The sequence below is a fragment of the Hominisplanchenecus sp. genome, assembly GCF_046967715.1.
Lineage (GTDB): Bacteria > Bacillota > Clostridia > Lachnospirales > Lachnospiraceae > Hominisplanchenecus > Hominisplanchenecus faecis.
On the sequence record NZ_JBKVNQ010000017.1, the window covers coordinates 1 to 44142 of the forward strand.

At 44.9% G+C, this 44142-nt stretch carries 37 protein-coding genes, 1 pseudogene and 2 other annotated features; of the genes and pseudogenes, 34 read left to right on the forward strand and 4 right to left on the reverse strand.

The window, feature by feature from the left end:
• Positions 1-152 precede the first annotated feature (152 nt).
• From ACLTL4_RS03840 to ACLTL4_RS03850, 3 genes are read right to left on the reverse strand one after another with little or no spacing between them, the layout of a single operon-like run.
• Entirely contained in the window at positions 153-596 is a 444-nt protein-coding gene (locus tag ACLTL4_RS03840; RefSeq protein ID WP_412290629.1) for an aspartate carbamoyltransferase regulatory subunit, read from the reverse strand.
• Complete coding sequence (gene pyrB / locus ACLTL4_RS03845) at positions 590-1510, reverse strand: aspartate carbamoyltransferase (protein ID WP_173895591.1); 921 nt, start codon at positions 1508-1510, stop codon at positions 590-592. Before pyrB ends, ACLTL4_RS03840 begins: the two co-directional genes overlap by 7 nt.
• A gap of 56 nt (positions 1511-1566) precedes the next feature.
• Positions 1567-1971 carry a putative ABC transporter permease gene (locus ACLTL4_RS03850; RefSeq protein WP_147631388.1) on the reverse strand — a complete coding sequence of 135 codons (405 nt, stop codon included), beginning with the start codon at positions 1969-1971 and terminating at the stop codon, positions 1567-1569.
• A gap of 110 nt (positions 1972-2081) precedes the next feature.
• Between ACLTL4_RS03850 and ACLTL4_RS03855 the strand changes: the two genes are divergently transcribed.
• The 10 genes from ACLTL4_RS03855 (at position 2082) to ACLTL4_RS03900 (ending at position 17306) form a co-directional block, all read left to right on the forward strand.
• Positions 2082-3446, forward strand: coding sequence for a bifunctional folylpolyglutamate synthase/dihydrofolate synthase (locus tag ACLTL4_RS03855; RefSeq protein ID WP_412320252.1), 1365 nt, complete (start codon positions 2082-2084; stop codon positions 3444-3446).
• Positions 3447-3451: 5 nt separating this feature from the next.
• Positions 3452-4009 carry a GTP cyclohydrolase I gene (gene folE, locus ACLTL4_RS03860; protein ID WP_412290632.1) on the forward strand — a complete coding sequence of 186 codons (558 nt, stop codon included), beginning with the start codon at positions 3452-3454 and terminating at the stop codon, positions 4007-4009.
• Positions 4009-4497: an HD domain-containing protein gene (locus ACLTL4_RS03865; protein WP_022119577.1), complete on the forward strand. Its 489-nt coding sequence runs from the start codon at positions 4009-4011 to the stop codon at positions 4495-4497. Before folE ends, ACLTL4_RS03865 begins: the two co-directional genes overlap by 1 nt.
• Before the next feature lie 29 nt (positions 4498-4526).
• Positions 4527-5333: a dihydropteroate synthase gene (folP, locus tag ACLTL4_RS03870; protein WP_412290634.1), complete on the forward strand. Its 807-nt coding sequence runs from the start codon at positions 4527-4529 to the stop codon at positions 5331-5333.
• Positions 5334-5354: 21 nt separating this feature from the next.
• Positions 5355-6170: a 2-amino-4-hydroxy-6-hydroxymethyldihydropteridine diphosphokinase gene (gene folK, locus ACLTL4_RS03875; protein WP_412290635.1), complete on the forward strand. Its 816-nt coding sequence runs from the start codon at positions 5355-5357 to the stop codon at positions 6168-6170.
• Entirely contained in the window at positions 6163-7293 is a 1131-nt protein-coding gene (locus ACLTL4_RS03880; protein ID WP_412290636.1) for a chorismate mutase, read from the forward strand. Before folK ends, ACLTL4_RS03880 begins: the two co-directional genes overlap by 8 nt.
• A gap of 52 nt (positions 7294-7345) precedes the next feature.
• The gene (locus ACLTL4_RS03885) at positions 7346-8656 is read left to right on the forward strand and encodes an ATP-binding protein (protein WP_412320253.1); all 1311 of its coding nucleotides are present in this window, start codon (positions 7346-7348) and stop codon (positions 8654-8656) included.
• Positions 8657-8658: 2 nt separating this feature from the next.
• Positions 8659-10170, forward strand: coding sequence for an HD domain-containing protein (locus ACLTL4_RS03890; RefSeq protein WP_022119582.1), 1512 nt, complete (start codon positions 8659-8661; stop codon positions 10168-10170).
• 27 nt (positions 10171-10197) lie between these two features.
• Positions 10198-12342 carry an RNA degradosome polyphosphate kinase gene (locus ACLTL4_RS03895; protein ID WP_412320260.1) on the forward strand — a complete coding sequence of 715 codons (2145 nt, stop codon included), beginning with the start codon at positions 10198-10200 and terminating at the stop codon, positions 12340-12342.
• Positions 12343-12461: 119 nt separating this feature from the next.
• Entirely contained in the window at positions 12462-17306 is a 4845-nt protein-coding gene (locus ACLTL4_RS03900) for a beta-N-acetylglucosaminidase domain-containing protein (RefSeq protein ID WP_412320254.1), read from the forward strand.
• 241 nt (positions 17307-17547) lie between these two features.
• On the opposite strand, the gene rpmB is transcribed toward ACLTL4_RS03900, so the two are convergent.
• Entirely contained in the window at positions 17548-17733 is a 186-nt protein-coding gene (gene rpmB / locus ACLTL4_RS03905; protein ID WP_022119585.1) for a 50S ribosomal protein L28, read from the reverse strand.
• Positions 17734-17931: 198 nt separating this feature from the next.
• Between rpmB and ACLTL4_RS03910 the strand changes: the two genes are divergently transcribed.
• The 24 genes and pseudogenes from ACLTL4_RS03910 to ACLTL4_RS04025 form a co-directional block, all read left to right on the forward strand.
• On the forward strand, positions 17932-18288 hold the full coding sequence (locus tag ACLTL4_RS03910) for an Asp23/Gls24 family envelope stress response protein (protein WP_412320255.1): 357 nt from the start codon (positions 17932-17934) through the stop codon (positions 18286-18288).
• 13 nt (positions 18289-18301) lie between these two features.
• Positions 18302-19981 (forward strand): DAK2 domain-containing protein, encoded by a 1680-nt coding sequence (locus ACLTL4_RS03915; protein ID WP_248834555.1) that lies wholly within the window; start codon positions 18302-18304, stop codon positions 19979-19981.
• Between the two features lie 2 nt (positions 19982-19983).
• On the forward strand, positions 19984-22041 hold the full coding sequence (gene recG / locus ACLTL4_RS03920) for an ATP-dependent DNA helicase RecG (RefSeq protein ID WP_412320256.1): 2058 nt from the start codon (positions 19984-19986) through the stop codon (positions 22039-22041).
• Positions 22042-22140: 99 nt separating this feature from the next.
• Entirely contained in the window at positions 22141-22614 is a 474-nt protein-coding gene (locus tag ACLTL4_RS03925; protein ID WP_147631396.1) for a DUF6465 family protein, read from the forward strand.
• 142 nt (positions 22615-22756) lie between these two features.
• The gene (locus ACLTL4_RS03930; RefSeq protein ID WP_412320257.1) at positions 22757-23002 is read left to right on the forward strand and encodes a small, acid-soluble spore protein, alpha/beta type; all 246 of its coding nucleotides are present in this window, start codon (positions 22757-22759) and stop codon (positions 23000-23002) included.
• Between the two features lie 192 nt (positions 23003-23194).
• Positions 23195-23587, forward strand: a complete 393-nt coding sequence (locus ACLTL4_RS03935; protein ID WP_022119591.1) for a methylglyoxal synthase — start codon at positions 23195-23197, stop codon at positions 23585-23587.
• Positions 23584-25260: a Na/Pi cotransporter family protein gene (locus ACLTL4_RS03940; RefSeq protein WP_147631397.1), complete on the forward strand. Its 1677-nt coding sequence runs from the start codon at positions 23584-23586 to the stop codon at positions 25258-25260. The genes ACLTL4_RS03935 and ACLTL4_RS03940 overlap by 4 nt, the downstream gene beginning before the upstream one ends.
• Positions 25261-25282: 22 nt before the next feature.
• Positions 25283-25966: a response regulator gene (locus ACLTL4_RS03945; protein ID WP_248834557.1), complete on the forward strand. Its 684-nt coding sequence runs from the start codon at positions 25283-25285 to the stop codon at positions 25964-25966.
• 3 nt (positions 25967-25969) lie between these two features.
• Complete coding sequence (locus ACLTL4_RS03950; protein WP_412320258.1) at positions 25970-27634, forward strand: ATP-binding protein; 1665 nt, start codon at positions 25970-25972, stop codon at positions 27632-27634.
• A 28-nt stretch (positions 27635-27662) separates the two neighbouring features.
• A complete protein-coding gene (locus tag ACLTL4_RS03955) occupies positions 27663-28544 on the forward strand; it encodes a C39 family peptidase (protein WP_412320259.1) in 882 nt (293 codons plus the stop codon).
• A 55-nt stretch (positions 28545-28599) separates the two neighbouring features.
• The gene (locus ACLTL4_RS03960; protein WP_248834560.1) at positions 28600-29337 is read left to right on the forward strand and encodes a Sir2 family NAD-dependent protein deacetylase; all 738 of its coding nucleotides are present in this window, start codon (positions 28600-28602) and stop codon (positions 29335-29337) included.
• Positions 29338-29451: 114 nt separating this feature from the next.
• The gene (locus tag ACLTL4_RS03965) at positions 29452-29877 is read left to right on the forward strand and encodes a CBS domain-containing protein (RefSeq protein WP_147631401.1); all 426 of its coding nucleotides are present in this window, start codon (positions 29452-29454) and stop codon (positions 29875-29877) included.
• Between the two features lie 133 nt (positions 29878-30010).
• Complete coding sequence (ilvN, locus tag ACLTL4_RS03970; protein ID WP_022119598.1) at positions 30011-30508, forward strand: acetolactate synthase small subunit; 498 nt, start codon at positions 30011-30013, stop codon at positions 30506-30508.
• Between the two features lie 63 nt (positions 30509-30571).
• A complete protein-coding gene (ilvC, locus tag ACLTL4_RS03975; RefSeq protein ID WP_022119599.1) occupies positions 30572-31591 on the forward strand; it encodes a ketol-acid reductoisomerase in 1020 nt (339 codons plus the stop codon).
• Between the two features lie 251 nt (positions 31592-31842).
• Positions 31843-32718 (forward strand): YitT family protein, encoded by an 876-nt coding sequence (locus ACLTL4_RS03980; protein WP_412290647.1) that lies wholly within the window; start codon positions 31843-31845, stop codon positions 32716-32718.
• Between the two features lie 159 nt (positions 32719-32877).
• Positions 32878-33126, forward strand: a binding site (T-box leader).
• A gap of 102 nt (positions 33127-33228) precedes the next feature.
• The gene (locus tag ACLTL4_RS03985) at positions 33229-34893 is read left to right on the forward strand and encodes a 2-isopropylmalate synthase (RefSeq protein ID WP_412290662.1); all 1665 of its coding nucleotides are present in this window, start codon (positions 33229-33231) and stop codon (positions 34891-34893) included.
• Positions 34894-35078: 185 nt separating this feature from the next.
• Complete coding sequence (locus ACLTL4_RS03990; protein ID WP_022119602.1) at positions 35079-35927, forward strand: MerR family transcriptional regulator; 849 nt, start codon at positions 35079-35081, stop codon at positions 35925-35927.
• A 171-nt stretch (positions 35928-36098) separates the two neighbouring features.
• Positions 36099-37154, forward strand: coding sequence for an aldose epimerase family protein (locus ACLTL4_RS03995; RefSeq protein ID WP_022119603.1), 1056 nt, complete (start codon positions 36099-36101; stop codon positions 37152-37154).
• Positions 37155-37235: 81 nt separating this feature from the next.
• Entirely contained in the window at positions 37236-38669 is a 1434-nt protein-coding gene (locus tag ACLTL4_RS04000; protein ID WP_412290649.1) for a SpoIID/LytB domain-containing protein, read from the forward strand.
• Positions 38657-39508, forward strand: a complete 852-nt coding sequence (locus ACLTL4_RS04005) for a YihY/virulence factor BrkB family protein (RefSeq protein WP_173897234.1) — start codon at positions 38657-38659, stop codon at positions 39506-39508. The genes ACLTL4_RS04000 and ACLTL4_RS04005 overlap by 13 nt, the downstream gene beginning before the upstream one ends.
• A gap of 38 nt (positions 39509-39546) precedes the next feature.
• Positions 39547-39768: a binding site (T-box leader), on the forward strand.
• Between the two features lie 44 nt (positions 39769-39812).
• The gene (gene pheS, locus ACLTL4_RS04010) at positions 39813-40850 is read left to right on the forward strand and encodes a phenylalanine--tRNA ligase subunit alpha (RefSeq protein WP_022119606.1); all 1038 of its coding nucleotides are present in this window, start codon (positions 39813-39815) and stop codon (positions 40848-40850) included.
• 55 nt (positions 40851-40905) lie between these two features.
• Positions 40906-43323 (forward strand): phenylalanine--tRNA ligase subunit beta, encoded by a 2418-nt coding sequence (pheT, locus tag ACLTL4_RS04015; protein ID WP_250841017.1) that lies wholly within the window; start codon positions 40906-40908, stop codon positions 43321-43323.
• Between the two features lie 15 nt (positions 43324-43338).
• Positions 43339-43953 carry a histidine phosphatase family protein gene (locus ACLTL4_RS04020; protein ID WP_022119608.1) on the forward strand — a complete coding sequence of 205 codons (615 nt, stop codon included), beginning with the start codon at positions 43339-43341 and terminating at the stop codon, positions 43951-43953.
• 11 nt (positions 43954-43964) lie between these two features.
• A pseudogene (locus tag ACLTL4_RS04025) lies at positions 43965-44142 on the forward strand (S-adenosylmethionine:tRNA ribosyltransferase-isomerase); the annotation flags it as partial.

Sequence of the window (44142 nt, forward strand, 5' to 3'; positions counted from 1 at the left end):
GTGGGTGAAAGACCTTGGGACCCGCCCCGATATGAGCATAAAAGTGGGATGATAATCCCACGATATGCGAATACTGGGGAGGATTGTGGGAGTGCAACGCACGGAACAATCCGTAGGCATCATAGTTGGGGACTTTTGACACCCACATCTTATTATTTATGTTTGGATTTTGAAGCGTGATACTTTTCGTCGCAGTATCTGCAGCGGTAAATTTCCTTTTCTTCATTGGAAAGGACAAAGACCTGATCCAGTCCGTGCTCGATCGATGTGATGCAGCGAGGATTCTTGCATTTGATCACATTGACGATCTGTTTTGGAAGGTGCAGCTTTTTCTTGTCTACGATCTCACCGTTTTTGATGATGTTGACGGTGATATTGTGGTCGATAAAACCAAGGATATCAAGATCCAGCATGTCAACCGGACATTCTACTTTGATGATATCTTTTTTGCCCATTTTGTTGCTGCGGGCATTTTTGATGATGGCAACACAGCAGTCCAGCTGATCCAGTTTCAGATAATGGTAGATGGACATGCTCTTTCCTGCTTCGATGTGGTCGAGAACCACACCTTCGTTTAACTGACCTACATTTAACATACTTTCACCTCCAGAAGTGTAAGAATCAGAGCCATACGTGCATAGACAGCATACTGAGCCTGCTTGAAGTAAGCAGCTCTTGGGTCATCGTCAACTTCAACTGCGATCTCATTGACACGAGGGAGCGGATGCATAACGATCATATCCTGCGGTGCAAGTTCCATTTTCTTTTTGTCAAGAATATAGAAATCCTTCATGCGGACATAATCCTCTTCATTGAAGAAACGTTCTTTCTGTACACGGGTCATATAAAGGACATCCAGCTTCGGAAGTGCATCTTCCAGACGTTCTACTTCTTCGAATTCGATGTTGTTCTCACGCAGCACATCGTCGCGAATATAACTTGGGATACGCAGCTCTTCCGGAGAAATCAGGACAAAACGGATTCCGGTGTAGCGGACCAATGCACTGATCAGGGAGTGAACGGTACGTCCGAATTTTAAGTCACCACAGAGACCGATCGTCAGATTGTCCAGTCTTCCTTTCAGGGAGCGGATCGTCAGAAGATCCGTAAGTGTCTGGGTCGGATGCTGATGTCCGCCATCTCCGGCATTGATCACCGGGATTGGAGAATGTAAGGATGCCACAAGCGGTGCACCTTCTTTTGGATGACGCATTGCACAGATGTCGGCATAACATGCGACCATGCGAATGGTGTCTGCAACGGTCTCTCCTTTTGTAGCGGAGCTGGAATCGGCCGAAGAAAAACCAAGTACATTACCACCTAAATTCATCATAGCAGCTTCAAAGCTGAGGCGGGTACGTGTGCTTGGTTCGTAAAAAAGAGTCGCTAATTTTTTGCCTTCACATGCGTGGGCGTATTTTTTTGGGTTTGCTTCAATATCATTGGCCAGATTCAGGAGCTGATCCAGTTCTTCCACACTGAAATCCAGCGGACTCATTATATGTCTCATAATTTCCTCCTTTTAACTTCAGATTTTCTTTATCATATACCATTTGCAGACAGATTTCAAGATGAAGTTGAGCCATTTTTCTGATTCAGATATTCAAAAAGCAGACCGCAGAAGAACCAGAGCGGTGCATAGTCCAGACGGATCACACCGTTTATCTGAAAATGTGTCCCGGAATAGTCCCACGGGCAGCAGTGATGTTTTTTCAAAAGGCTTCCGCTCATATATTCGGCGGTGAAAATAAACAGCATATATAGAAAGCCACGCAGGAGAAAAGAACATTTTTTGCTGCAAAGGAAGTTTGAGAGCGGTTTCAGGAAAGCTGCCATACCGTAGATAGGAAACATCCACAGGGAAGAATGACCGGTCAGCTTCCATTCACGCCGCCGAAAGGAAAGAAAACCGGTCCACAGAAGCTCCAGGCACCAGCCGCAGATACCGCATCGGATAAAATTATTTTTCATGGGAAAAGTATAACCGGAAACGGGAAAGATTATACTCTGCCGGACCATAATGTTCTTGCAAAATCAGGTCGGGTATACTATAATTCAACGTGATAGGATGCCGGGCGAGGATGGTTTTCTTATTGTGGAACAGGATACTTGCAAAAGCCGGCACAATACTGGAAGAAGAATGGAGTTCTATGAATTACGAAGAAGCAAGAGCGTATCTGGACGATGCTGCCAGATACGGAAGTGTTCTCGGGCTGGATACAATGAAAGAATTGCTTGCAAGGCTTGGCAATCCGCAGGATGATCTGAAATTCATTCATATCGGCGGTACCAATGGCAAAGGATCGGTACTTTCATATCTTTCTACCGTTCTGAAAGAAGCAGGTTATCGCGTTGGACGATATATTTCGCCGACGCTGTTTTCTTACCGGGAACGTATACAGGTAAATGAAATATATATAAAAAAAGATGCTCTGGCAAGGCTGACGACGCAGATACAAAGCTGTGCCGATGAGATGGTACGTGACGGTGCACCTCATCCGACCGCTTTTGAGATCGAGACGGCACTTTGCTTTCTCTATTTCAGGGAGGAAAAGTGTGATCTGGTCGTTCTGGAGGTCGGCATGGGAGGAGCTACCGATGCCACGAATGTGATAAAGACGACCGTTCTGGAAGTGCTCGCATCGATCAGCATGGATCATATGGGATTTCTTGGAGACACTCTGGCAGAGATCGCCGCGTGCAAAGCCGGTATCATCAAGCCGGATACGACTGTGGTCAGCATGAGACAGCAGCCGGAAGCCATGGAAGTGATCCGGCAGGTCTGTCAAAGGCAGAAGGCGGATCTGCGTATCGCAGATGCGGCAAATGCAACGGACATCGTATATGGGTGTGAAGAGCAGTATTTTTCCTATGGCGGGTATGACAGCCTTGAGATCCATCTGGCAGGCTCTTATCAGATTGCAAATGCCGTTCTGGCAGTGGAAGCGGTAAAAGCCCTGATCGATCTTGGCTATGCCATTTCAGAAGAAGCACTGCGCAGTGGTCTGCAAAAAGCAAGCTGGAAGGGCAGATTTACGGTTCTTCAAAGAGAGCCATATTTTATTATAGACGGAGCACATAACCGCGATGGGGCAAGGGTACTGGCTGATTCAGTACGTCAGTATTTTCCGAAAAAAAGGCTCCATTACATTATGGGTGTTTTTAAAGATAAAGAATACGAAACGATCATTGATCAGATGTCTGCATTTGATGCGGATGTGATCACGGTAGAGACACCGGGCAATCCGCGTGCACTGCCTGCGGAAGAACTGGCAGAAGCATGGAAAAAGAAAAAAGCGGATGTGACATTTGAGAAAAAGATAGAAAATGCGGTAAGAAAAAGTCTGGAAAAGGCGAAAAAAGACGACGTAATCCTCGCTTTCGGATCCCTCTCGTTTCTTGGTGAGATTGTGAAAGCTCTGGATACAATAAGAAGTGAGGTTTGAAAACTATGGTAGATCAGGAAAAAGTAAGAGAAGGGGTACGACTAATACTGGAAGGTATCGGGGAAGATATAAACAGAGAGGGACTGATAGAGACACCGGACCGTATTGCGAGAATGTACTGTGAGCTGGCAGGAGGTATGGATCAGAACGCAGCGATTCATCTGGAGAAGCGTTTCCATGTGGACAATGCGGATATGGTTGTTGAGAAGGATATCACATTTTATTCGATGTGCGAGCATCACATGCTTCCGTTTTTTGGAAAAGCACATGTTGCATATATTCCAAACGGCGAGGTAGTCGGTCTGAGCAAGATCGCAAGAACCGTAGAGGTTTTTGCAAGAAGACTGCAGCTCCAGGAACAGCTGACGGCACAGATCGCCGATGCGTTTATGGACAATCTGCACCCGCAGGGCGTTATGGTTATGATCGAGGCAGAGCATCTCTGCATGACGATGCGTGGGATCAAAAAACCGGGTGCACAGACAGTAACGACCGTGACACGAGGTGTGTTTGATAACAACAAAGAACTGCAGGATACTTTTTATCAGATGGTGCGTTTATAATGAGAATGGAACGTGTAAATCAGATTTTGCAGCACACACTTTATCAGAGCTGCCGCAGACAGATTGATGAAAAAGAAAAAGACCGGATTTTCTGTGGACATGATATGGGACATCTGCTGGATGTTGCCAGACTGGCATGGATCTTTAATCTGGAAGCAAATCAGGAGATATCGAAAGAGCGGATCTATGCAGCCGCTCTTCTTCATGATATAGGGAGGCATATTCAGTACGAAAACGGAACTCCGCACCAGATCGCAGGGCTTCCGATCGCAGAGCAGATCCTGACGGACTGCGGATTTTATCCGGAAGAGATGAAAGAGATTCTCTATGCGATCGAAAATCACCGCAACAAAGAGATGTTAAAGCGGGATGATCTTGCCGGGATCTTATACCGGGCAGATAAAATGTCCAGATGCTGCTTTGGCTGCCGTGCCGAAAAAGAGTGCAACTGGAGCACGGAAAAGAAAAATATGGAGATACAGTACTGAGGCAGAATATACGAAAAGAGGAAAAGCAGATGAAGATAGGAAACAAAGAATTTGATCTGAAAAATCACGCTTATGTGATGGGGATTTTAAATGTGACACCGGATTCTTTTTCCGACGGCGGGAAATGGAACGACAAGGGTCGGGCAATGCGTCATACACAGGAAATGATAGAACAGGGAGCAACGATCATTGATATCGGTGGCGAGTCCGCAAGACCAGGTTATACACTGATCTCCGATGAGGAAGAGATCTCCAGAGTGGTTCCGATGATCGAGATGGTAAAGAAAAACTTTGATGTGCCGGTTTCTATCGACACTTACAAAAGTAGAGTGGCAGAGGCAGCACTTGACGCAGGAGCAGATCTGGTCAACGATATCTGGGGACTGAAGTACGATCCGGATCTCGCAGGCGTGATCGCCCGAAAAAATGCTCCATGCTGTCTGATGCATAACCGTAAAGAGCCGGATTACACTGATTTTATTGCAGATTTCCTGAAAGATATGCAGGAGACCATTGACATTGCAAAAAAAGCAGGCATCGCCGATGAGAATATCATCCTTGATCCGGGTGTCGGATTTGGCAAGACTTATGAAAATAATCTGGAGATCATCAACAAACTGGAATGCATGCATGCGCTCGGCTATCCGATCCTGCTTGGAACTTCCAGAAAATCCGTGATCGGACTGACACTGGATCTTCCGGCAGATCAGAGAATGGAAGGAACCGTGGCAACCACTGTGATCGGTGTGATGAAAGGGGTCGCTTTTGTCCGTGTACACGATGTAAAAGAAAACTACCGTGCCTTGAAGATGACAGAAGCCATCCTCGGCAGATAACAGGCAGATAGGAGAAAGATGATGGATACAATTTATATCAAAGATCTGGAAGTGTTTGCCAACCACGGTGTCTATCCGGAAGAGAACAAACTGGGTCAGAAGTTTGTGATCAGTGCGGATCTTTCAGTGGATGTGCGGATGGCAGGCCTGACAGACGAACTGGAATATTCGGTAAATTACGGCGAAGTCAGCCATACGATCCAGGATTTTTTGCAGAAACATACCTTTAAGCTGATCGAAGCGGCGGCAGAGGGGCTGGCAGCGGAGCTGTTTTGCAGATATTCGTTGATCCGGGCACTTCGCCTGGAGATCCAGAAACCGTGGGCTCCGGTAGGACTGCCGCTCAGGACAGTCTCTGTGGAGATCAGAAGAAGTAGACATACCGTTTATATCGCACTTGGCTCCAATATGGGAGATAAGATGGCCTATCTGAAAGAGGCAGTGGAAAAACTTTCAAAACTGCCGGGCAGCAGCGTGAAAAAGGTGTCAGATTTTATCAGAACAGAACCTTATGGAGTGACAGAGCAGGACGAATTCCTTAATGGCGTCCTTGAGATGGAGACGCTTCTGACACCGCAGGAACTGTTGGCTCAGTTGCATCGGATCGAGGCAGAAGCAAACAGGGAGCGTATCCTCAGGTGGGGACCGCGTACTTTGGATCTGGATATTCTGCTGTATGATCAGGAGGTCATCGACACAGAAGAGCTGCATATTCCGCATATTGATATGCAGAACCGGGATTTTGTCCTGGTGCCGCTCTCTCAGATCGCACCGTGGGTACGTCATCCGGTTTTGAACAGGACAATAGAACAGTTAAGGAGAGAACTTGATGGTTGATTTACAGGACTTAAGAAATGAGATAGACTCCATTGACCGTCAGATGACGGAGCTTTTTGAGAAGCGTATGGAGATCAGCCGAAAAGTGGCAAAGTACAAGATCAGCACCGGCAAAAAGGTGTTTGATAAAGAACGTGAAAAAAAAGTCATTGAAAAGGCAAAAGATATGACACACAACGACTTCAACCGTCACGGGATTGAAGAACTGTTTCAGCAGATCATGGCGATGAGCCGTAAACTGCAGTATCAGCTGTTGGAGGAAAACGGTGTGGCAGGCCGCCTGCCGTTTATCGGTGTGGATGAGCTGGAGAAAGAGAATGTCCGCGTAGTGTTCCAGGGCGTGGAAGGAGCATACAGTCAGGCTGCAATGCAGCAGTATTTTGGCGATAAGATCACCTCGTTCCATGTGGAGCACTGGAGAGATGCGATGGAGGCGATCGCAGAAGGTGCGGCAGACTATGCAGTGCTGCCGATTGAGAATTCAACGGCAGGGAGCGTCAATGATATGTATGATCTGCTGGTAGAGTTTGAAAACTATATCGTCGGTGAGCAGATCATTCGCTGTGAGCATTGTCTGCTTGGGCTTGAAAATGCAGAAATCTCCGATATCCGTACTGTTTATTCCCATCAGCAGGGACTTTCCCAGTGCAAGAGCTTTCTTCAGGAACACCGGGACTGGAAACAGATCCCGCTTGAGAATACCGCAATGGCAGCGAAAAAAGTGGCAGAGGACGGCGATGTGACGCAGGCATCTGTTTCCAGTGCCTTTGCGGCAAAATGTTTCGGGCTGAAAGTGTTAAAAGAAAATATTTACAGCAACAAGGCAAATTCTACGAGATTTATCATTGTGACAAATCAGAGAATTTATCAAAAAGATGCGAAGAAGATCAGCATCTGTTTTGAAACGCCACATACCAGCGGATCTCTTTACAATATTCTGTCTCACTTTATTTATAACAATCTGAATATGTTCGGAATCCAGTCCAGACCGATCCCGGGACGCAACTGGGAGTACCGTTTCTTCATTGATTTCGAGGGCAATTTAAACGACAGTGCGGTCAAAAATGCCCTGCGTGGTATCCGCGAAGAGGCAACGAATATGAAAATACTTGGAAATTACTGAAAATACAGCGGCTTTTGCAAAAAAGCTGCTGTTTTTGGAAAGGTTGATAAAAATGTTTCGAATTGATGAATTAATCGTATACCGAGAATATGAGCAGGAACAGGATCAGGTCTTAAACGATATGGCATTTATCGTGGAAGAGACAGAAACGATGGGGATGCCGGTTTCGGATCTTCGTGGGCTTTATTTTTCCTGTATCCACAAACTGACCGAACTTGCCGGTACTTATGGATTTGAAGGAAATTTATGGCACAGCTATCTGACCTGGCTTCTGGTAAACAATGAAAATGTGTTCAGTCATGCAAGCGAGATCCGCGGCGAGGTGGATGGCAGCATCAATGCATTGGTGGAGCATGATTATGAGATTTTTCGTGAACTATATGCCCTAAACTTTGAGGCACTGGAAGAAAAGCTGGGTGCACATTGCTTTTTCATGATTGCAGATTATGTTAATGCACCGCAGAGCAGCAAAGTATTTAACGAGCGTATTCGTGACCGGATCTGTGAACTGAGCGAAAAACTTGCAGGAGCAAAAGATGTGCATGAATTTAAAGAAGATATGACTTCTTTCTACAAAGATTTCGGTGTGGGAAAACTGGGACTGCATAAGGCATTTCGCGTGGCACATGATGAAGATGGCGTACAGATCGTGCCGATCACCAAGATCGCACACGTACACCTGGATGACCTGGTAGGTTATGAGCTGGCAAAGAAGAAACTGATCGAAAATACCGAAGCTTTTGTGCAGGGAAGAAAAGCAAACAACTGTCTGCTTTTTGGTGATGCCGGCACCGGAAAATCCTCCAGCATCAAAGGCATTCTCAATGAATATTACGACCAGGGACTGCGTATCATTGAAGTTTACAAACATCAGTTCCAGGATCTGAATGATGTGATCGCTCAGGTCAAAAACAGAAATTATCGTTTTATTATCTATATGGATGATCTTTCCTTTGAGGAATTTGAAATCGAATATAAATACCTGAAGGCCGTGATCGAAGGCGGACTGGAACGCAAGCCGGAAAATGTACTGATCTATGCAACTTCCAACCGCAGACATCTGATCCGTGAAAAATTCAGTGACAAGGAAGAGCGAAGAGACGATCTGCATACTTCTGATACGGTGCAGGAGAAACTGTCACTGGCATATCGTTTCGGACTGAAGATTTATTTTGGTTCACCGAGCAAAAAAGAATTTCAGAATATCGTCCGCGTCCTGGCAGACAAACACGGAATTACGATGTCGGAAGAAGAGCTGTTTTTAAAGGCAAATCAGTGGGAACTGCAGTATGGCGGACTTTCCGGACGTACTGCACAGCAGTTTATTGATCATCTGCTTGGACAGGAGAGAAAGGACGTGTGAGTATGAAACTTTTTGCAGCAATCGATATAGGTTCCTATGAAGTGGAAATGAAGATTTTTCAGATCACTTCCGGAAAAGGAATCAAAGAAATCGACTGCGTGTGCCATCGCATGGAACTTGGCAAAGATGTATACCGTGATGGCAGGATCGGTGTGGAGATGACTGATGAACTCTGCCGGGTTCTGAATGACTTTGTAAGGATTATGAAAGGATATCGCGTGGATGACTGGCGTGTGTGTGCCACGAGTGCAGTAAGAGAAGCGGGTAACCAGCTTGTTTTTCTGGATCGTGTGAAACGCCATACCGGTCTGGAAGTGGAAGTTCTCTCAAATGCATCACAGCGTTTTATGGATTATAAATCGATCGCATCCAGGGAAAATGAATTCAACCGTATCATCCAGAAAGGAACGGCGATCGTAGATGTCGGCGGCGGCAGCATTCAGATTTCTCTGTTTGACAAGGATCGTCTTGTTGCAAGCCAGAATATGAAAATCGGAAATCTGCGGCTGCGTGAACGGATGATGAATGAGGGTGTGAGCCTGAAGCATTATGAGACACTTCTGACAGAAGTTGTGAAAAATGAATTTCTGTCATACAAAAAGCTGTATCTGAAGGATCGTGTGATCTCCAATTTGATCGTGGTCGGGGACCATATCGGCGATGCCGTTCATAAAAATGTGATGACAAGAGCGGATTTCCTGAATTTTTACGATGACATGATCTACCGTTCTGACGAAGATGCGGCAGGACGCTGCGAGGTTCCGGAAGATGTGATCTCGGTATTGCGCCCGTCTCTTGTCGTTTACCGTTGTTTCCTGGAGGCAGCCGATGTGGAGAATATCTGGATGCCGGGTCTGCACCTGACTGATGGCATGGCGTATGAATATGCACAGCAGAACCGGCTTTTGAAACTCGGCCATGACTTTGATGAGGATATCCTGGCGGCTGCAAGAAATGCTGCCAAACGTTATCAGTGCAGCAAGTCGCATATCAAAGTGTGCGAAGATCTGGCAGTTGGTATTTTTGACAAGATCAAAAAGAGCCAGGGATTCGATGACCGGGACCGCCTGCTGCTCCGCATTGCGGTGATCCTGCATGGATGCGGTAAATTTATCAGCCTGTCAAATGCCGGGGAGTCCGCGTACCATATAATCATGGCGATGGATATCATCGGATTATCGGAAGAAGAGAAAGAAATTGTGGCAAATGTGGTAAAATATAATACGGTGCCGCTGGAAGGATACGACAAGATCGGAAGCAGCCGGATGACAAGGGAAAATTATCTGACCATTGCCAAACTGACGGCAATCCTCGGAGTGGTAAATTCGCTGGACCGCAGCCACAAGCAGAAGACCAAAGAGGCAAAACAGATATTGCACGAAAACGAACTGGTCATTCAGCTTTATTCGGACGAAGATCTGTCACTGGAAAAGAAAGAGTTTGCAAAAAAAGCAGAATTTTTCGAGGAAGTGTTCAGCATCCGTCCGGTGCTGCGTCAGAAAAAAATGATGTAACGAAGGAGGTATGTCCGTATGGGTGAAATGGATTTAAAAAAAGCAGAATACTATACAAACCGAGAATTAAGCTGGCTGGGTTTTAACAACCGCATTTTGGGAGAGGCAAGAGATGCCTCACTTCCGCTATTTGAACGGCTGAAATTTTTAAGTATCACAGCATCCAATCTGGATGAATTCTTTATGATCCGTGTGGCATCTTTGAAAGATATGGTGCACGCAGGTTATACAAAAAAGGATATTTCCGGGATGACGGCTTCGGAGCAGCTGAAAAAAATCTTAAAAGAGACACACGAACTGGTAGATCTGCAGTATTCTACTTACAATCGCTCTCTGATCCCGGCTCTGAAAAAGCGGGGGCTGAAAATTATTTCCGAGCACGAGAGTCTGAGCGAAGAGCAGAAAAAATTTGTGGATGCTTATTTTGAGGAAAATGTCTATCCGGTTCTGACACCGATGGCGATGGATTCTTCCAGACCATTTCCGCTGATCCGCAACAAGACCCTGAATATCGGTGCTCTGATCTGCAGAAAAGACGGCAAGGAAAAGCATAAGACACTGGATTTTGCAACGGTGCAGGTGCCGTCTGTCCTGCCAAGAATCGTGGAACTTCCGGAAGGAAAAGACGGAGAAAAACGTGTGATCCTTCTGGAAGAGATCATAGAGCGGAACATCGGACAGCTGTTTTTAAGTTACGATGTCGTATGTGCACATCCATACCGTGTTATGCGAAATGCAGATTTATCCATTGATGAGGATGAAGCAGAGGATCTGCTCAAAGAGATCCAGAAACAGTTAAAGAAACGTCAGTGGGGCGAAGTGATCCGTCTGGAGATCGAAGGAAAGATCGACAAACGGCTGTTGGATATCTTAAAAGAAGAGTTTGCCGTGAAAGACAGCGATGTATTTGAGATAGGCGGACCGCTGGATCTGACTTTTCTGATGAAGCTGTACGGCATGGAAGGGTTTGAAGACTGCAAAGTGAAAAAATATATTCCGCAGCCGGTACCGGCACTGATGAACGATGACAGCATTTTTGCCAATATCCGCAAAGGTGACATTTTACTGCATCATCCGTACATGACGTTTGATCCGGTCGTAGATTTTGTAAAACAGGCAGCGAAGGATCCGAATGTTCTGGCGATTAAGCAGACACTTTATCGTGTCAGCGGTAATTCACCGATCATTGCAGCACTGGCACAGGCGGCAGAGAACGGCAAACAGGTTTCTGTTCTGGTAGAATTAAAAGCCCGTTTTGATGAAGAAAACAATATCATCTGGGCGAAAAAGCTGGAAAAAGCAGGCTGTCATGTAATCTATGGACTGGTGGGTCTGAAAACACACAGCAAGATCACCCTGGTTGTCCGGAGAGAAGAAGACGGTATCCGCCGTTATGTGCATCTCGGAACTGGAAATTATAACGATTCTACGGCAAAATTGTATACGGACTGCGGTCTTCTGACCTGTGCAGAACCGATAGGGGAAGATGCGACTGCGGTATTTAACATGCTCTCCGGCTATTCCGAACCAAAACACTGGAACGACCTTATCGTTGCACCGATCTGGCTCCGCAAACGTTTCTTAAGACTGATCGAACGAGAGAAGAACTGGGCACTGGCGGGAAAAGAAGCCCATATCATTGCAAAAATGAATTCCCTGTGTGACCGGGAGATCATCGAGGCACTCTATGCGGCATCGGCGGCAGGGGTGAAGATCGAACTGATCATCCGCGGCATCTGCTGTCTGAAGGTCGGCATCCCGCATATCAGCGAAAACATATCGGTACGTTCGATCGTCGGCAATTTCCTGGAACATGCCCGTATCTTCTATTTCTATAATGACGGGGCAGAAGAGTTGTATATGGGCAGTGCGGACTGGATGCCGCGAAATCTGGACAAACGTGTTGAGATCGTATTTCCATTAAAAGATGAAAAGATCAAACAGCAGGCAAAACATATTCTGGATATCCAGCTTGCTGATAATCTGAAAGCTCACATCCTGCAGCCGGACGGAAGCTATGAAAAGATTGATAAAAGAGGGAAAAAGATGCTGATCTGTGCACAGGATTATTTCTGTGAAGAGGCGGTAAAAAATGCAAAGCAGCCGACAGATCCGGTTCTGGATCATGTATTCATCCCGGCAGAAGCAGGCGTCTTTTCCGACAGAGATTGAAGATAACAGTTGACGCAACTTACGGAAATTGTTATAGTAAAAGTAACGTATCCCTGCCTGTTTATGACTAAGATAAAGAGGCTTTTGTGCAGGGGTACAAAAAGAAAAGGAGGAAACACATGAAAAAGAAAACAACATCACTGGGTATGAAGCTCGTTGCTTTTCTGGCAATGCTTATGCTGTTCTGTATTCCTGTATCCGCAGGCGTAAAAGAAACAGCAGGTGAGTATGAGATCTACCCGACACCGCAGGAGATCACCTACGGTGACAAAGAAATGCAGCTTACCGATCAGGTGAAACTGTCGATCGGAAGTGACATTGACGATTACACAAAAACACGTATCACAGACACGCTGAATGTGCTGAAACTGACCGGAAACGAAAGTGCAGCGTCAGACAAGACCGAGCTGATCGTTGGTGTTTATGGTTCCGGGGATGCAGCAGATACTTACGGAAAAGCAAACGGAGCGGTTCAGGCGACCTTTGATAATTACGATGCTTATATGCTGTATGTCAAAGACGGCAAGATCGTAGTCCTTGGTAAAGACACCGATGCGGCATTTTACGGTGTCACCACACTGAAACGTATTTTTGAACAGCTTTCCGCAGACAAAAAGATCAAAGAGCTGACGGTGACAGACTATGCAGAAGTACAGTTCCGTGGATTTATCGAAGGATATTATGGAAATCCGTGGTCACTGGAAGACCGTATTGATCTGATGAAATTCGGCGGCGAGATCAAGATGAATCAGTATGTGTTCGCACCGAAAGACGATCCTTACCACAACAAACAGTGGAGAGAGCTGTATCCAAAGGCAGATCTTGAGAAGATCAAAAAACTTGCACAGGCAGGCAATGAAAGCAAATGTTTCTTCGTTTATGCTCTGCATACGTTTATGAACAGTCCATTTAATTTCAACAATTACGATGCAGATCTGGCAACCGTAAAAGCAAAATATCTGCAGGTGATCGAATCCGGCGTGCGTCAGATTGCCCTTCTGGAGGATGATGCGACCGGATCAAGTGCAGCAAACTTAAGCAGACTGCTCAATGACCTGACAAACTGGCTGACAGAACTGAAAAACACCAAATATCCGGATCTGAAAACCGATATCCTGTACTGCCCGACAGACTACATGGGAAATGGTTCCTCTGCAAAACTGAAAGGCATCAATGCTTCTGCCAACAGACAGGTACATATGTTGATGACCGGTAATGCAGTATGGGGACAGGTAAGTGCAAACTTTGCAGATAATTTCTATAATAATGTAGCATCCAATGGTGTCGCAGGACGTTATCCGTACATGTGGGTAAACTGGCCATGTAACGATAACTACAAGACCGGTCTGATCATGGGCGGACATAATACCATTCTGCATACCGGAATTGACGGTCATAAATATGAAGGTATCATCCTCAACCCGATGCAGCACTCAGAACCTTCCAAAGTAGCGATCTTTACCGCAGCAGACTATAGCTGGAAACCATGGGATGCCACAAAAGAAGGAGACCAGGCATGGGAAGATTCCTTTAAGTACATTGACCATGTTACCGCACTGGAATCCGATTCTTCCACAGCCCTGCGTGAAGTGGCAAAACACATGATCTATCAGGGACCGGTTCAGACAGCCGGAAGACAGGCAAAATTTGAAGAGTCTGTTGACCTGAAAAACAAGCTGGCAGAGATCCAGAAAAAAGTAGAAGCAGGAACAGTTACGACAGCAGAGTTGAATGATATGCGTAACGAGTTCAAGACCATTTACGATGCAGCTGTAAAATATCTGACAGATGGCACCAATAAACGTCTGAGCGAGCAGATGACACCATTCCTTGAGTGTCTGCGTGATGAGTGTGAAGCAGATATCGAGCTGATGGATGCACTCAAAGCTGTTCAGACAAAAGAAAATGATAAAGTATGGGAGCACTATTCTGCAGCACAGACTTTATATGAACGTTCCCAGACTTATGGATTCCGTTATGTAAATGAAACAAAATATGCGACAGCAGGTCTTCTCTACATTGTTCCGTTTACCGAAAAAGTCATGAAAAATGTTTCTGATACCGTAAAACAGATCATTGATCCGGAACACATCAAACTGGAAAGAACCCTGATCTACCGTGTCGGCGGAACAGAAAACTCCGGAAATACCGGAAATGCAGCCAATGCAATTGATGGAAACTTAAATACCAATTTCCAGATTCAGACGGATCAGCAGACTGGTGACTATGTAGGACTTCTTTTCAACCAAATGACACCGGTTAAAAAAATGACGGTCGCACTGGCATGCAGCGGACACGAAAATGATTATATTCCAAACGGTGTTATGGAATATACGACAGACGGCAGCAGCTGGACGGCATTTGAAACACAGCCGGCAGCCGGTTCTACCACAGATGTAACTCTGGAGCTTGCAGAAGCAAAAGAGATCAAAGGATTCCGCTGGAAGAACAGCAACAACGACAGAAATCGCTGGCTGATCATCCGTGAGATTTCCTGTGATGCATTTGAAAAAGATGGCAACAGCGAAGTTACAGATAACAAATATACTGGAACCATCAGCTATACGAGCGGATGGAGCCTGTATCAGTCCGGAAGTTATCCGCTGTCCAATGTGACAGACGGGGATGATTCTACCTTTACTTGGTTTAAGCCAGCTTCCAATGATACCAGCGTTGCCGGAGATTATATCCAGATGGATCTTGGTGAAGCAAAAGAAGTGTACAAAGTGCGTATTGTAATGGGTGCGGGCAGTGCAGATAAATGGATCAAATATCATCTTGAATATTCAGAAGATGGAAATAGCTGGACTTCAAAATCTGCACAGACCGGAACAGCCAATGGCACCGATACTTATGAGGAAGATTTAAAAGGTGCATCTGCACGTTATATCAGACTGGTAAACAATAAAGACCGTCACAACTGGATTAAATTTAACGAGTTCTCTGTTTGTGGAAAAGAAGCAGAAGTAACCGGCGATGTTATGGATTACACCAATACAAACGATGAGAACTGGAAAGTAACTTATGGGGATGAAGTTTCCAAAGTCTATGCAAGAGACAATGTAACCCTGAAAGCAGGACAGTACATCGGACTGAAACTTGACCGTATCCATGCGATCGCATCCATCGATACAGAAGGCAACGGAACTGACAAACTGACTCTGCAGACTTCCCTGAATCAGAAAGAGTGGACAGATAGCACATCTGCAAAGAGTGCACGTTACATCCGCCTGATCAACAACGGAAGTACGGATGTTACCTTCAGCCTGAGCAAATTTGAAGTGACAAACGATGAGATCGGGGCTATGGATCTGCTTGAAACAAACATTGGCGGAGCGTCAAACAGTGAGGATGCAAGAAAACTTGGTACGACCGCAAACTGGATGGACGGCGATTTGACATCGAAGGCAAAATATTGTGCAACACCGGCAAAAGACGATTATATAACATATACACTCGGACAGGAAATCACACTGAAATCTCTGAAAGTATATGTTCTGGATACTGCAATCGATTATCCTCGTGATGCAGTGATCCAGGCATCTGTTGATAATAAAACCTGGACAGACCTTATCAAGATCGGTGACGGTATCGAAAACGACGGAACAGACCGCGACACCAAACCGGCAGAAAATGGTTGGACACATGACACTGTAGATGTAGCATATTCTTATGTTGAAAATGCAAACATTAACAATGTAAAAGCAAAATACATCCGTCTGTACTTTAACGCAGGATACAGTGCTCGTTGGGTAGAACTCAATGAGATCCAGATCAACGGCGGTGCATATATTCCAACTGTAAATGATCCGACATTTGAGACCGATGCTGCTCTGCAGAGAGGTCAGGAGCCTTGGAACTTAAATGACGGTGATCTGACAACCGCATTTGTACCGGATATGACGGATAAGACTGAAGGTTCTCTGGTATATCATCTGTCTGATACAACCAATGTCCGCAAACTGAACATTGTACAGAAATCCATCAGCAATGCAGAAGTTTCCATCCGTACCGGTGCAGACACCTGGGAGACGATCGGTAAACTGGATAAGAGCCTGAACACCTTCTATACGTATGGATATGATCAGGTATACGATGTAAAGATCACCTGGGGTGAAACAGCACCGTCCATCTGTGAGATCATCACACTGGAGTGCCCGAAACAGACCAGCGAAGATCTGAAAAAAGAGGAAATCGAACAGGCAAAGACCGCTCTGGGAAATGCAGTGGAAAATGCAGAAACAAAGGGTATCTACGAAGATGGTAATGCATCCGGTACTTACACGAAAGAAAGCTGGGCAGCATTTAAAACAGCATATGAAAACGCTGTAAATGCCAAAGCAGATGCAACAGCAGAGGAGCTGAAGAAACTGCTGACCGCTTTACAGGATGCAAAAGCAAAACTGAAGAAAGTAGAATCGGAAACGGAAAAACCGACCGAAAAACCAACGGAAAAACCAACCGAAAAACCAACAGAAAAACCAACGGAAAAACCGACCGAGAGACCTACAGAGAAACCAGGTGAGCCGGAAAAACCGACTGTGAACAAGAAAGTTCTGAATAAGGTCACTTATCAGATCCTGAATGCAAAGAAGAAGACAGCAGCAGTTGTTACAGCAGATAAGAAAGTAACTTCTGTAAACGTTGCCAAGACCGTTAAGATCAACGGTGTTACTTACAAAGTGACCAAGATCAGCAAAAATGCATTCAAGAACTGCAGGAAGCTGAAGAAAGTAACCATCGGAAGCAATGTGAAGAAGATTGGCAAGAATGCATTTGCAGGCTGCAGCAAACTGAAGACTGTCAATATGAAAAAAGCAAATGGCATTACTTCCATCGGAAGCAAGGCATTCAGCAAGATCGATGCAAAAGCAAAAGTGACCGTACCGGCCAAGAAGCTTTCCAAGTATAAGAGAATGCTGAAAAAAGCAGGTCTGCCAAAGAAAGCGACTGTAAAAAAATAAAAAAACGGAACATGTTTCCGGAACAGTAAAAGCTACTCTGTAACAGAACCGTTCCAAAGAAACATCCGACAGCAAGAAAAAAGAGCGGGAGAGACCCCCAAAAGGTTTCCCCGCTCTTTTGCTGTATAAGATTCAGATAGGATGCTCTGACCAGAATGAGAATTTGAGCAAAAGAAAAAAGAGCCGGAAGATCTGTCATCTGATCCCTGCTCTTTTATATCCCTGTTTTCATTTATGATCCTTATGCTCTCTCAACTTTATCAGAACGTAAGCATGAAGTACATACATACATTTTCTTTGTTCCACCGTTTACTTTAACGCGAACAGATTTAATGTTGGATTTCCACATTTTATTGGATCTTCTATGAGAATGACTCACGTTGTTACCGAAATGAGCTCCCTTATCACAAATAGCACATCTAGCCATGACTGCACCTCCTTGACATTATATTGCCTACAATAGGCTCACAACAATAAGTATTCTACCAGAAGCTGCATGATAATGCAAGCAAAAAATGCGAAAATTTAAAAAAACTGTAAAAAATGATTTTTCATGTTTTCTTTTTATATGAAACAGGTTATAATGAATAAATAATACAGCTATTAACCTAGGAGGTATCATGATATGAAAGGAAGAATGGAAACAGAACTGGGTTCGATTTTGATCGACACGGATGTGATCGCTACCTATGCCGGAAGTGTTGCAGTAGAGTGTTTTGGAATTGTCGGTATGGCAACGGTGAGCATGAAAGACGGTCTGGTAAGACTTCTGAAGAAAGACAGCCTGAAAAATGGAATACAGGTAACCGTTGAAGATAATGAAATTTCACTTGATTTTCATGTGATTGTGGCGTATGGCGTCAGCATTTCTGCGGTTGCAGACAATCTGATCAACAATGTCAAATATAAAGTCGAAGAATTTACCGGTATGGAGATTCATGAGATCAATATTTATGTAGAAGGTGTCAGACCGATAGATTAAGGAGGAACTCGTTGTGGAAATAAATACAATAAATGCCGCACTTTTTGCCAAAATGTTTCTGGCAGGAGCAAAAAACCTGGAGTCAAAGAAAGAATGGATCAATGAACTGAATGTTTTCCCGGTACCGGACGGTGATACCGGAACCAACATGACCATGACCATCATGGCTGCGGCCAAAGAAGTAGCGGCACTGGAAGATCCGACGATGGAAGTACTTGCAAAAGCGATTTCTTCCGGATCTCTTCGCGGAGCACGCGGTAACTCAGGTGTTATCCTCTCTCAGCTGTTCCGTGGATTTACAAAAGGAATCAAAAAGTATGAGGAGATTGATGTTGCGATTCTGGCAGCTGCTTTTCAGAAAGCAGTGGAGACTGCATACAAAGCAGTTATGAAGCCAAAGGAAGGCACGATCCTCACAGTGGCAAAGGGTGCAGCAGACAAAGCACTGGAGCTTGCAGAGAATGATATTTCGCTGGATGATTTCTTAAAACAGGTGATCGAAGAGGCAGATGCTGTCCTTGCAAAGACACCGGAGATGCTGCCGGTTCTGAAAGAAGCAGGCGTTGTAGACTCCGGCGGACAGGGACTTGTGCAGGTGTTAAAGGGTGCTTACGATGCATTTCTTGGAAAAGAGATCGATTATACGGTTGAACCGGCTGAAAGCACTAAAAAAGCCCCGGCACAGGAAAAGGAAGCACCGGCTCAGGCAGAGATTCGATTCGGTTACTGTACCGAATTTATCATCATGCTCGAGAAAGAGTATACACCGCAGACGGAGCAGGAGTTCAAAGGATTTCTGGAGTCCATCGGTGATTCCATCGTTGTTGTGTCAGATGAAGATGTTGTCAAGGTCCATGTACATACAAACGACCCTGGCAAAGCAATCTCCAGAGCACTCACTTACGGCTCACTGACCCGTATCAAAATCGACAATATGCGTGAGGAGCATCAGGAGAAACTGATCAAAGATGCGGCAAAAGTTGCAGAACAGCAGAAGTTCGAAGAAGAAGAGCGTAAAAAAATGGTGCCGCCGAAGCCGGTCGGATTTATTTCCGTTTCCATTGGTGAGGGTATCGGTGAAATCTTCCGCGAACTGGGCGTTGATTATCTGATCGAAGGCGGTCAGACCATGAATCCGAGTACCGAAGATATGCTGCGTGCGATCGAAGAAGTAAATGCGGAGACGATTTACATTCTTCCGAATAATAAAAACATTATTCTGGCAGCAAATCAGGCAAAACTTCTGACCAAAGACAAAGAAGTGATCGTGATTCCGACCAAAACCGTTCCGCAGGGAATCACAGCCGTTGTCACTTACAGTGCCGAGGCTTCTGTGGAAGAAAATACGGAGGCAATGTCTGAAGAGATCAAAAATGTAAAAACCGGACAGATCACTTATGCAGTGCGTGACACGCACATTGATGATAAGGAGATCCATGAGGGCGATATCATGGGAATCGGCGATCATGAAATCCTTGCGGTCGGAAAAGAGATTCAGGATGTTACACTGGAAACGATTGCCCTGATGGATGCCGATGATGCAGAACTGATCACGGTATATTACGGAGAGGATACAAAAGCCGAAGATGCAGAAAAATTGGAACAGGCACTGACGGAAAAATATCCTTCCTGTGATGTGGAAGTCTATGCCGGAGGTCAGCCGATCTATTATTATGTTGTTTCTGTGGAGTAATTATGAATACATTATCACCGCTTACAGAGCTAAAAGGAATTGGTGAAAAGACAGAAAAACTGTTTGCAAAAGTGGGCGTAACGAATGTCGGGGAACTGCTTTCCTACTATCCGAGAACGTATGAAACGTACGGGGAAATACAGAAGCCGGATGCCGTAACAGACGGCATGACGGCTGCTCTGTATGGTCAGTTTCAGGGACCGCTGGCAGTGAAGCGTGTAAAAAACATGCAGATTGTATCCGGCGTATTCGAAAGTGATGCACAGAAAATACGCATCACCTGGTATAATATGCCTTATCTTCGCAGCACCGTAAGAGCCGGTGTGCCTTATGTGCTGTGGGGCAAAGCAGCAAAGAAAAACAGACAGTTGGTATTGGAGCAGCCAGCTGTTTTTTCTTTCGAGGAATATCACAGGATGCGGCAGCATTTAAAACCGGTGTATCCTCTGACGGAAGGACTCTCTGCAAAGACCATCGAGAAAGCAGTGCGGCAGGCACTTGAAAGTCTGCCCTTTTTCAAAGAGACACTGCCGCCTGCTATCCGCAGCAAGTATCATCTCGCAGAATATCATTTTACACTTGAACAGATTCATTTTCCGGAGAATCGGGAACAGATGCTTCTGGCGAGAAGAAGACTGGTATTTGATGAATTTTATCTGTTTATCCTTGCACTGCGGCAGCTGAAGCAGGTAAATGAACGAAATCCGCAGAGATTTCAGATACAGAAAATTCCTCTGACAGATCAGATCATTGCAAACTTATCTTTTTCACTTACCGGGGCACAAAAAAAGGTCTGGCAGGAGATCGAGCGTGATATGACAGGTGATTATCTGATGTCACGCCTGATACAGGGAGATGTAGGATCTGGAAAGACGATCCTTGCCTTTCTTGCCCTATTTCTTGCAGCGGGAAATGGCTGGCAGGGATGCCTGATGGTTCCGACCGAGGTGCTTGCAGTGCAGCATATGGAGGCTATCCAGAAGCAGATCTGCGAACAGAAACTGCCTTTTTATGCAGAACTGCTTACTGGTTCCATGACAGCGAAACAAAAACGGGAAGCCTGCGGCAGAATTGTCTCCGGAGAATCACGGATCATCATTGGGACGCATGCGGTCTTTCAGGAAAAGATCCAATATAAAAATCTGGCACTTGTGATTACCGATGAGCAGCACCGTTTCGGTGTGCGGCAAAGAGAGTCTCTGTCGGAAAAAGGAGATATGCCGCATGTGATGGTTATGAGTGCAACTCCGATCCCAAGGACACTGGCCGTGATCCTGTATGGAGATCTTGATATTTCGGTTGTGAATGAACTTCCGGCAAACCGTCTGCCGGTCAAAAACTGTGTGGTTGACACCTCTTACCGTCCGAAAGCATATCGTTTTATAGAGAAACAGGTAAAGATGGGGCATCAGGCGTATATCATCTGTCCGATGGTGGAGGAGAGCGAGCAGATCGAAGCAGAAGATGTGATTTCTTATACAGAAAAACTGAGAAGTACACTGCCACAGGATATTACGGTTTCGTATCTCCATGGCAAGATGAAACCGGCCAAGAAGAACGAGATCATGGAAGCTTTTGTGAAAAATGAAATCCAGGTTCTTGTTTCCACGACGGTGATCGAAGTTGGTGTGAATGTACCGAACGCCAGCGTTATGATGATCGAAAATGCGGAGCGTTTCGGTCTTGCACAGCTGCATCAGCTTCGCGGGCGTGTCGGAAGAGGAGATGCACAGTCTTACTGTATCCTGTGTTATGGGAAAGACGGAGAAAAGACAAAAAAGCGTCTGGAAATTTTGAACAAATCCAACGACGGTTTTTATATTGCGAACGAAGATCTGCGTCTGAGGGGACCGGGAGATCTCTTTGGAATTCGTCAGAGCGGAGAGCTTGCATTTCGCATCGGAGATGTTTTTCAGGATGCCGCGATCTTACAGGAAGCAAACGATGCAGCAAACGACACCCTGCAGGATCCATCCTATCCGGAAGGGAAAGATTACGCCATTTTAAGACAAAATCTCGAAAAATATATGTACAAGGATCTGTGCAATTTGAATTTATAGTTGATAATTTGTAAAAAATGGTATATGATTAAGCCGATTGCTTAAGAAGCATTAAAAACAAGAGAGTTTAGAATGTTTTTTTATGAGGAGGAAACTATTATGGCAAACCGTAGACAGGCAAAGAAAAATGCAGCAGCTGCTGTAAACAAAGAAGCAGCAAAGAAAGAAGTAAAGACAACTGTTGCTGAAGAAACAGCAGAAAAAGTTACAGCAGTAGAAAAAGTTGCAGAAAAAGCAGCAGAAGTAAAAGAAGCTGTAAAAGAAAAAGTTGCAGAAGTAAAAGAGACAACAAAAGCTGCAAAGGCTGCCAAAGCTGAAACAGCTGAAAAAGCAGAACCGAAGAAAACTCCGGGAAGAAAAGCAGCAGTAAAAGAAGAGTTCGTTCTGGAATTTGCCGGCAAGCAGATCACACAGGAAGAAATCAAGAAAAAAGTAAAAGAAAACTGGACAAAAGTTCAGAAAAATAAAATCAAAGATATCAAGACGATCAAAGTATTCCTGCAGCCGGAAAATAGCTGTGCATACTATACGATCAATGACGAAGGAAACGACAGCTACAAAATCGAGCTTTAAGATCAAATTGTCATAAGATGCTATACTTTGAAACACTTTCCAGTTTAAAACCGGATGAAATCCACATACTAGGATCGCAATAGAAAATTGCACATCTGAAAAAGAAAAGGAAAACAAAACATTTCAAAGGAGGCATGTAATTATGGCAAATCGTTCATCTAATGTGGCGGCAGTACCGGAAGCAAAAGGTGCTCTTGACAGGTTCAAAATGGAAGTGGCAAGCGAACTTGGCGTTCCTCTGACGGATGGTTACAATGGTAACCTGACATCAAAACAGAACGGATCTGTAGGTGGCTATATGGTCAAAAAAATGATCGAAGCACAGGAGCGACAGATGTCCGGAGGAGCCGGAAGCGGCATGAACGGAAACGGCACTGCACAGTACTGATCGGGAACTTCTGAAGTTTTGGATTGAAAAATGATAAAAGCGGGTGAGAGAAAACTTCTCTTGCCTGCTTTTTTTAAAATTAAGAATATGGTGACAAAATACTTTCTTTTTTGCAGGAGTCTGTGCTATAATGACCATAGTCTGCGAAAATACAGTCAGCAGAACTCTATAATGATCTGAGGTAGATAGAGAATGAACATAGGATTAATTGCACACAATGCAAAGAAAAATCTGATCGAGGATTTTTGCGTTGCCTACAAACGTATCCTGGAAAAACATGAGTTGTATGCGACCGGGATCACAGGAAGGCGTATAGAGGAGGCAACGAACCTTCATGTCCACAAATTCCTGGCAGGAAGCGTGGGCGGAGATAAACAGTTTGTAGAAATGATCGAACGAAACGGATTGGATATGGTGATTTTTTTCTACAGTCCATTATTTACCAATTCGAGAGAGCCGAATATTGAAATGATTTCAAAAGCATGTGATATTTATAATATACCGATTGCTACCAATATCGCAACAGCAGAATCTCTGGTCATCGGTCTGCAAAAAGGTGATCTGGAGTGGAGGGAAAATATATGACGATCACAGACGTTGGGAATCTTTTCATGTTTGCCGGAGGCCTTGGTATGTTCCTCTACGGTATGCACAGTATGTCCGGAGGCATTCAGAAAACAGCCGGCAATAAAATGAAAGAGCTGCTCGGGATTCTGACGAGTAATCACTTTATGGCAGTTGTGGTCGGGGCACTTGTCACGGCGATCATCCAGAGCAGCGGTGCCACAACGGTTATGGTGGTCGGATTTGTCAATGCGGGCATCATGACACTGACACAGGCCGTTGGCGTCATTATGGGAGCAAACATTGGTACCTGTATTACGGCGTGGATCGTATCACTTGGACAGCTGGGAGATGCTTTCAAGGCATTTTCCCCTTCTCTGTATGCACCACTTCTGGTCGGGATCGGAGCCTTTCTGATCATGTTCAGCAAAAAGGCGAAAAAGCAGACGGTCGGTGAGATCCTGGTAGGACTTGGCCTTTTGTTTATCGGTCTGGATTTTATGGGAGATGCTGCGGGAGATTACCTGCATCTTCCAATCTTTACCAGGGCATTTGAGCTCTTTGGCAGCAATCCGATCCTTGGTATCCTGATCGGTGTGATCGTTACGGCGATCATGCAGAGTTCATCGGCTGCAGTTGGTGTCCTTCAGACACTTGCAGCGGCAGGTGGTGTTGTGACTGCAAGTTCTGCCATGTATATCAGTCTTGGGTCGAACATCGGTTCCTGCTGTACGGCACTTTTGTCCAGCCTTGGCGAGTCACGCAATGCAAAAAGATCAGCTGTGATCCATCTCACGTTCAATGTACTCGGTGCACTGGTCTGGGGCAGCGGATTGTTTGTCCTGTTTCAGTTCCGCCCGGCTTTCGGGACAATGGGGATCGACAGTGTCGGTATCTCGGTATTCCATACGATCTTTAACCTTGTCTGTACGGTTCTTATGACACCGCTGAGGGGAAAACTGGTTGCATTATCCGGTCTTCTGGTCAAAGGCGGCGATGAACAGGAACAGGCAGAGCAGAGCGACGATGCGATCACACTGCGTCATCTGGATGACCGTATCCTGGAGACACCGTCTTTTGCTGTTGAGAATGCGATTCTGGAAGTTGTACACATGGGGCACATTGCAAACGAAAATATGGAACGTGCTTTTGAAGCCGTTATGAATTATGACAAAGAAAAAATCGAGCAGGTTTACCGTACGGAAAAAGTCATCAATAAGATGGAAAAACTGATCACAGAGTACCTGGTTAAGATCAGCAATCTTTCTTTGAATGAAGACCAGCACATGGTTGTCAACGATCTGTTTTATTCGGTCAGTGACATCGAGCGTGTCGGCGATCATGTGGAAAACATTGTGGAGCTGATGGATGTCAAAGAGGATGGCGAACCGATCACTTTTTCCGAAGAAGGCAGATGTGATCTGGCAGAGATCATGGATCTGGTTGAAAAATCTTTTGTATTTTCCATATCGGCCAGAGAAAAGGTCAGTATGGATGATGCAAATAAAGTTGTAAAATATGAGGATATGGTCGATAATCTGGAAGAAGAGCTGAGGGAGAAGCATATTGAACGCCTTTCCAGACAGTTGTGCAATCCGACAAGCGGAGTGGCATTTCTGGATATTATCAGCAATCTGGAGCGTATCTCTGACCATGCCTACAATCTGGCAGGCTATGTGATGTCAGAACAATAAAAAGGAATATAAAGGAGCAGTCATGGGAAAATGGATCTATTACGTGGAAGACGATACAAGTATAAGGGAGTTGGTGCTGTACGCACTGAAAACCGCAGAATTTCAGGTGATGGGATTTGAAAATGCTGCTTCTTTTTATAAAAGAATGAAAGAACAGCAGCCGGATCTGATCCTGCTGGATATTATGCTTCCGGATGAGGATGGAGTCAGCATTCTGAAAAAACTGAAAAGCAGACCGGATACGGAGAATATCCCGGTCATTATGATGACGGCAAAATCTTCGGAATACGATAAAGTCCTGGGTCTGGATTCCGGTGCGGATGATTATATCACAAAACCGTTTGGAGTTATGGAACTGATCTCCAGAGTAAAGGCGGTGATCCGCAGAAGTGATCGGAGCAAAGGAAGTGCGGGAGAAGTCTTAAAGATCGGAGAGCTGGTTCTGGATGAACAGAAGCATGAGGTTTACGCCCGCGGACAGGCGGTCAGTCTTACGTTCAAAGAGTTTGAACTTTTGTCTTATCTTATGAAAAACCGAGGGCTGGTGCTCTCTCGTGATAAGATTCTTAACACCATATGGAATTATGAGTATGAGGGAGAGAGCCGCACCGTAGACGTACATATTGGTTCCCTGCGACAGAAACTTGGGACATGCGGAGATTTTATAAAGACAATACGCGGAATCGGTTATAAAATAGAGGATTAAGCGATGAAACAACGGATCTATCGAAACTATTTCTGGGTTGCACTTACAACGATACTCATTGTATCGTTTGTTTTTATATTTTCTTATAATCGAACGATTCATGATCAGAAAGAGGAAGGGATGCGGGAAGAGGCAGAATTCATTTCTGCACTTCTGGAAAAGCAAGGAGATGCAGATGTCGCTTTTCAGGCGGCAGCTGGAAAGACAGATTTTCGCATCACCCTGATCGCTGAAAATGGTATGGTGTTGTATGACAATAAAGTCAAAGATGTATCGGGTATGGAAAATCATGCAAAACGGCCGGAAATCTTAAAAGCCAGTAAGAACGGTGAAGGTTCCAGCAGCCGTATTTCCAGTACGATCCAGTCGGAGACTTATTATTATGCACGAAAACTTTCCGACGGCAGATATCTGCGTCTTTCAAGTAAGGGACTGAGTATCTGGAGCGGGTTTGTACAGGTACTTCCGGCACTTACCGGAATCGCACTGTTTGTCATATTTATCACATTTCTGATCGCCCATTTCCTTACCAGAAATATCGTAGAAGCGATCAACGGCATTGATCTGGAAAATCCGATGGAGCATCTTGTATTTCCGGAGCTTGGCGTTTTGCAGAAACGGCTTGGTTTTCAGAATCGAAAAATCCAGACGCAGATGCAAAATATGAAAGAACAGGAGTATAAATTAACTGCAATTACGGAAAATATGAATGAAGGGCTCATTATGCTGGATGCAGACCGCAAGATTCAGTATATGAACCAGAGCTGCCAGGATCTGTTTGAAGTATCCGGAAGCAAATTTATCGGGCAGACTATTTCCGGATTCTGTGACAGCATTCCGATGCAGGAGGTAGTAGAATCTGCACTGAAAGGAAATGTTCATACTGCCATGCAGGAACTGGATCATAAAAAAGTTCAGTATTTTGGAAATCCAATCCTGGAAAATCAAAAAATTCAGGGAATTATCATTCTGGTCCTGGATATTACTGAACGGGAGCGGACAGAGCGGATGCGAAAAGAATTTTCGGCAAATGTTTCACATGAACTGAAGACACCGCTGACTTCCATCTCTGGTTTTGCCGAGCTGATGGAGAATCATCTGGTTGCACCGGAAGATGTGCCGGAGTTTGCCGCCAAAATACACAGGGAATCCGAGAGACTGCTGACGCTTGTAAATGATATTATCAAAGTCAGTCAGCTGGATGACAAGGAAGTATATTATGGAAAAGAGAATATAGATCTGCTGTCTTTTGCAAAAGAGGTCTGTGACCGCCTGGAACCGATGGCACAGAGCCGGAACGTTACGGTTGAACTTTCCGGAGATGCTGTTTTGTATCTCGCGTCCAGGCAGCTGATGAATGATCTGTTTTATAATCTGATCGAAAATGGAATCAAATACAACAAGCCAAACGGAAAACTGTGGGTTACGGTCAGCGAAAAGAAAGGACATCCGTGTATCAGTGTGAAGGATACCGGGATCGGTGTGCCGATGAAATATCAGAGCCGGATTTTTGAACGGTTTTTCCGTGTGGATAAAAGTCATTCAAAACAGACGGGCGGAACAGGTCTTGGACTGTCCATTGTCAAACATGTGGTGGAATATTATGGCGGTTACATTGAAATCCACAGCAAAATGGAAGAAGGAACAGAAATCGTTGTACATCTGTAAATGAATGAAAGGATATTCAAAGGTAAATATGAAGAAAAGAATCAGTATCATCATGTTGCTTACAATCTCCGTGTTGATGACAGGATGTGAAGAGCTGCATAAAAAGCCGCTTGCTTATATTGAAACAAATGCAGATGACCGACAGAGTGAAACGTCTGAAACAGAAACAAAAAAGAAAAAAGAGACAGAGCCGGAAACGGAAGCCGTGGAAGTGGTCGAGCAGGGCAGCTTGGAAACAGAACGTCCGGAAACGGAGACAGAATCTGAAACGGAAGAGGATAAAACAGAGGATGCCACTTCGGAAGGAGAACTTCCTGTTCTGGAAAAAACAGACAAGACTTCAGAAGAAATTGAGATGGAAAATATTCTCCAGAATCCGGAACTTCCGACCGGGTGTGAATCTGTGGCACTGACAATGGTTCTCAAATATCTCGGATTTGATTTGGAGAAAACAACCATAGCAGATGATTATCTTGTTTTTGCAGACCGGAATTTTGCGATGGGTTATATCGGAAATCCACATACGGAAGACGGGGCCGGTATTTTTGCACCGGGACTTGTCAAGACTGCAAATAATTTCCTGGAAGCACAGGGAAGTGAAAAAAGAGGCTTTGATATTTCAGATACTGACTTTGAAGATCTTTATAATTATGTGGCGGCAGGGATACCGATCATAATCTGGAATACCATGTATCTGGAGAAACCGGTTCCGACGGATGAAGTATGCGAGTTTGAGGGAAAAACCTACCGCTGGTTCCGCAACGAACACTGTATGGTGATGTGTGGTTTTGATAAAGAAAACGGTACGCTTCTGATTCAGGATCCGCTGGACGGACTGGTAGAACGCGATGCAGAAACATTTGCAAAATATTACGAGGAACTCGGAAAAAATGCAATGATCATTCACTAAGGGATTGCATACTCTTGCTTTTTTTGGTATGCTTATTCCAAGGAGGATGAGGCTTATGGGAGAAAAGTATGAGTATTTGAAAAAAGTATTAGATGACAGCCATTATACCGTGGCATTGTGTGGTTCCGGCATTCTCGCAGAGACGGGATGCAGGACTTTCCAAAACCAGGATTATGCTTATGAGATTGAGCAGAAGTACGGAAGATCACCGGAAGATATTTTCGCAAGTGCCTATTACATGACAAGACCGGATTCCTTTTTTGAATTTTACAGGGCAGAAGTTCTCAAAAAGGACTGGAAGCCTTCCGAATCCTGTTATGCACTGAAAAAACTGGAAGATGCAGGAAAGATCCAGTGTATTTTAAGCGATAATATTTTTGATCTGGAGAAACGTGCAGGATGCAGCAATGTGCTCAGTTTGCGAGGGAGCATCTATCAGAACCGCTGTCCGAAATGCGGACAGGAATATCCGATGGAATATATCCGGGATTCCAAAAAGACACCGCGATGCCGGAACTGTAATAATGTGGTACGTCCCGGTGTGACTCTTTACGGAGAACAGCTGGACAGCCATCTGACTTCACTGGCAGCGACAGAAGTCGAAAAAGCAGAAGTGCTTCTTTTGCTCGGAACAAAATTATCTTCGGATGTGTACTCAAATTATGTCAAATTTTTTGAAGGTGAGCAGATTGTTGTGATCCATGAAAAGGAACACTACACGGACTGCAAAGCAGACATGGTGATCTACGATCAGCCGGGAAAGGTACTTTCCAATCTGGGATATGATTTTTGAGCCGGCAGATGCCAAAAGCAGTCCGTCCAAACCGGATGTGCGGCACAGAAAAACAAAAGAAACGACATTTGCCGGGAGACGGCAATGTCAGAAAAGCGGAGATAAAAGTAAACTATGAATGTATTGTTTTCTTTGACACCAAAAAGTGAAGTGGCGTATCTGTATGATGATTACTCTCTTCGTCAGGCACTTGAAAAAATGGAACACTACCGTTACAGTGCAGTACCTGTGATCGACCGCAATGGCTGTTATGTGGGAACGCTGACGGAAGGAGATCTGCTCTGGTATATCAAAGACCATAAGATTGTGGATCTTCATATGACAGAAGAGATTCCCCTTTCGCAGGTGGAACGCAGATGGTACAACGAACCGGTCAATATCGACTGTGAGATCGAAGATCTGATCTTAACTTCCATGAATCAGAACTTTGTCCCGGTGATCGACGATAAAAAGATCTTTATCGGTATCATCCGCAGAAAGGATATCATAGAGTACTGTTATAACTGCTATAAAAATGTAGCAGGAAACGAAAAAAACTAAAATATTATGGGAGTAAAAGGATTTATCGTTATATTTTAGTGACACTTTACATTGACAAAGTAAATATTTGTTGGTAAAATACAATAAGCCTCAAGAGAACAGAGGCAGTTTTGAAAGAAAGCAGGAAATCCCAATGAAGAAAAGAGTATTATCCTTATTGGTTGACAATACCTCCGGTGTACTGAGTCGAGTAGCAGGGCTGTTCAGCCGCCGTGGTTACAATATCGACAGTCTGACCGTTGGCGAGACAGCGGATCCGAGATACTCACGTATGACTGTTGTCGTAAACGGCGATCAGCAGATTTTGGATCAGATCACAAAGCAGCTGGCAAAGCTGGTTGATGTTGTTGATATCAAACAGCTGGCAGAAGGCGAAAGCGTGACAAGAGAACTGGTGCTTGTAAAAGTAAGAGTTGGCCGTGAAAATAGACAGGATGTAATGTCCATTGCAAATATTTTCCGTGCCAAAATTATTGACGTGGGAGTTGATTCTCTGATCATTGAACTTACCGGTACAGAGTCCAAGATTGAAGCATTTTTCAAACTTCTTGGCGATTACGAGATATTAGAGCTGGCAAGGACAGGCATGACAGGTTTATCAAGAGGAGCGGAGGATGTCCGTTACCTGTAAAGAAGAAAGCTAGAGGCATTAATTATACCTTTAACAAATATATACATAATGGAGGAACATAAAATGGAACCAAGAATTTTTTATCAGGAAGATTGTAACCTTTCCGCACTGGAAGGACACAAGATTGCAATTATTGGTTACGGCAGCCAGGGACATGCACATGCACTGAATCTGAAAGATTCCGGATGTGATGTTATTGTTGGTCTGTATGAAGGCAGCAAATCCTGGGCAAAAGCAGAAGCTCAGGGATTAAAAGTATATACAGCAGCAGAAGCTGCAAAACAGGCAGACATCATTATGATTCTGATCAACGATGAGCTGCAGGCAGATATGTACAAAAAAGACATCGAGCCAAACCTGAATGAAGGCGATATGCTGATGTTCGCCCATGGTTTCAACATTCATTTCGGATGCATCAAACCACCGGCATATGTTGATGTAACTATGATCGCTCCAAAAGCTCCTGGACATACTGTAAGAAGCGAGTACCAGGCAGGAAAAGGAACACCATGTCTGATTGCTGTAGAGCAGGATTACACCGGAAAAGCATGGGACAAAGCCCTGGCTTATGGTCTTGGAATCGGTGGAGCAAGAGCAGGTCTGCTGGAGACAACTTACCGTACAGAAACAGAGACAGACCTCTTTGGTGAGCAGGCAGTTCTCTGCGGTGGTGTATGTGCACTGATGCAGGCAGGATTCGAGACACTGTGTGAAGCTGGATATGATCCGAGAAATGCATACTTCGAATGTATCCATGAGATGAAACTGATCGTAGACCTGATCTACCAGAGTGGTTTTGCAGGAATGAGATATTCTATCTCCAACACAGCTGAGTATGGCGATTATATCACAGGTCCTAAGATCGTAACAGAAGACACAAAGAAAGCTATGAAACAGGTTCTGAAAGACATCCAGGATGGTACTTTCGCAAAAGAATTCCTTCTGGATATGTCACAGGCAGGACGTCAGGTACACTTCAAAGCGATGAGAAAACTGGCTTCCGAGCATCCTTCAGAAAAAGTCGGTGCAGAGATCAGAAAACTGTACAGCTGGAATGGCGAAGACAAACTGATCAACAACTAATCGTTTATCGTCTTATAGTGAGAAATGATTTAAGGTTTCAATTTATATTTGGCAAGATAAAAGCAGATTCCGTTCTGGAGTCTGCTTTTTCCCGTTTTCAGGTGATGTCCATGTTTTGTGTGTCCCACATTTTTTCCAGGCGTCATCCTGATATTGCGTTACTGCTATGATGCGGCGGCTTGCACTGCATTGCCGGACAGGGTAGAATAAGAACAGATTATCCGGAAAAACTAAGGAAAAGGAGAAGGCACATGAATAAGAAATTGGGGTATCAGATTTTGGAATTGTGCGGTATTTTGCTTGGAAATGCGATCCTGGCATTTGGAATTGCAGCTTTTGTATTGCCGCACGGCATGATCACCGGAGGAGCGACTGGTCTTGGACTTGTTACGAGCAGAGTATTCGGGGTGGATCTCTCAGTGTCAGTAGCTGTTTATAACATTATTTTGTTTGCGGTCGGGGCGTTTGTACTCGGCAAAAAATTTGCACTGACGACCATCGTGAGTACTATTGTGTATCCAATGTTCCTTTCTTTTTTTACACAACAGCAGTGGATCGCAACGATGACAAATGACATTTTGCTTTCAGCTATCTATGCCGGCATTATGGTCGGTCTTGGTGTCGGTATCGTCATCCGGTTCGGAGCATCGACCGGAGGGCTGGATATCCCGCCGTTGATCCTGAATAAAAAATTTGGGATTCCGGTGGCGGTTTCTATGTATCTTTTCGATTTCACAGTGCTTCTGTTACAGGTTGTTATATCGACAAAAGAACAGGTTCTGTATGGAATCCTGATTGTAATCTTAAGTTCCATTGTACTCGGATATGTCTCTTTGGCAGGACAGAAAAAAGTACAGGTTATGATCATATCCAGGCATTATCAGGAAATTCGCGATATGCTTCTTCAAAAACTGGATCTTGGTGCCACAATGTATCATATTGAAACCGGCTACCTGCAAAAAGATGAGATGGCAGTCTGTTGTGTGATCTCATCCAGAAAGCTGCATACTGTGACCGATATGGTGCAGGAAGTCGATAAGAAAGCATTTCTTTCCGTAACGCAGATCAATGAAGTGCGTGGAAGAGGCTTTACACTGGATCGAAAATATATATCAGATGGGAGATGACTCCCGCCTCTGCAGGCGGCGAGCAACAAGCTTGTATCAGTGGCGGGATTCAATCTCCCATCTGATATAGCCTCCGGCGGATTGCAGAGGCATTCTTGAAAGGAAAGGGAAAAAACCTTGACAAGTCTGGTCGAAAATGGTAATATTTATTCATTGATAGGAAAAGCGTTGATGAGGAATAGTACATTTTGACCAGAATACAGAAAGCTGTCGGGTGATGCGAGACAGTGGAAGGAAAGAATGGAACTGACCTTGGAGCAGCTGCCTGAAATCAAAGGAGAGTAGGAGCAGACGGAAGTCCACCGTTACAGGGACAGGATATAAGATGCAAATCCGTATCCGGTGAGAGTATGAATGAATTCATAAAATAGAGTGGTACCGCGGAAGACTTTACCTTTCGTCTCTATGATAGCAGATATGTTATAGTGAGACGTAAGGTTTTTTTATGTTCTTCAAACGATGCCTGCCGGATAAATCAAAGACAAAAAGAAAAGGAGATCTGTTAAAATGATGAAAAATGTAAATAAATATCAGAGACAGTATTTTATGCCGCCAGTAGAATGCAATGACTGGGTGAAAAAGACTTATGTAGATAAGGCACCAATCTGGTGCAGCGTCGATCTGCGTGATGGAAACCAGGCACTGATCGTACCGATGAGTCTGGAACAGAAGGTAGAATTCTTTAAACTGCTTGTAAAGATTGGTTTTAAAGAAATCGAAGTCGGTTTCCCGGCCGCTTCCGAGACAGAGTATAATTTCCTGAGAACACTGATCGATCAGAACCTGATTCCGGATGATGTGACCATTCAGGTACTGACACAGGCAAGAGAGCATATTATCCGCAAGACTTTTGAAGCAGTGAAAGGTGCTCCGAGAGCAATTGTACATGTATACAATTCTACCTCTGTGGCACAGAGAGAACAGGTATTTAAAAAATCCAAAGAAGAGATCCTGAAGATTGCCGTAGACGGTGCAAAACTTCTGAAAAAGCTGGCTGATGAGACAGAAGGAAATTTTGCATTTGAGTACAGTCCGGAGAGCTTTACCGGAACAGAACCGGAATATGCACTGGAAGTATGCAACGCAGTTCTGGATGTATGGCAGCCGACCGCAGATAACAAATGCATCATCAACCTGCCAAGTACCGTACAGAATGCAATGCCGCACGTTTACGCAAGCCAGATTGAATATATGAGCAAAAACATGAAATATCGTGAGAATGTGCTGATCTCTCTGCATCCGCATAATGACCGTGGATGTGGTATCAGTGATGCAGAAATGGGACTTCTGGCAGGTGCTGATCGTATTGAAGGCACTCTGTTCGGAAATGGCGAGCGTACCGGAAATGTGGATATTGTGACGCTGGCACTGAATATGTATTCTCAGGGTGTGGATCCGCAGCTTGACTTCAGTGATATGCCGGCAATTTCTGCAGCATATGAAGAATATACAGGCATGCATATTGATATGAGAAGTCCGTACGGCGGAAGCCTTGTATTTGCAGCATTCTCTGGTTCCCATCAGGATGCAATCGCAAAAGGTATGCATTACCGTGAGGAGCATGACTGCCCGACCTGGACCGTTCCGTATCTGCCGATTGATCCGACCGATATCGGAAGAAGATATGAGGCAGACGTGATTCGTATCAACAGCCAGTCCGGAAAAGGCGGCGTAGGCTATATTCTGGAGCAGAACTTTGGACTGAACCTTCCGGCAAAAATGCGTGAGGCAATGGGATATGCTGCAAAAGACAGCTCAGACCATCAGCACAAAGAATTGCAGCCTCAGGAAATTTTCAATCTGTTTAAAGAAAAATTTGAAGATATCACAACGCCGTTCAATATCAGCGAAGTACACTTCAAACAGCATAATGGCATTATTGCAGAGGTGACTGTAGAATGTGAAGGCAAGAGCGTGGTTGCGATCGCAGCCGGAAATGGCCGTCTGAATGCAGTAAGCAACGCACTGAAGAATCAGTTCCGTCTGGAATATGATCTGACAACTTATCAGGAGCATGCACTGGAACAGAGTTCCAGCTCCAAAGCGATCGCCTATGTTGGTATCCGCAGCAAAGACGGAGAACATTACTGGGGTGCCGGCGTGGATCAGGATATCATCCGTGCTTCCATCAATGCACTGCTGACTGCAATCAACAACATGGTAAATGTAAAATGAGATTTGTCACAGAGCATTTCTGTGACAAAGATATGGCAAGGCCTGTAATCTATATGGATTGCAGGTCTTGTTTGTGATTTGACTGGAATTTTCTATAAAATGCTTGACATTCAAGCAGCTTTATACCTTACAATCCCACTATAAAGTACTTGCCTGATGCAAAGTACAAAGAGAGGAGAGGTTTTATGAGCAATATCAAAGAAGCAGAAGAACAGACCGGTATCAGTCGTGCAAATATCCGGTACTACGAAAAGATGGGCCTGCTGCAGCCAAAGCGAAATGAGAAGAATGGATATCGTGAATATAGGCCGGAAGATATAAAACGGATTCTTCAGATTAAGATTTTACGGAAGCTGGATGTTCCGATTGATGAGATCAGGGATACTATTGATCATCCGGAAATGTTTGGCAATGTAATACAAAAACAGAAAGAGAGACTGGAAAGGCAGAGAGCAGAACTGACGGATGTAATTGATTTCTGCATGGAAATTAAAGTGGAAAATTTTGAAGATTTTGATCCACAGTACTATTTGAAGAAAATGGATGAAAAGGAAAAGAAAGGTGCCGTTTTTGCGGATTTGCTGAATGATTTCAAAAAAGTATCGAAAGCAGAAGCAGAGGCACGCTTCTCTTTCAGGCCGGATACTATGTGCATGAATCCGAAAGAATTTGAGGAAGCATTATTACAGTATGCCTCTGAAAAAGGAATGAAGATTGTGATAACAAAAAAAGGAATGTATCCGGAATTTATGTTAGATGGAATCCCATACAGTGCATATCGACATTTTTCACGTTTTGGTGCGATGATAGAATGTGAGACAACAAATGCAAAAACAGCAGAACATGAAATGTCACCGAAGCGTTATCACATGTTTAAATGGCTGCATCGGATGGAACTGCCGACGTTTCTTCTGATCTTGATACTGGTATTATTTGTACGCAGCGTTGAGGGATTCGTTTTGGCAATGATTTTTTATGCTATCTGTGGAATTGTGGCATATTCCAGATATTTTGATTATACGAGAAATTCCTGAGAACAATCCGTAGGCATCATAGTTGGGGACTTTTGACACCCACATCATAATTATAAAATTGACAAAAAATATAACTCCCTATTATAATGGAGACATCTATCGTGCATTGCAATTTAAAACGGGTAATGTTATACTGAAAACGATAAATTTTCACAGGAGGATTTTGGAGCAATGGGTATTAAAGTAAGCGAATTTGGAAAAACTTCAAAAGGTAAGATTGCACATATCTATACACTGGTAAATGGAAAAGGTATGGCACTGGAAGTGACCGATTATGGTGCAACCATGGTGTCAATCCTTGCTCCGGATGCAAAGGGCAGAAGCAAAGATGTACTGCTTGGATATGATGATGTGCAGGATTATGAGCAGGGAACCTGTTATTTTGGTGCAATCATCGGAAGAAACGGAAACCGGACAAAAGATGCACAGGTCGTGATTGACGGACACGTGTATCAGATGGAAAAAAACGAAGGCGAAAACAATCTTCACAGCGGAAGTGAAGGTTACAGCAATATCATCTGGGATGCGTCCGTAGACGAGGATGGCAACAGTGTAAGTTTCCATCATGTCGGTGCAGACGGTGAACAGGGACTGCCGGGTACGTTTGATATCACCGTTACTTATACACTGACCATGGAAAACGAAGTGAAGATTCACTACGAAGGAACTTCTGATAAAGATACGATTGCCAATATGACTAATCACGGATATTACAATCTGGCAGGACATGCAGCAGGAAAGATCGAAGATCACATTTTATGGCTGGATGCAGATGCGTTCACACCGGTAGGACAGGGCATGATCCCAACTGGAGAGATCCTTCCGGTAGAGGGAACACCGATGGATTTTCGTGCTGCAAAAAGCATCGGAGCAGATATTGAGGCAGATTATGAGCAGCTGAAGATCGCCGGCGGATACGATCACAACTACGTGCTGAACAACAGCAACGGAACAATCCGTAAGATTGCAGAAGTATCCGAACCGGAAAGCGGAAGACGTATGGAAGTCTTTTCTGATGCAGTTGGCGTTCAGTTCTATGCAGGTAATTTTGTTGAGAGTATTCCAAAGGGAAAAGAAGGTGTCGTTTATCAGAAACGCTCCGGTCTCTGCCTTGAGACACAAGGATTCCCGGATGCAACACATCACGAGACGTTTCCGTCTACCGTACTGCGTGCCGGTGCAAAATACGAAACGACAACCATTTACTATTTTTCAGCAGTAAAATAAAAAATCAGGTATTTTATACAAGGACAGGAATATATTTAAAAAACAGGTAATGGTTCTGAAAAGTAAAAGGAGTGTCCGCAGGTGAAAAGGATTGCAAAAAGACAGTTTTTCTTACTTGGATGTGCATCATTGGCTGCAATGCTCCTGTCCTTGTATGATCGTTATGGGATTGTTTTGACAAGCAGCAGTCGGAGTTTTCTGGCAGAACAGAGTCAGCTTCAGGAACAGGTGCTGAGAGAAAACCGGGAAAAAGGCGGAAACCGCAGCACAGGGCAGAGCGGAAAAGAAAGCAAAACAATGGCGGAAAACAAAGCGGGAGCGGAGACAGAAACTGCAGAAAAGGATGAAAGAATGGCATCAGATGCAAATCCGGACATCCGTGTCCTGCTGTGCAGTGACAATTATGCGAGTGAATACCATGACCGGATCACGATTACGGCAGATGTGCCGTTTCGGGTGAGCGGACAAGGCACAGAACGGCACTGCCAGGCCGGTGAGCAGGTTGAGCTCACGATGCAAAGCAATGAATTTTTGCAGGGCGATCTGGTCTTTACAATGGAAGAAGACGGTGTATTTCAGCTTCCGTATCTGAAACGTGCCGCAGAGTGTCCCTCTTACGAAGGGAGTCTTCATGTGGAGAAAAGAGAGGAAGGTCTGATCCTGATCAATACGCTTCCGCTGGAAACTTATCTGTGCTATGTGGTTCCAAGTGAAATGCCCTCTTCCTATCCGATCGAAGCGTTAAAAGCCCAGGCAGTCTGTGCCAGATGTTATGCAATGCTTCAGATGGAGAACAGTCGCTGCGAGGAATTTGGTGCAGATCTGGATGACAGCGTTTCTTATCAGGTGTATAATAATATTGGAAAGACGGATGCTGCCGTGCAGGCAGTGCAGCAGACTGCCGGGATGGTGATAAAAGAAGACGGGCAGATTGAAAATACGCTGTATTATTCAACGTCCTGCGGACTTCGCATGGAGGAGGAAGCTTCCAACGAGGCCGTTTTCTGTGCAGCGATGTCCGGCAGCAGAGCATCCGATGCGGAGCGTGAAGAATCCTGGTATCGCTGGAATATACTTTTTTCGACAGAGGAACTAAATGCCGCTGCCGAAACGTTTTATCCGGGACAGATCGGGCAGATTTTAAGCTTAAACGTTTTGAAGCGACTTGAAAATGGAAGGGCAGAAGTGCTGCAGGTCACAGGGACACTTGGGACGGTAGCAATCGAAGGAGAGTATGCGATCCGCCAGTTTCTGCGGCCCGGTGATCAGGCTGTGATCTTACAGGATGGAAGCACGGCCCCAAGTCTTGGACTTCTTCCGAGTGCGTTCTTTTATATTACCCCACAGTATCAGGGTGGCGTGCTGTCCGGTTTTCTGCTGAATGGAGGGGGATATGGGCACGGGGACGGCATGAGTCAGAATGGTGCAAAACACCTGGCGGAAGAGGGATGGAGCTGTCAGGAAATTTTGAAGTATTACTATGGAGACGGAGTGGAGATCATATGCGATACGTGATACAGCTGGTTCGCTGGCTGCTGAGATTTATGGATAAAAGTTCAGAGGACAGAGTGGATGCCTATTCGGCACAGTCTGCTTTTTTTATCATTATGGGATTTATTCCTTTTGTGATGTTGCTGCTTATTTTGCTCCAGTACACGCCGATGACAAAAGAAGACGTTATGACCTTGTTGAAGGTGATCTTTCCGGAAGGTTTCCATGCGTACCTGGAAACGTTAGTCGGATCTGTGTATACAAAATCCACCGCATTGCTCTCTGGAACGGTGATCACAGCAGTCTGGGCGTGCAGCAAGGCCATGATGTCTGTATCCAAAGGACTGAATAAGATTTATGACACAAAGATCCGGAAAAATTATTTTCTGGCAAGATTCCGGGCAGCTCTTTATATTATTTTGCTGCTGATATCGCTGATTCTGGCGATGGGGCTGTTTGTGTTCGGCAATCTGCTGCATGATTATCTTCTGCATTATCTGCCGTGGCTGCGAGCCGTATCCTGGCTGATCATCAGTGCCCGGACGATTGGAACGATCCTTTTGCTGTGCATGATCTTCTGTGCGATGTATGCGTGGCTTCCGTATAAGAGACAGGATTTCTTTTCTCAGCTTCCGGGAGCAGTGGCCACTTCTTTTGCCTGGTCGGTGTTTTCCTATGGCTTTTCGGTCTATATCGAATATTCCAAAGGGATGTCGGCAATCTATGGAAGTCTGACAACGGTCGTGATGGTCATGCTGTGGCTGTATTTCTGTATGTGGCTGCTGTTTATGGGGGCAGAAATCAACTGCTATCTGGAGCAGCCGGAAAAGTTTTCAAAAGATGCGATCGAAAAAGGGTTGTAATTTTAAAAATTGATGTTATAATGATTTTGATTGAAATGCGAAAGGCTTTGAAAGTGCAAAGTAGTTTCCTGTTTCCCGACAGAGAGGGAGGATCATCGGCTGAAAATCTTCCACGGTACAGACAGAGAGATGAATTTCACACTGGAGCTGCGTTCCTGAAGACAGTAGGGAGCGACGTACTTGTGCGTTAAACAACATTGAGTGTCTGTCAGATGACAGAAATCAGGGTGGTACCACGGAAAGATCGCTTCGTCCCTATTTTGGGATGGAGCTTTTTTATTTTAATTTACAAGGAGAATGAGACATGAAAGACAAACTGCAGGCAATCCGGGAGGAAGCACTGAAACAGATACGCGAGTCAAACAGACTTGATAAACTGAATGAGGTAAGGGTTTCTTTTCTTGGAAAGAAGGGTGAACTGACTGCTGTATTAAAAGGAATGAAAAATGTAGATCCAAAAGAGCGTCCGTTCGTTGGCCAGATGGTTAATGAAACGAGAGAAGCGATTGAGGAGTTTTTAGAAGAGACAAAGAAAAAACTGGAAGAAAAAGCACGCGAAGAAAAGATGAAACAGGAAGTCATTGATGTGACACTTCCGGCAAAGAAGATCAACGTTGGCCATCGTCATCCGAATACAATCGCTCTGGAAGAGGTAGAGCGTATCTTTGTCGGTATGGGATATGAAGTCGTAGAAGGACCGGAGATCGAGTATGATCTGTACAACTTCGAAAAACTGAACATTCCGGCAAACCATCCGGCAAAAGATGAGCAGGATACATTCTATATCAATAAAGATATCGTGCTTCGTACCCAGACTTCTCCGGTACAGGCCCGCATTATGGAACAGGGCAAACTGCCGATCCGTATGATCGCACCGGGACGAGTATTCCGTTCTGACGAAGTGGATGCAACCCATTCCCCGTCCTTCCATCAGATCGAAGGTCTGGTTGTAGATAAAAATATTACATTTGCAGACCTGAAAGGTACTCTGGAAGAGTTCGCAAAACAGCTGTTCGGACCGGAGACAAAGACGAAATTCCGTCCGCATCATTTCCCATTCACAGAGCCGAGTGCGGAAGTTGACGTAAGCTGCTTCAAATGCGGCGGCAGCGGTGAGATTGAAGGTCATTCCTGCCGTTTCTGTAAAGGTTCCGGCTGGATCGAAATCCTTGGCTGCGGTATGGTTCATCCGCATGTATTTGAGATGTGCGGTATTGATCCGGAAGAATATACCGGATTTGCTTTTGGTGTAGGTCTGGAGCGTATTGCACTTCTGAAATATGAAATCGATGATATGCGTGAATTATATAAGAACGATATCCGCTTCCTGAAGCAGTTCTAAAAATGCGGATGCGAAACAGAAAATCAACGGAAAGTACAGGAAAGGAAATATAACCATGAATACATCATTATCTTGGATTAAAGCATATGTTCCAGAGCTGGATGTTACGGCACAGCAGTACACAGATGCCATGACATTATCCGGAACAAAAGTAGAAGGATTTGAGCGACTGGATGCAGATCTGGACAAGATCGTCATCGGTCAGATCGATAAAATTGAAAAACATCCGGATGCAGACAAACTGATCATCTGTCAGGTCGATATCGGCGAGAAGACGATCCAGATCGTAACCGGTGCTCCGAATGTAAAAGAAGGAGACAAGGTTCCGGTTGTTTTAGACGGCGGACGCGTTGCAGGCGGACATGACGGCAAAAAAACACCGGGCGGTATCAAGATCAAAAAAGGAAAACTTCGCGGCATTGAGTCAGATGGTATGATGTGCTCCATTGAAGAACTTGGTTCTACCAGAGATATGTATCCGGAAGCACCGGAATACGGCATTTATATCTTCCCGGAAGATGCAGTGGTAGGCGAAAGTGCCATCAAAGCACTGGGACTGGATGACGTTGTATTTGAATACGAGATCACATCCAACCGTGTAGACTGCTACAGCGTGATCGGTATTGCAAGAGAAGTGGCAGCAACTTTCGGAAAAAAATTTGTGCCTCCTGTTGTAAAAGAGACCGGAAATGATGAAAATGCAAACGATTATGTGACCGTTGAAGTGGCAGACAAGGATCTCTGCCCGAGATACTGTGCACGTGTCGTAAAAAATATCAAGATCGCTCCGTCACCGAAATGGATGCAGAGAAGACTGGCATCAAACGGAATCCGTCCGATCAACAACATTGTCGATATCACAAACTATGTAATGGAAGAATACGGCCAGCCGATGCATGCCTATGATTATGACACCCTTGCAGGTCATAAGATCGTGGTCCGCAGAGCCGAAAACGGCGAAAAATTTACCACACTGGACGGTCAGGAACGTACGATGGATGATTCTGTTCTGATGATCTGTGACGGTGAGAAAGCTGTTGGCATTGCCGGCATCATGGGCGGTGAGAATTCTATGATCACTGACAATGTAAAGACGATGATGTTTGAGGCTGCATGTTTTGATGGCACCAACATCCGCCTTTCTGCAAAGAAAATCGGTCTTAGAACCGATGCTTCCGGCAAGTTCGAAAAAGGTCTGGATCCGAACAATGCACAGGCAGCGATCAATCGTGCATGCCAGCTGATCGAAGAACTGGGTGCCGGTGAAGTAGTCGGTGGCATGGCAGATGTATACTCCAAACGCAAAGAGCCGGTTCGCGTGAAATTTGAGCCAGAACGCATCAATGCACTGCTTGGAACCAATCTGTCCAGCGAACAGATGTTGGATTATCTTGCAAATGTAGAACTTGCCTATGACGAAGAGAGCAATGAGATCATTGCACCGACCTTCCGTCATGACATTTTCCGCACCGCAGATATCGCAGAAGAAGTGGCACGTTTCTATGGATATGATAATATCCCGACGACGCTGCCAAAAGGAGAAGCTACTACAGGTAAACTTCAGTTCCATCACAGAGTAGAAAATGTTGCAAAAGATATCGCAGAATTCTGCGGATTCTCCCAGGGCATGAATTATTCCTTCGAAAGCCCGAAGGTATTCGACAAACTGCTGATCCCCGAAGATTCTGTACTGCGTCAGGCCATCAGGATCTCCAACCCGCTCGGCGATGATTTCAGCATCATGAGAACGACTTCCTTAAATGGTATGCTCTCTTCTCTTGGCTATAACTACAGCCACAGAAACAAAGACGTTCGTCTCTATGAACTGGCAAACATTTATCTGCCGAAAGCACTGCCGCTTACCGAGCTTCCGGATGAGCGTATGCAGTTCACGCTTGGTATGTACGGCAGCGGAGATTTCTTTGTCATGAAAGGTGTCGTAGAAGAGTTCCTGGAAAAAGCAGGCATGCATAAGATTCCGCAGTACGATCCGAACGCAGGACAGCCATCTTTACATCCGGGCAGACAGGCAAACATCCTCTACGACGGAGAAGTGATTGGATTCCTGGGCGAAGTTCATCCACAGGTTCTGGATAATTACGGAATCGGTGAAAAGGCATATGTTGCCGTTCTGGACATGCCGAAGATCGTGGAGAGGGCTTCCTTCGACCGCAAATACGAAGGTATTCCGAAATTCCCGGCTGTGACACGTGACCTCAGTATGGTGGTTCCGAAACATGTACTTGCCGGTGAAATCGAAGAGATGATCGTTCAGCGTGGAGGCAAACATCTGGAAAGCTTCAAACTGTTTGATATTTATGAAGGAACTCAGATCAAAGAAGGCTATAAATCTATGGCTTATTCTGTGGTATTCCGTGCAAAAGACAAGACCATGGAAGAAGCAGAGATCACTACGGTGATGAAGAAGATCCTCAATGGACTGGAAAGCATGGGTATCGAACTTCGTCAGTAATCTGGAGAATAACACATGAAAATGTATATCATACGTCATGGTCAGACCCCCTGGAATGCACGTAAGTGCCTCCAGGGGCGTTCTGACGTTGATTTAAATGAAAATGGGATCTATCTGGCAGAGTTGACCGGAAAGGCACTTCGTGATGTAACGTTTGACATGGCTTTTACCAGTCCACTGATCCGTGCAAAACACACGGCACAGTGTATCCTTGCCGGAAGAGAGGTCCCGATCATAGAGGATGAGCGTCTGATCGAGATCAGCTTTGGAATCTATGAGGGCTGCTGTTATGCAGAAGAAAACCGGCAGGTGCCGCAGCAGTGGATTGAAAACTTCTTCCATGCCCCGCAGGATTATGTGGCAGCACCGGGCGGGGAAAGTCTGGATGATGTGGAAAAGCGTACCCGGGATTTTATGGAAGATATCTGCAGTCGAAAAGAACTTCAAGATAAGACGATCCTCGTGTCGACGCATGGCTGTGCACTTCGCGGACTGCTCAACAGCATAAGAGAAAGCAACCGGGAAGATTACTGGCATGGCGGCGTATCAAAAAACTGTGCCGTGTCGATTGTAACCTGTAACAGAGGCGAGAAGCCGGTTTTAGTTGAAGAAAATCATATTTATTATTAAGGAGTATATATATGAAAACATCGGATTTTTATTTTGATCTGCCGCAGGAACTGATCGCACAGGATCCACTGGAAGACCGTTCCTCTTCCAGACTGCTGGTACTTGACAGAGAAAGCGGAAAGACGCAGCATCGCGTTTTCGTGATATCATTGAATATCTGAACCCGGGAGACTGTCTGGTAGTCAACAA

What these genes read in the sequence shown, in the direction of transcription:
- ACLTL4_RS03840 (WP_412290629.1), bottom strand. Translation starts at nt 596, where the DNA reads ATGTTAAATGTAGGTCAGTTAAACGAAGGTGTGGTTCTCGACCACATC.
- pyrB (WP_173895591.1), bottom strand. Translation starts at nt 1,510, where the DNA reads ATGAGACATATAATGAGTCCGCTGGATTTCAGTGTGGAAGAACTGGAT.
- ACLTL4_RS03850 (WP_147631388.1), bottom strand. Translation starts at nt 1,971, where the DNA reads ATGAAAAATAATTTTATCCGATGCGGTATCTGCGGCTGGTGCCTGGAG.
- ACLTL4_RS03855 (WP_412320252.1), top strand. Translation starts at nt 2,082, where the DNA reads ATGGTTTTCTTATTGTGGAACAGGATACTTGCAAAAGCCGGCACAATA.
- folE (WP_412290632.1), top strand. Translation starts at nt 3,452, where the DNA reads ATGGTAGATCAGGAAAAAGTAAGAGAAGGGGTACGACTAATACTGGAA.
- ACLTL4_RS03865 (WP_022119577.1), top strand. Translation starts at nt 4,009, where the DNA reads ATGAGAATGGAACGTGTAAATCAGATTTTGCAGCACACACTTTATCAG.
- folP (WP_412290634.1), top strand. Translation starts at nt 4,527, where the DNA reads ATGAAGATAGGAAACAAAGAATTTGATCTGAAAAATCACGCTTATGTG.
- folK (WP_412290635.1), top strand. Translation starts at nt 5,355, where the DNA reads ATGGATACAATTTATATCAAAGATCTGGAAGTGTTTGCCAACCACGGT.
- ACLTL4_RS03880 (WP_412290636.1), top strand. Translation starts at nt 6,163, where the DNA reads ATGGTTGATTTACAGGACTTAAGAAATGAGATAGACTCCATTGACCGT.
- ACLTL4_RS03885 (WP_412320253.1), top strand. Translation starts at nt 7,346, where the DNA reads ATGTTTCGAATTGATGAATTAATCGTATACCGAGAATATGAGCAGGAA.
- ACLTL4_RS03890 (WP_022119582.1), top strand. Translation starts at nt 8,659, where the DNA reads ATGAAACTTTTTGCAGCAATCGATATAGGTTCCTATGAAGTGGAAATG.
- ACLTL4_RS03895 (WP_412320260.1), top strand. Translation starts at nt 10,198, where the DNA reads ATGGATTTAAAAAAAGCAGAATACTATACAAACCGAGAATTAAGCTGG.
- ACLTL4_RS03900 (WP_412320254.1), top strand. Translation starts at nt 12,462, where the DNA reads ATGAAAAAGAAAACAACATCACTGGGTATGAAGCTCGTTGCTTTTCTG.
- rpmB (WP_022119585.1), bottom strand. Translation starts at nt 17,733, where the DNA reads ATGGCTAGATGTGCTATTTGTGATAAGGGAGCTCATTTCGGTAACAAC.
- ACLTL4_RS03910 (WP_412320255.1), top strand. Translation starts at nt 17,932, where the DNA reads ATGAAAGGAAGAATGGAAACAGAACTGGGTTCGATTTTGATCGACACG.
- recG (WP_412320256.1), top strand. Translation starts at nt 19,984, where the DNA reads ATGAATACATTATCACCGCTTACAGAGCTAAAAGGAATTGGTGAAAAG.
- ACLTL4_RS03925 (WP_147631396.1), top strand. Translation starts at nt 22,141, where the DNA reads ATGGCAAACCGTAGACAGGCAAAGAAAAATGCAGCAGCTGCTGTAAAC.
- ACLTL4_RS03930 (WP_412320257.1), top strand. Translation starts at nt 22,757, where the DNA reads ATGGCAAATCGTTCATCTAATGTGGCGGCAGTACCGGAAGCAAAAGGT.
- ACLTL4_RS03935 (WP_022119591.1), top strand. Translation starts at nt 23,195, where the DNA reads ATGAACATAGGATTAATTGCACACAATGCAAAGAAAAATCTGATCGAG.
- ACLTL4_RS03940 (WP_147631397.1), top strand. Translation starts at nt 23,584, where the DNA reads ATGACGATCACAGACGTTGGGAATCTTTTCATGTTTGCCGGAGGCCTT.
- ACLTL4_RS03945 (WP_248834557.1), top strand. Translation starts at nt 25,283, where the DNA reads ATGGGAAAATGGATCTATTACGTGGAAGACGATACAAGTATAAGGGAG.
- ACLTL4_RS03950 (WP_412320258.1), top strand. Translation starts at nt 25,970, where the DNA reads ATGAAACAACGGATCTATCGAAACTATTTCTGGGTTGCACTTACAACG.
- ACLTL4_RS03955 (WP_412320259.1), top strand. Translation starts at nt 27,663, where the DNA reads ATGAAGAAAAGAATCAGTATCATCATGTTGCTTACAATCTCCGTGTTG.
- ACLTL4_RS03960 (WP_248834560.1), top strand. Translation starts at nt 28,600, where the DNA reads ATGGGAGAAAAGTATGAGTATTTGAAAAAAGTATTAGATGACAGCCAT.
- ACLTL4_RS03965 (WP_147631401.1), top strand. Translation starts at nt 29,452, where the DNA reads ATGAATGTATTGTTTTCTTTGACACCAAAAAGTGAAGTGGCGTATCTG.
- ilvN (WP_022119598.1), top strand. Translation starts at nt 30,011, where the DNA reads ATGAAGAAAAGAGTATTATCCTTATTGGTTGACAATACCTCCGGTGTA.
- ilvC (WP_022119599.1), top strand. Translation starts at nt 30,572, where the DNA reads ATGGAACCAAGAATTTTTTATCAGGAAGATTGTAACCTTTCCGCACTG.
- ACLTL4_RS03980 (WP_412290647.1), top strand. Translation starts at nt 31,843, where the DNA reads ATGAATAAGAAATTGGGGTATCAGATTTTGGAATTGTGCGGTATTTTG.
- ACLTL4_RS03985 (WP_412290662.1), top strand. Translation starts at nt 33,229, where the DNA reads ATGAAAAATGTAAATAAATATCAGAGACAGTATTTTATGCCGCCAGTA.
- ACLTL4_RS03990 (WP_022119602.1), top strand. Translation starts at nt 35,079, where the DNA reads ATGAGCAATATCAAAGAAGCAGAAGAACAGACCGGTATCAGTCGTGCA.
- ACLTL4_RS03995 (WP_022119603.1), top strand. Translation starts at nt 36,099, where the DNA reads ATGGGTATTAAAGTAAGCGAATTTGGAAAAACTTCAAAAGGTAAGATT.
- ACLTL4_RS04005 (WP_173897234.1), top strand. Translation starts at nt 38,657, where the DNA reads ATGCGATACGTGATACAGCTGGTTCGCTGGCTGCTGAGATTTATGGAT.
- pheS (WP_022119606.1), top strand. Translation starts at nt 39,813, where the DNA reads ATGAAAGACAAACTGCAGGCAATCCGGGAGGAAGCACTGAAACAGATA.
- pheT (WP_250841017.1), top strand. Translation starts at nt 40,906, where the DNA reads ATGAATACATCATTATCTTGGATTAAAGCATATGTTCCAGAGCTGGAT.
- ACLTL4_RS04020 (WP_022119608.1), top strand. Translation starts at nt 43,339, where the DNA reads ATGAAAATGTATATCATACGTCATGGTCAGACCCCCTGGAATGCACGT.